General features: G+C 71.5%; 57 protein-coding genes and 1 pseudogene (1 of these 58 only partly in view). 30 read left to right on the top strand and 28 right to left on the bottom strand.

What is annotated here, in order from left to right; genetic code table 11:
* On the bottom strand, positions 1-151 hold the start of the coding sequence (locus ACIG36_RS16530; protein WP_399927548.1) for a Gfo/Idh/MocA family protein. 1,346 nt of this gene lie to the left of the window's left edge; 151 of the gene's 1,497 nt are visible here — the first part of the coding sequence; its start codon is at positions 149-151; its stop codon lies off the left edge, out of view.
* Between the two features lie 109 nt (positions 152-260).
* On the bottom strand, positions 261-1,004 hold the full coding sequence (locus tag ACIG36_RS16525) for a hypothetical protein (RefSeq protein WP_399927545.1): 744 nt from the start codon (positions 1,002-1,004) through the stop codon (positions 261-263).
* 201 nt (positions 1,005-1,205) lie between these two features.
* Between ACIG36_RS16525 and ACIG36_RS16520 the strand changes: the two genes are divergently transcribed.
* On the top strand, positions 1,206-1,442 hold the full coding sequence (locus ACIG36_RS16520; protein WP_399927543.1) for a hypothetical protein: 237 nt from the start codon (positions 1,206-1,208) through the stop codon (positions 1,440-1,442).
* A gap of 11 nt (positions 1,443-1,453) precedes the next feature.
* Here ACIG36_RS16520 and ACIG36_RS16515 read toward each other — a convergent pair whose 3' ends face one another.
* Positions 1,454-1,705 carry an SCO4226 family nickel-binding protein gene (locus ACIG36_RS16515; RefSeq protein WP_399927540.1) on the bottom strand — a complete coding sequence of 84 codons (252 nt, stop codon included), beginning with the start codon at positions 1,703-1,705 and terminating at the stop codon, positions 1,454-1,456.
* A gap of 157 nt (positions 1,706-1,862) precedes the next feature.
* Between ACIG36_RS16515 and ACIG36_RS16510 the strand changes: the two genes are divergently transcribed.
* Positions 1,863-2,501: a helix-turn-helix domain-containing protein gene (locus tag ACIG36_RS16510; RefSeq protein WP_399927538.1), complete on the top strand. Its 639-nt coding sequence runs from the start codon at positions 1,863-1,865 to the stop codon at positions 2,499-2,501.
* The gene (locus ACIG36_RS16505; protein ID WP_399927535.1) at positions 2,498-3,820 is read left to right on the top strand and encodes an MFS transporter; all 1,323 of its coding nucleotides are present in this window, start codon (positions 2,498-2,500) and stop codon (positions 3,818-3,820) included. The genes ACIG36_RS16510 and ACIG36_RS16505 overlap by 4 nt, the downstream gene beginning before the upstream one ends.
* A 37-nt stretch (positions 3,821-3,857) precedes the next feature.
* Here the strand turns inward: ACIG36_RS16505 and ACIG36_RS16500 are convergent, their stop codons facing one another.
* Complete coding sequence (locus ACIG36_RS16500; protein WP_399927534.1) at positions 3,858-4,745, bottom strand: alpha/beta hydrolase; 888 nt, start codon at positions 4,743-4,745, stop codon at positions 3,858-3,860.
* A gap of 179 nt (positions 4,746-4,924) precedes the next feature.
* On the opposite strand from ACIG36_RS16500, the gene ACIG36_RS16495 reads away from it, so the two are divergent.
* A complete protein-coding gene (locus ACIG36_RS16495; protein WP_399927532.1) occupies positions 4,925-6,169 on the top strand; it encodes an MFS transporter in 1,245 nt (414 codons plus the stop codon).
* Positions 6,170-6,194: 25 nt separating this feature from the next.
* Here the strand turns inward: ACIG36_RS16495 and ACIG36_RS16490 are convergent, their stop codons facing one another.
* On the bottom strand, positions 6,195-7,151 hold the full coding sequence (locus ACIG36_RS16490; protein ID WP_399927531.1) for a GlxA family transcriptional regulator: 957 nt from the start codon (positions 7,149-7,151) through the stop codon (positions 6,195-6,197).
* A gap of 110 nt (positions 7,152-7,261) precedes the next feature.
* Between ACIG36_RS16490 and ACIG36_RS16485 the strand changes: the two genes are divergently transcribed.
* Both ACIG36_RS16485 and ACIG36_RS16480 read left to right on the top strand, forming a co-directional pair.
* Entirely contained in the window at positions 7,262-8,194 is a 933-nt protein-coding gene (locus ACIG36_RS16485; RefSeq protein WP_399927528.1) for an NADP-dependent oxidoreductase, read from the top strand.
* Between the two features lie 51 nt (positions 8,195-8,245).
* Positions 8,246-8,923: an alpha/beta fold hydrolase gene (locus ACIG36_RS16480; RefSeq protein WP_399927525.1), complete on the top strand. Its 678-nt coding sequence runs from the start codon at positions 8,246-8,248 to the stop codon at positions 8,921-8,923.
* 115 nt (positions 8,924-9,038) lie between these two features.
* Here the strand turns inward: ACIG36_RS16480 and ACIG36_RS16475 are convergent, their stop codons facing one another.
* Complete coding sequence (locus tag ACIG36_RS16475; RefSeq protein ID WP_399927521.1) at positions 9,039-10,448, bottom strand: amino acid permease; 1,410 nt, start codon at positions 10,446-10,448, stop codon at positions 9,039-9,041.
* A 200-nt stretch (positions 10,449-10,648) separates the two neighbouring features.
* Between ACIG36_RS16475 and ACIG36_RS16470 the strand changes: the two genes are divergently transcribed.
* Complete coding sequence (locus tag ACIG36_RS16470; RefSeq protein ID WP_399927518.1) at positions 10,649-11,032, top strand: MmcQ/YjbR family DNA-binding protein; 384 nt, start codon at positions 10,649-10,651, stop codon at positions 11,030-11,032.
* 87 nt (positions 11,033-11,119) lie between these two features.
* On the opposite strand, the gene ACIG36_RS16465 is transcribed toward ACIG36_RS16470, so the two are convergent.
* Positions 11,120-11,368, bottom strand: a complete 249-nt coding sequence (locus ACIG36_RS16465) for a hypothetical protein (protein ID WP_399927515.1) — start codon at positions 11,366-11,368, stop codon at positions 11,120-11,122.
* Positions 11,369-11,627: 259 nt separating this feature from the next.
* Between ACIG36_RS16465 and ACIG36_RS16460 the strand changes: the two genes are divergently transcribed.
* The 3 genes from ACIG36_RS16460 (at position 11,628) to ACIG36_RS16450 (ending at position 16,161) form a co-directional block, all read left to right on the top strand.
* Positions 11,628-12,488 (top strand): class I SAM-dependent methyltransferase, encoded by an 861-nt coding sequence (locus ACIG36_RS16460; RefSeq protein ID WP_399927512.1) that lies wholly within the window; start codon positions 11,628-11,630, stop codon positions 12,486-12,488.
* 185 nt (positions 12,489-12,673) lie between these two features.
* Entirely contained in the window at positions 12,674-13,588 is a 915-nt protein-coding gene (locus ACIG36_RS16455; RefSeq protein WP_399927509.1) for a phytoene/squalene synthase family protein, read from the top strand.
* A 128-nt stretch (positions 13,589-13,716) separates the two neighbouring features.
* Positions 13,717-16,161 carry a SpoIIE family protein phosphatase gene (locus ACIG36_RS16450; protein WP_399927506.1) on the top strand — a complete coding sequence of 815 codons (2,445 nt, stop codon included), beginning with the start codon at positions 13,717-13,719 and terminating at the stop codon, positions 16,159-16,161.
* Here the strand turns inward: ACIG36_RS16450 and ACIG36_RS16445 are convergent.
* The 6 genes from ACIG36_RS16445 to ACIG36_RS16420 all read right to left on the bottom strand — a co-directional run bounded on the left by ACIG36_RS16445 (position 16,158) and on the right by ACIG36_RS16420 (position 20,463).
* The gene (locus tag ACIG36_RS16445; protein ID WP_399927503.1) at positions 16,158-16,649 is read right to left on the bottom strand and encodes a DUF4396 domain-containing protein; all 492 of its coding nucleotides are present in this window, start codon (positions 16,647-16,649) and stop codon (positions 16,158-16,160) included. The genes ACIG36_RS16450 and ACIG36_RS16445 overlap by 4 nt on opposite strands.
* Before the next feature lie 41 nt (positions 16,650-16,690).
* Entirely contained in the window at positions 16,691-17,143 is a 453-nt protein-coding gene (locus ACIG36_RS16440) for a VOC family protein (RefSeq protein ID WP_399927500.1), read from the bottom strand.
* A 127-nt stretch (positions 17,144-17,270) separates the two neighbouring features.
* Positions 17,271-17,504, bottom strand: a complete 234-nt coding sequence (locus ACIG36_RS16435) for a hypothetical protein (protein WP_399927642.1) — start codon at positions 17,502-17,504, stop codon at positions 17,271-17,273.
* A gap of 241 nt (positions 17,505-17,745) precedes the next feature.
* On the bottom strand, positions 17,746-18,771 hold the full coding sequence (locus ACIG36_RS16430; protein WP_399927497.1) for an NAD(P)/FAD-dependent oxidoreductase: 1,026 nt from the start codon (positions 18,769-18,771) through the stop codon (positions 17,746-17,748).
* The gene (locus ACIG36_RS16425; RefSeq protein WP_399927494.1) at positions 18,768-19,349 is read right to left on the bottom strand and encodes an isoprenylcysteine carboxyl methyltransferase family protein; all 582 of its coding nucleotides are present in this window, start codon (positions 19,347-19,349) and stop codon (positions 18,768-18,770) included. The genes ACIG36_RS16430 and ACIG36_RS16425 overlap by 4 nt, the downstream gene beginning before the upstream one ends.
* A 25-nt stretch (positions 19,350-19,374) precedes the next feature.
* Positions 19,375-20,463 carry a type III polyketide synthase gene (locus ACIG36_RS16420; protein ID WP_399927492.1) on the bottom strand — a complete coding sequence of 363 codons (1,089 nt, stop codon included), beginning with the start codon at positions 20,461-20,463 and terminating at the stop codon, positions 19,375-19,377.
* A gap of 202 nt (positions 20,464-20,665) precedes the next feature.
* Here ACIG36_RS16420 and ACIG36_RS16415 point away from each other — a divergent pair, with 202 nt between their 5' ends.
* Positions 20,666-21,541 carry a UbiA family prenyltransferase gene (locus ACIG36_RS16415; RefSeq protein WP_399927490.1) on the top strand — a complete coding sequence of 292 codons (876 nt, stop codon included), beginning with the start codon at positions 20,666-20,668 and terminating at the stop codon, positions 21,539-21,541.
* A gap of 35 nt (positions 21,542-21,576) precedes the next feature.
* On the opposite strand, the gene ACIG36_RS16410 is transcribed toward ACIG36_RS16415, so the two are convergent.
* The 4 genes from ACIG36_RS16410 to ACIG36_RS16395 form a co-directional block, all read right to left on the bottom strand.
* Positions 21,577-21,939 carry a cupin domain-containing protein gene (locus tag ACIG36_RS16410; protein ID WP_399927488.1) on the bottom strand — a complete coding sequence of 121 codons (363 nt, stop codon included), beginning with the start codon at positions 21,937-21,939 and terminating at the stop codon, positions 21,577-21,579.
* 101 nt (positions 21,940-22,040) lie between these two features.
* Positions 22,041-22,958 (bottom strand): class A beta-lactamase, encoded by a 918-nt coding sequence (gene bla, locus ACIG36_RS16405; RefSeq protein WP_399927485.1) that lies wholly within the window; start codon positions 22,956-22,958, stop codon positions 22,041-22,043.
* A 148-nt stretch (positions 22,959-23,106) separates the two neighbouring features.
* Positions 23,107-24,363 carry a cytochrome P450 gene (locus ACIG36_RS16400; protein WP_399927483.1) on the bottom strand — a complete coding sequence of 419 codons (1,257 nt, stop codon included), beginning with the start codon at positions 24,361-24,363 and terminating at the stop codon, positions 23,107-23,109.
* 78 nt (positions 24,364-24,441) lie between these two features.
* Complete coding sequence (locus tag ACIG36_RS16395) at positions 24,442-24,963, bottom strand: hypothetical protein (RefSeq protein ID WP_399927480.1); 522 nt, start codon at positions 24,961-24,963, stop codon at positions 24,442-24,444.
* 224 nt (positions 24,964-25,187) lie between these two features.
* Here ACIG36_RS16395 and ACIG36_RS16390 point away from each other — a divergent pair, with 224 nt between their 5' ends.
* On the top strand, positions 25,188-26,312 hold the full coding sequence (locus ACIG36_RS16390; RefSeq protein ID WP_399927478.1) for an alpha/beta fold hydrolase: 1,125 nt from the start codon (positions 25,188-25,190) through the stop codon (positions 26,310-26,312).
* Between the two features lie 26 nt (positions 26,313-26,338).
* Here ACIG36_RS16390 and ACIG36_RS16385 read toward each other — a convergent pair whose 3' ends face one another.
* Positions 26,339-26,710, bottom strand: a complete 372-nt coding sequence (locus ACIG36_RS16385; RefSeq protein WP_399927475.1) for an arsenate reductase family protein — start codon at positions 26,708-26,710, stop codon at positions 26,339-26,341.
* A 202-nt stretch (positions 26,711-26,912) separates the two neighbouring features.
* On the opposite strand from ACIG36_RS16385, the gene ACIG36_RS16380 reads away from it, so the two are divergent.
* The 4 genes from ACIG36_RS16380 (at position 26,913) to ACIG36_RS16365 (ending at position 30,314) form a co-directional block, all read left to right on the top strand.
* A complete protein-coding gene (locus tag ACIG36_RS16380; RefSeq protein ID WP_399927472.1) occupies positions 26,913-27,368 on the top strand; it encodes a nuclear transport factor 2 family protein in 456 nt (151 codons plus the stop codon).
* Between the two features lie 126 nt (positions 27,369-27,494).
* Positions 27,495-28,361, top strand: a complete 867-nt coding sequence (locus ACIG36_RS16375) for a lysostaphin resistance A-like protein (protein ID WP_399927470.1) — start codon at positions 27,495-27,497, stop codon at positions 28,359-28,361.
* A gap of 52 nt (positions 28,362-28,413) precedes the next feature.
* The gene (locus tag ACIG36_RS16370; protein ID WP_399927467.1) at positions 28,414-29,706 is read left to right on the top strand and encodes a sensor histidine kinase; all 1,293 of its coding nucleotides are present in this window, start codon (positions 28,414-28,416) and stop codon (positions 29,704-29,706) included.
* Positions 29,670-30,314, top strand: coding sequence for a LuxR C-terminal-related transcriptional regulator (locus ACIG36_RS16365; protein WP_399927465.1), 645 nt, complete (start codon positions 29,670-29,672; stop codon positions 30,312-30,314). Before ACIG36_RS16370 ends, ACIG36_RS16365 begins: the two co-directional genes overlap by 37 nt.
* Here ACIG36_RS16365 and ACIG36_RS16360 read toward each other — a convergent pair.
* Positions 30,304-31,215 carry a LysR family transcriptional regulator gene (locus tag ACIG36_RS16360; protein WP_399927463.1) on the bottom strand — a complete coding sequence of 304 codons (912 nt, stop codon included), beginning with the start codon at positions 31,213-31,215 and terminating at the stop codon, positions 30,304-30,306. The two genes, ACIG36_RS16365 and ACIG36_RS16360, sit on opposite strands and share 11 nt — an antisense overlap.
* 167 nt (positions 31,216-31,382) lie before the next feature.
* On the opposite strand from ACIG36_RS16360, the gene ACIG36_RS16355 reads away from it, so the two are divergent.
* A complete protein-coding gene (locus ACIG36_RS16355; RefSeq protein WP_399927460.1) occupies positions 31,383-32,975 on the top strand; it encodes an AMP-binding protein in 1,593 nt (530 codons plus the stop codon).
* Between the two features lie 83 nt (positions 32,976-33,058).
* Complete coding sequence (locus ACIG36_RS16350) at positions 33,059-34,207, top strand: cation diffusion facilitator family transporter (protein WP_399927457.1); 1,149 nt, start codon at positions 33,059-33,061, stop codon at positions 34,205-34,207.
* A gap of 19 nt (positions 34,208-34,226) precedes the next feature.
* Here the strand turns inward: ACIG36_RS16350 and ACIG36_RS16345 are convergent, their stop codons facing one another.
* Positions 34,227-35,078, bottom strand: coding sequence for a YwqG family protein (locus ACIG36_RS16345; protein WP_399927454.1), 852 nt, complete (start codon positions 35,076-35,078; stop codon positions 34,227-34,229).
* A 229-nt stretch (positions 35,079-35,307) separates the two neighbouring features.
* Here ACIG36_RS16345 and ACIG36_RS16340 point away from each other — a divergent pair, with 229 nt between their 5' ends.
* The 6 genes from ACIG36_RS16340 (at position 35,308) to ACIG36_RS16315 (ending at position 39,113) form a co-directional block, all read left to right on the top strand.
* A complete protein-coding gene (locus ACIG36_RS16340) occupies positions 35,308-35,979 on the top strand; it encodes an NADPH-dependent FMN reductase (protein WP_399927452.1) in 672 nt (223 codons plus the stop codon).
* An 84-nt stretch (positions 35,980-36,063) separates the two neighbouring features.
* Positions 36,064-36,342 carry an NUDIX hydrolase gene (locus tag ACIG36_RS16335; protein ID WP_399927449.1) on the top strand — a complete coding sequence of 93 codons (279 nt, stop codon included), beginning with the start codon at positions 36,064-36,066 and terminating at the stop codon, positions 36,340-36,342.
* Positions 36,343-36,366: 24 nt separating this feature from the next.
* On the top strand, positions 36,367-36,570 hold the full coding sequence (locus tag ACIG36_RS16330) for a hypothetical protein (protein WP_399927446.1): 204 nt from the start codon (positions 36,367-36,369) through the stop codon (positions 36,568-36,570).
* Between the two features lie 248 nt (positions 36,571-36,818).
* Positions 36,819-37,961, top strand: a complete 1,143-nt coding sequence (locus tag ACIG36_RS16325; protein ID WP_399927443.1) for an acyl-CoA dehydrogenase family protein — start codon at positions 36,819-36,821, stop codon at positions 37,959-37,961.
* Positions 37,958-38,224, top strand: a complete 267-nt coding sequence (locus ACIG36_RS16320; protein WP_399927440.1) for a MoaD/ThiS family protein — start codon at positions 37,958-37,960, stop codon at positions 38,222-38,224. The genes ACIG36_RS16325 and ACIG36_RS16320 overlap by 4 nt, the downstream gene beginning before the upstream one ends.
* A 4-nt stretch (positions 38,225-38,228) precedes the next feature.
* Positions 38,229-39,113, top strand: coding sequence for a hypothetical protein (locus tag ACIG36_RS16315; RefSeq protein ID WP_399927437.1), 885 nt, complete (start codon positions 38,229-38,231; stop codon positions 39,111-39,113).
* 26 nt (positions 39,114-39,139) lie between these two features.
* Here ACIG36_RS16315 and ACIG36_RS16310 read toward each other — a convergent pair whose 3' ends face one another.
* Positions 39,140-39,799, bottom strand: coding sequence for a DUF5701 family protein (locus tag ACIG36_RS16310; protein WP_399927434.1), 660 nt, complete (start codon positions 39,797-39,799; stop codon positions 39,140-39,142).
* A 122-nt stretch (positions 39,800-39,921) separates the two neighbouring features.
* On the opposite strand from ACIG36_RS16310, the gene ACIG36_RS16305 reads away from it, so the two are divergent.
* Entirely contained in the window at positions 39,922-40,581 is a 660-nt protein-coding gene (locus ACIG36_RS16305; protein WP_399927432.1) for a TetR/AcrR family transcriptional regulator, read from the top strand.
* 10 nt (positions 40,582-40,591) lie between these two features.
* Here ACIG36_RS16305 and ACIG36_RS16300 read toward each other — a convergent pair whose 3' ends face one another.
* Together ACIG36_RS16300 and ACIG36_RS16295 are read right to left on the bottom strand one after the other, a co-directional pair.
* Complete coding sequence (locus tag ACIG36_RS16300; RefSeq protein ID WP_399927428.1) at positions 40,592-41,755, bottom strand: aminotransferase class I/II-fold pyridoxal phosphate-dependent enzyme; 1,164 nt, start codon at positions 41,753-41,755, stop codon at positions 40,592-40,594.
* A 114-nt stretch (positions 41,756-41,869) separates the two neighbouring features.
* A complete protein-coding gene (locus ACIG36_RS16295) occupies positions 41,870-42,502 on the bottom strand; it encodes a GNAT family N-acetyltransferase (protein ID WP_399927425.1) in 633 nt (210 codons plus the stop codon).
* Positions 42,503-42,746: 244 nt separating this feature from the next.
* Here ACIG36_RS16295 and ACIG36_RS16290 point away from each other — a divergent pair, with 244 nt between their 5' ends.
* The 3 genes and pseudogenes from ACIG36_RS16290 to ACIG36_RS16280 form a co-directional block, all read left to right on the top strand.
* Entirely contained in the window at positions 42,747-44,666 is a 1,920-nt protein-coding gene (locus ACIG36_RS16290; protein WP_399927639.1) for an ABC transporter ATP-binding protein, read from the top strand.
* 93 nt (positions 44,667-44,759) lie between these two features.
* Entirely contained in the window at positions 44,760-45,308 is a 549-nt protein-coding gene (locus ACIG36_RS16285; RefSeq protein WP_399927424.1) for a hypothetical protein, read from the top strand.
* A gap of 196 nt (positions 45,309-45,504) precedes the next feature.
* Positions 45,505-46,074, top strand: a pseudogene (locus ACIG36_RS16280) (SAM-dependent methyltransferase); the annotation flags it as partial.
* 195 nt (positions 46,075-46,269) lie between these two features.
* On the opposite strand, the gene ACIG36_RS16275 reads toward ACIG36_RS16280, so the two are convergent.
* Both ACIG36_RS16275 and ACIG36_RS16270 read right to left on the bottom strand, forming a co-directional pair.
* Entirely contained in the window at positions 46,270-47,121 is an 852-nt protein-coding gene (locus ACIG36_RS16275; RefSeq protein WP_399927421.1) for an SAM-dependent methyltransferase, read from the bottom strand.
* A gap of 111 nt (positions 47,122-47,232) precedes the next feature.
* Positions 47,233-48,102, bottom strand: coding sequence for a DMT family transporter (locus ACIG36_RS16270; protein WP_399927417.1), 870 nt, complete (start codon positions 48,100-48,102; stop codon positions 47,233-47,235).
* A gap of 163 nt (positions 48,103-48,265) precedes the next feature.
* Here ACIG36_RS16270 and ACIG36_RS16265 point away from each other — a divergent pair, with 163 nt between their 5' ends.
* Positions 48,266-49,381 carry a LamG-like jellyroll fold domain-containing protein gene (locus ACIG36_RS16265; protein ID WP_399927415.1) on the top strand — a complete coding sequence of 372 codons (1,116 nt, stop codon included), beginning with the start codon at positions 48,266-48,268 and terminating at the stop codon, positions 49,379-49,381.
* 27 nt (positions 49,382-49,408) lie between these two features.
* Complete coding sequence (locus tag ACIG36_RS16260) at positions 49,409-51,550, top strand: hypothetical protein (RefSeq protein WP_399927412.1); 2,142 nt, start codon at positions 49,409-49,411, stop codon at positions 51,548-51,550.
* 75 nt (positions 51,551-51,625) lie between these two features.
* Here ACIG36_RS16260 and ACIG36_RS16255 read toward each other — a convergent pair whose 3' ends face one another.
* The 3 genes from ACIG36_RS16255 to ACIG36_RS16245 are packed head-to-tail and all read right to left on the bottom strand — an operon-like array spanning position 51,626 to position 54,001.
* Positions 51,626-52,039, bottom strand: coding sequence for a lasso peptide biosynthesis B2 protein (locus ACIG36_RS16255; protein ID WP_399927410.1), 414 nt, complete (start codon positions 52,037-52,039; stop codon positions 51,626-51,628).
* Complete coding sequence (locus ACIG36_RS16250; RefSeq protein WP_399927407.1) at positions 52,036-52,293, bottom strand: lasso peptide biosynthesis PqqD family chaperone; 258 nt, start codon at positions 52,291-52,293, stop codon at positions 52,036-52,038. Before ACIG36_RS16250 ends, ACIG36_RS16255 begins: the two co-directional genes overlap by 4 nt.
* On the bottom strand, positions 52,274-54,001 hold the full coding sequence (locus tag ACIG36_RS16245) for an asparagine synthase-related protein (protein WP_399927404.1): 1,728 nt from the start codon (positions 53,999-54,001) through the stop codon (positions 52,274-52,276). The genes ACIG36_RS16250 and ACIG36_RS16245 overlap by 20 nt, the downstream gene beginning before the upstream one ends.
* Positions 54,002-54,163 lie beyond the last annotated feature (162 nt).

Here is a 54,163-nt window from a genome sequence, read left to right as displayed (position 1 = left end):
GGGCCGTGCCCAGCCCGGCACCGGCCGCACCGGCGGTTCTCAGCACGGACCGGCGGCTGGGCTCACCGGAACCCTCACCGCTGTGGTGCTCGTTCCCATGCTGCTCGTTCCCGTGGTGCTCGTTCTGGTTCCGCGGTGCTGACTCGTGCATCGGTCCTCCAGGGGCGATGGTGAGTTGCGGGTGCATGAACCAACCACGGCAAGGACCCTGACGCGTGGGACCGATGAAGCGCAAGGGGCGGGAGGCGACCACTCCGCGGTCAGCCGGCGGACGCGGCCCCGGGTGCCGGAGTGCGGGCTGTGGCCGCCGCGGTGACGTCGGCGACCGGCTCCACCATGTCCGGCCCGTAGACGTCCGAGTTGACGACCCTCAGCAGCAGGCAGAACGTGCCGTCGAGCCCGTACCGCCGGGCCAGCCGGCCGTGGTGCCGGGCCAGATGCCGTATGGCCGCCTGGTTGGTGACCGCGCGCTGGCCGCAGGAGAGGAAGACGGGGCGGCCGCCCTGCGGCCCGGTGATCCGGGCGAGCAGCACGTACTCGGTCCTGCCCTTCTCCAGCCGGTACGTCTCCCCGCCGATGGTGAACGCGCCGCCGTCCGGAGCGTTCTCGTAGTCGGTGTTCACCTCGACGCCCGGCAGCAGCGACCGCAAGTGTGCCTCGGTACGGCGGTTCGACGCCGGGCCGCCCACGCAGAACTCGGTCCGGGTGCCGAAGCCCTGGCGGGCGGTGTCGTGCACCACGATGTCCGCGTGGGCCCCGCACTCCTTGATCAGGGCGGAGAGTTCGAGCAGGGCGAACGTGTCGTAGCGCGAGACGCTGTGCCCGCTCGCGCTCGGGTCCTGGTTGACCACGAGCAGACACTCCGAGCCGGTCGGCAGGCCGAGGAAGGTCTGCTGGCGACGGAGGCGGCGCCGCCACAGATAGGTTCTGACGAACCATCCGGCGGCGGCGCTGATGGCGCTGGCGGCCAGCCCCAGGACGATGTTGCGCACGTCGTCGTTCATAGGCGGGCAGCTTAGAGCCTTGGCCCTAGGGCCAAGGCTCGAGGGCGGGCGTCTGCGCGTGAGCGGGCGCACGGCGCAGCGCACAGCGCACCGTGCGTGGCTCGGCGGGTGCTCCCGTACGCCACCGCGGCTTGCGCTGGGTGGGGCCCGGACGGGAACGCTGACCCTTGTACGGGCGCGTATCCCGGGGCGGAGGCGGAGATGGGGCTGTTCTCGAGGAAGTCCAAGCAGTCGAAGAAGTCCAGGTCCGAATCGGACCGTGAGCAGGGCAAGAAGAAGAGCAAGGGCAAGAGCAAGCGCGGCGCGGGGGCACACGGCGCGCACAGCGTGCACGGCGAGGCCCACGGCTCGGAATCGGGCGGCGGCTCGGACGGCGGCTCCGGCGGCGGCTCCTGCGGATCCGGTGGATCAGGCGGATGTGGCGGCAGCTACGGCTGAGCCCTGCCCCGTCAGGAAATCGTGTACGGCACCGGGTGGATCTCGTCGGTCGGATGGCCCGCCCGCTCGTGGATGCGCTTGACCGCGTCCGCGGAGGGCCCCTCGGAGAGGCAGTAGACGGTCCCGGACTTCGGATCCGCCCATGCCCGCTCGAAGTGCACGCCTTCCTCGCGCTCGATTGCCTGGTCGGCGCGGTGCGCGGCCTTGAGCTGATCCTCGGTGATGCCCTTCATGTCGTGGTGGACGTCCATGAACTTCGTCATGTCCCGCACCTTCCTCATGGTGAACACCCCCCTCTTCCTTCCCTCTCTTCCATGATGCGCCCGTCGAGGCCCTGACGTCGGCAGTCCAGAGGGACTTGCAGAGACTCATTTGCAGAGATCTCTATGCAGAGAACCCTTTGCATCATAGGCTCCACCCGTGACCGATGAACCCGAGCACACTGAACCCGAACACGCTGAACCCGAACACACTCCGGCCGCCGCCAGACCCACCCGCCGTATCGACGCCCGCAGCCTGCGGGGACTGGCCCATCCCCTGCGGATGAGCATCCTGGAAGTCCTCGCGCTGGACGGGCCCGCCACGGCCACCCACCTGTCGCGGCGGCTCGGCGAGAACACCGGTACCGTCAGCTGGCACCTGCGCCACCTCGCCGAGCACGGCTACATCGAGGAGGAGCCGGGGCGCGGGACGAAGCGCGAGCGCTGGTGGCGGGCCGTCAGGGACGCGAAGCTGCTCGACGCCGCCGAGTTCCACGACGACCCCGGCACGCGCGACGCGCTCGCCGTCTACCTGCGTCAGCTGGCGCAGCAGTTCTTCGCCCGCACGGTGACCTACCTGGACGAGAACTGGGACGGTGAATGGCAGCACGCCGCCACCTTCTCCGACTGGCGCGACCTGCGGATGACCCCCGCTCAGCTCGCCCGGCTCAACAAGGACTTGATGGACGTCGTCGCCCGTCACACCCCGGCACCGGGCACGGAACCGGATCCCGGCGCGCTGCCCGTCATCGTGCAGATCCAGTCCTTCCCGCGCAGAGAGCGGGGCGGTCCCGCGTGAACCGGTACGTACGTGGCGGCCTGCTGCGCCGCCACCGCGACTTCCGGCTGCTGTGGTGCGGTGAGACGGCGGGCAAGTTCGGCGCGTCCGTCACCGGGGTGGCCGTGCCGCTGGTCGCCGTCTCCACCCTGCACGCGGGAACCCTCGAAGTCGGGCTGCTGAGCGCCTGCGCCTGGCTGCCCTGGCTGGTCGTCGGCCTGCCGGTGGGTGTCTGGGTGGACCGTTCCCGCCGCCGGCCGATCATGCTGGCCGCGGCGGCGGTGTCCGTCCTGCTGTTCGCGAGCGTCCCGCTGCTCGACCGGCTCGGCCGGCTGAGCATGGGCTCCCTCTTCGCGGTCACGCTGCTCACGGGCGTGGCGGCGGTGTTCTTCCAGACGGCCTACAGTGCCTATCTGCCCGGCCTGCTCGACCCCGAGGACCAGCCCGAGGGCAACTCCAAGCTGCAGGGAAGCGCTTCGGCGGCGCAGATCGCCGGTCGCTCGGCGGCCGGGCTGACAGCCCAGCTGGCCGGTGCGGTGAGCGCGATGTTCGCCAACGCCGGGATGTTCCTCGTCTCGCTGCTCTGTCTGGCGGCCATCCGGCACCGCGAGCCGCGCCCCGGCGGGCCGGCGGAGCACCGGCGCGGGACGATGGCGAGCGAGATCCTGGCCGGCCTGCGGCTGGTCGCCGACGACCGGTGGCTGCGCACGCTCACGCTGTTCGGTGCCGTCTCGAACCTGGGGCTCATGGGCTACCAGTCGATCCTGGTGGTGTTCCTGGTCCGGGAAGTGGGCCTGCCGCCCGGCACCGTCGGCATACTGATCGCCGTCGCGGGCGCGGGAGGCGTCGCCGGGGCCTTCATCGCCCGCCGCGCCGCCGGGCGCTTCGGCACCGCGGGCGCGACGCTGCTGTGCGAACTGGGCCTGGCCGTACCGGCCCTGCTCATCCCGCTCACGACCAGTGGCGCCGGCACCCTGCTCTACGTGACCGGTGGCTTCTGCGTATCGGCGGGCGTGGTCGCCGGCAACGTCATCAAGGCGGGCTTCCACCAGAGCTACTGCCCACCCCACCTGCTCGGCCGCCTCACCGCCAGCACGGCGTTCCTCAACTACGGCACCGTTCCACTGGGAGCGCTGCTCGGCGGAATACTCGGGTCCGTCCTGGGGCTCCGCCCCGCGATGTGGATCACGACGGCGGCGGTGCCGCTCGCCGGGCTGATCCTCTTCTTCTCCCCACTGCGCAGGACCCGCGACCTGCCGAAGACACCTCTCGGGTGGAGCGGGGCGCTGGTCGCCCGACAGGAGGGCAGCGAGACGCGGAGCGACCGCTCACCGGCATGACAGCCCGCGCCTGCACGGTCGAACAGGCCATCGTGCGTCACCGTGCCGGACGCCTCTGTCCCAGGCCCATCAGACGCAGCACCTGCGTCCCGAGCTCCGTCCCTTCCTTGCCGAGGTCCAGTGGGAGATCGAAGTGGTGGCGTCCGGAGACCACCAGGTCGGTCACCTCGGTGCCACCGGAGCGCGCCCACGCGACGAATTCCCGGTGCTGGCGGGCGTACTCCTCGGTCTCGTTCTCGCCGCGTGCCACCACGAGCGGCGGCATACGGACCGGCAGGGCGTGCAGCGGACTGCACGCGCGTGCCGTCCGCCGGTCCAGGCCGAGCGGCTCGTTGACGTAGGTGTCGACCAACGGCTCCAGGTCGTAGACGCCACTGAGCAAGGTCGCGCTGCCGACGGACGTCACCGGGTCGAGTCCCTCGCGCTGCCAGGATCCGGTGTCGGCCAAGGTGTGGACCACCAGTTGGGCGCCTGCGCAGAAGCCGCTCAGGTGGATCGGCGAGGGAGCGTTGGCCAGTTGCGGGGCATGCCGGCACAGCCATCGCACTCCGTCACCGACCATGGCCGTGATGGCCGGCAGCGAGTGCTCGGGTGCCAGCCCGTATCCCATGGCGATGAAGGCGGCCCCGGCCGCGACCATGTCGGGCGCGGCGAACGAGGACTCGGCCCGGCTCAGCTCCTGCCAGTAGCCGCCGTGCAGGAACACATGCAGGGGCGCGCCCGGACGCTCAGCCGGAAAGTAGTCGAACCGCTGCACCGGATGAGGCCCGTAGGGCACCGCCGTGTGCACGTCGAGCAGCCGGCGCGCCTCCTCGCTGCGCGTCGCGTACTGACGCAGGAAGGCCTTCATGTCGGGGACACGGGAACTGGGCGAGTACTGCCGTGCCAGTTCCTCGTGCCCGTAGCTTCCCCAGGGGACGGTCATACGGCCGCCACCACCATCACCACGAACCACGGATCTCCGCTGCCTCGGCCTGACATCATGCGGCCCATCCTGACCGCCGATCCGTCTGTACGTAAGGCTCACTTCGGCTGGAAGTGGCCCAGAATCATGAGCCCGCATTGGCCTCTGCAGCCAGGCCAATGTCCGCGTACTGTCAAGGCATGTCCCATCTGCTGCCGCCCGTCGGCCCCCAACGCACGCTCGCCCTGGCCCAGTTGACCAACTCCGTGGGCGACGGCGCGTACTACGTCACCTCGGCCGTCTACTTCACCCACGTCGTCGGCCTGGCACCCGCCAGGATCGGCCTCGGCCTCACCGTGGCCTGGGCCGTCGGCTCGGTCGTCGGGGTGCCGCTCGGACGGGTCGCGGACCGGCGGGGGCCGCGTGGCACGGCGGTGCTGCTCGCCCTCACGACCGGTTCCGCGGTCGCGTCCTTCCTCTTCGTACGGGGCTTCCTGCCGTTCCTCCTGGCCGCCTGCCTCTACGCCACCGCCCAGTCGGGCCTCGCCGCCGCCCGGCAGGCGCTGCTCGCGGGCCTGGTAGCCAAGGAGGAGCGCACGGGTGCGCTCGCCCACCTGCAGTCGACGCTCAACGCGGGCCTCGCCGTCGGCGCCGCACTCGGCGGGCTCGCGCTCTCCCACGGAAGCAGACCGGCCTATCTCGGCGTCTTCACGATCGACGCCCTGAGCTTTCTGCTCTGCGCGCTCCTCCTGTCGCGACTGCCGGCCGTCGCGCCCGTGCCCGCGGTCCGGGGCGTCAAGCTCGAGGTGCTGCGGGACCGCCCGTACGCCGTCGTCACGCTCCTCAACGCCGTGCTGCTCCTTCGCATGCCGCTGCTCGGCCTCGGCCTGCCACTGTGGATCACCGAACGCACTGATGCCCCCGCCTGGCTGGTCTCCGCGCTCTTCGTCCTCAACACCGGTGCCGTCATGCTCTTCCAGGTCCGTACCGCCCGCTCGGTCTCCGGGCTGCCCACGGCCGCCCGTGCCATCCGCAGATCCGGCGTGCTCATGCTCCTGACCTGCGGGATCTTCCCCCTCTCGGCCGGACGCTCCCCCTGGGTCGCGGTGGCCGTCCTGGTCGGCGGCTCGGTGGTCCTGGTCGCCGCCGAGATGCTGCAGTCGGCCGGTTCCTGGCAGATCGGCTTCGACCTGGCGCCGGCGGGGCGCATCGGTGAGTACCAGGGCTTCTTCGGCACCGGCACCACGGTCGCCCGCACCCTCGGGCCGCTGACCCTCACCGGTCTGCTGGTGGGGATGGGCGCGCTGGGCTGGGTGCTGCTCGGTGGACTGTTCCTGGCGGCGTCGTACGCGCTGTCACCGGTGACGCGCTGGGCGGCCGGAACGCGCCGCGAGCAGGACGCCGCCCCCGCCCCCGCGCCCGTCGCGGCACAGGCCGCCACCTGAGGCCACGCCAGCGCCGCCCGCCCTGTCATCCCGTGCGGAACGCCTGCCGATAGGCCGTCGGCGAAACGCCGATCATCGAGGCGAGATGCTGACGGAGTGAGGCGGCCGTGCCGAACCCCGCGTGGGCGGCGACCTGGTCGACCGGCAGGTCGGTGGTCTCCAGCAGCCGCCGCGCGTGCTCGACCCGCTGCCGGGTCAGCCACTGGCCGGGCGGCATGCCCACCTCGTCGCGGAACCGCCGGCAGAACGTCCGTACGCTCATACCGGCGTGCTCCGCCAGCTCGGCCAGGGTGAGCGGCTCGTGCAACTGCCGCAGGGCCCAGGCCCGGGTGGCGGCCGTGGTGGCGGCCGACGGCTCGGGCACCGGCCGGTCGATGTACTGCGCCTGGCCGCCCTCCCGCCACGGGGGCACCACACACAGCCGAGCCACCCGGTTGGCGACCTCGCTGCCGTGGTCGCGCCGCACCAGGTGCAGGCAGAGATCCACGCCGGCGGCGACCCCGGCCGCCGTGAGCACCTGCCCGCCGTCGACGAACAGGACGTTCGCGTCCACCTCGACCTGCGGGAACGACCGCTGGAAGTGCTCGGCCTCGTTCCAGTGCGTCGTGGCCCGCCGGCCGTCGAGCAGGCCCGCCGCGGCCAGGACGTAGGACGCCGTGCAGATCGAGACGACGCGGGCACGGGCCGGCAGCAGGGCCAGGGCCTGGGTCAACGCCTCGGGCAGCCAGTCGCGTTCCTCGTCCGGGCCGCAGGTGAACGGCGGGATGACGAGGGTGTCCGCCGTCCGCAACGCCTCGCTCCCCCGGTCCACGGTGATGGCGAAGTCGGCGCTGGTGGCGACCTGTCCGCCGTCCAGGCCGCAGGTGACGACCTCGTACAGCGGCTCCCCTCCGCTCCCGGCGGCCGTACCGAAGATTCTTACCGGAATGCTGAGTTCGAAGGGATAGACGCCCTCGAGGGCCAGGACCACGACACGGTGCATGGCAAGATCCTTCCAGATGATGGCAATCTCGCCACTCGTTCACCGCGTCGCCGTCCGCCGAGAATGATCACAACGGGCCGGAGCGGCCCGCCGGACGGGGAGGATGAACGATGCGTGCGATCGGCCAGGACGGCTTCGGCGGACCCGAGGTGCTGAAGGTGATCGAGGTGGAGCGCCCGGAGCCCGGACCGGCCGAGGTGCTGGTGCGGGTGCACGCCGCCGGGGTCAACCCGACCGACTCCTGGCACCGTGCCTCGGGCGGGCTGGCCGGCACCGTCGTCCGGCTCGGCTGGGACGTCTCCGGCGTGGTCGAGGCGGTCGGCCCCGGCGTGACCACGCTCGCCGTCGGCGACGAGGTGTTCGGCCTGCCGCGTCACCCGCTCCCGGCGGGTACGTACGCCGAGTACGTGACGTCCCCGGCCCGGCACCTGGTCCGCAAGCCCGACGGGCTGACGCACGTTCAGGCCGCCGCGCTGCCGCTGGCCGCGCTCACCGCCTGGCAGGCCCTGGTCGACGTCGCCGACGTGCGCCCCGGTCAGCGGGTGCTGATCCACGCGGCGGCGGGCGGCGTGGGCCACCTCGCCGTCCAGATCGCCAAGTCCCGCGGCGCCCACGTGATCGGAACGGCCCGGTCCGCCAAGCACGCCTTCCTTCGCGACCTCGGCGCGGACGAACTCGTCGACTACACCGCAACCGACTTCGAGACGGCCGTCGCACCGGTCGACGTCGTCATCGACACGATCGGCGGCACGTACGGGCCGCGCTCGCTGCGCACCCTGCGCCGGGGCGGCGTCCTGGTGTCGCTCGCCTCACCGGCCGAGGCCCACCTGGCGGACGAGGCCCGCGCCCTCGGGCTCCGTGCCGCATTCATGATCGTGGAAGCCGACCAGGCGGGCATGCGCGAGATCGCCGCCCTCGCCGGGCAGGGCCTGCTCCGGCCCGCGATCGACACGGTGTTCCCGCTCGAGCGGGCCGCCGACGCCCACGAACTCGGCGACGGCCGCCGTACCACCGGCAAGATCGTCCTCTCCCTTGTGAGCTGACACCACATCGCCGACCGTCATCACCATCACCGACCTAGGAATTCTCGCGACATGACCACCTTCGTCCTTATCCCCGGTGCCTGGCACGGAGCCTGGACCTACGAACCGCTGGCCCGGCAGCTGCGCGAACACGGGCACCAGGTCCACCCCCTGACCCTCACCGGAGTGGGGGACCGCCGGCACCTGCTCACCGGCACGGTCAACCTCGACACCCACATCGCCGACGTCGTCAACCTCCTCACGGACGAACAGATCACCGACGCCGTACTGGTCGGGCACAGCTACGGCGGCATGGTGATCACAGGCGCCGCCGACCGCGTCCCGGAGCGCGTGGCCGGACTGGTCTACGTCGACGCCATGGTCCCCGAGAACGGTGACTCGTGCTGGTCCCTCGTCACCGAGCAGGAGCGCGCCTGGTACCTGGAGGGCGTGGGCGAGACCGGCTACACCAGCGCGCCCCTGCCGTTCTTCGACCCGCGCGCCACACCGCACCCGCTGGCCTCCCTGCTCCAGTCCGTCCGCCTCGAGGGCGGGCTCGACCGCTACCGCAGCAGGGACTACGTCTACGCCACCGGCTGGGACGGGCAGTCCCCCTTCACCGCCCTCTACGAACGCCTGCTCGGCGACCCCACCTGGCGCACCCACGCCCTGACCTCCGGCCACAACGTGATGCGGGACGCGCCCGACGAACTGCTGAAGGTCCTGCTGGCGGCCGCGCGGGAGGAGTGAGTCCCTTCCTCGGCGCCGGGACGAGCGAGTCCCGTCCGTCCCCGGCGCACACGAAACGGCCGGATCCCCCGCTCGCAGGGGATCCGGCCGTTTCGTGTGCGCCGGGGCGGGCCGTTCAGCCGGCGGCCGCCGCGGCGGCCCGCTGGCGCACCCAGCCGGTCACGGCGAGGGCCAGGGCCAGGCCGCCGGTGAAGTACAGCTGCAGCCGGGTGTCGGTGTCGAGGGTCATCAGGACGAGCACCCCGGCCACGCCGGCCAGCGTCACCCACGTCAGATACGGGAAGCCCCACATCCGCACCACGAGCTTCTCGGGCGTCTCGCGCTCCAGCCGGCGGCGCAGCAGCAGCTGGGAGGCGGCGATGAAGCCCCACACCACCAGGACCACCGCGCCGACCATGTTCAGCAGCCAGGCAAAGACGGTGGTGGGCCACCAGTACGACAGCAGCACGGCGAAGAAGCCGAACGCGGAGGACGCGAGCACCGCGCGGCGCGGCACGCCGCCGGAGACCTTGGCCAGGGCCTTGGGACCCTGTCCGCGCGAGATCAGGGAGTAGGCCATGCGCGAGGAGCCGTAGATGTTGGCGTTCATCGCGGACAGCAGGGCGATCAGCACGACCACGTTCATGATCTGGCCGCCGGCGGGAACGCCGAGGCGGTCCAGGACGGCCGCGTAGGGGCCCTGCTCCGTGACGGCCTTGTCGTCCCACGGGATCAGCGTGACGATCACCAGCATCGAGCCGACGTAGACGACGCCGATCCGCCACATGGTCGTCCGCACGGCCTTGGCCACGCCGCGGACCGGGTCCTTGGACTCGGCGGCCGCGATGGTGACCGTCTCCAGACCGCCGTAGGCGACGACCGAGGCCAGTAGGCCGGCCAGCAGCCCGTCGGCGCCGTTGGGCAGGAAGCCGCCGTCGTGGAGGAGGTGCGCGGTGCCGGGGGAGTCGCTGCCGGGCAGGAAGCCCAGGATCGCGAGGCCGGCAAGGACGAGGAAGATCACGATGGCGCCGATCTTCAGGGCGGCGAACCAGAACTCGAACTCACCGAAGTTCGAGACCGCTCCGAGGTTGGTGCCGCAGAACAGCGCCATGAAGACGAGCACCCACAGCCAGGACGGGGTGCCGGGGAACCAGCCCTGCATGATGTGGGCGGCCCCGATCGCCTCGACGGCCACGCCCACGACCAGCAGGGTCCAGAACATCCAGCCGGCGGTGAATCCGGCCCACGGGCCGATCGCGCGGTCGGCGTGCACGGAGAAGGACCCGGAGGCCGGGTTGGCGGCGGACATCTCGCCGAGCATCCGCATCACGAACATCACGAGCAGGCCGGACACGGCGTACGCGATCACGATCGAGGGGCCCGCGGCGGCGATGCCGGCGCCGGAGCCCACGAAGAGGCCCGCGCCGATGACGCCGCCGAGGGCGATCATCGAAAGGTGCCGCTGCTTGAGCCCGTTCGACAGCGAGGAGCCCTGAGGTGGCGAGCTCTCGGTCACCGGGGGAGGAGACGGGAGTGTCCGGGTCATGGTCGAAACCTGTCCATAATGCGAGATCGGAAGACTCGAGTATGGGCGGCGAGCCGAGAGGCCGTCTCGCTCGTCCGATATTCGGACAGTCGCCTCACGGAAAGTGATCGCTACGCGCCAGTCGCACTCGGACGGTGCGTCACGGGCGCGACCGACGCGCGCTGCGACGGCTGTCCGGACGGCTGTCTAATGTAGTGACCATGATCAATGCTGATGACGTCCGCCGGATCGCGCTGTCCCTGCCGGAAACGGTCGAGAAGGAGGCGTGGAGCATGCCCACCTTCCGGGTCGCGGGGAAGATGTACATCACGATCCCGGACGACGAGACGTCGTTCGCCGTCCGCTGCCCGAAGCACGAACGGGCCGAATTGATCGCGGCGGAGCCGGAGAAGTTCTGGGTGCCGCCGCACGAGGAGAGCTCCGCGTGGGTGCGCGTCCGGCTCGCGGCCCTGGAGGATCTGCAGGAGCTGCACGACATCCTCGTGGACTCCTGGAGGCAGGCGGCGCCGGAGCGCCTCGCGGACGCCCTGCCCGCCGTGGGGCACGACAGGGCGGCGGGCGCCGACTCCGCCGGGAACGGCTGAGGCGCGGCGCGCGCCCACCCGGGCGGAGAGCGTTCCGGCTCCGGCTCCGGAGCCGACGGGCGGGTGCGCCGCAGCCGTCAGGCCGGATCAGGCTTTCGGGGGCTTGACCCAGCCCTTCTTCACCAGTTGGTCGCAGTGCCACTTGGCGTAGCTCGGGCTTTCGTGTCGTTGCTCGACGGCGAGTTTGACGCAGTCCGCATAACGGAAGGGCGGCTGGTCCCCGGGTCCGGGTACGCGTACCTGTGCACGGTGCTCGGGGACGGCACTCTGGGCGGCCGCCGTGGACGTGACCGTCGCACAGACCGCGGCGGCGGCAGCGGCCAGGGCGATACTCATCCAACGCACAGCGATTCTCCTTCTTCCTCATTCCGGGCGATTGACTCGCCACTGCACAACGAGCCTGTCCGGTTGAGGCAACGACCTCCCGAGAAGTCCCTTATGGGGCTCACAGGCGCATCGGCTCGCGAGCTCACTCGGCGCGGCGCCCAACTTGCGGAAACAGCAACAACGTTTGGCGATCGGGCCCGCTCGGGCGCATTGTCGGCGCCAGGAGGTGTTTTCCACCATGGAAGAACAGAGCGCTGGAGCGGGTGGGATGGACAAGGCAATGGGCAAGGCTGACAACGACTTCGACTGGGCCGCCATGGCCGACATGCTCGAGCTCGAGGGCGAGACGCACAGCCCCTACGTGCGTCAGGCCTTCGAGGAGCTGAGCCACCTGACACCGCGTCGGATCCTGGACATCGGCAGCGGCCCTGGTGTCGCGGCCTGCCGGCTGGCGGGCATGTTCCCGCAGGCCGAGGTCACCGCGGTGGACGGCGAACCGGAGCTGCTGGCCCGTGCCGGGGAACGGGCCGGGCGGCTCGGCGTCCGGCTGCGGACGCGGGTGGCCGAGTTCCCGGAGGGACTCGCCGGGCTGGGGACCGCCGACCTGGTGTGGTCGGGCCAGGTCGTGCACCACGTCGGCGACCAGCAGGGGGCCCTGCACCGGCTGGCCGGGCTGCTCGAGCCCGGCGGCGTGCTGGCCATCGTCGAGGGCGGCCTGCCGGCCCGCTGGCTGCCGCGTGACCTGGGCTTCGGCCGCCCGGGGCTGCAGGCCCGGCTGGACGCGGCGATGGCGGACCGGTTCGACCGGATGCGTGCCGAGCTGCCCGGAACGGTGTCGGTGGTCGAGGACTGGCCCGGCATGCTGCGGGCCGCCGGACTCACCGAGGTGCGCAGCAAGACCTTCCTCGTCGACCACCCCGCGCCCCTGGAGGAGGGACCACGGCGATCGGTCCGTCGGCAGCTGGAGCGCAATCGCAAGGTGGTCGGCGAGCTCCTGGACGCCGAGGACGTCGCCACCCTGGACCGCCTCCTCGACCCGGCCGACCCCGCGTGCGTCGACGAGCGCCCCGACCTCTTCCTGCTGACCGCGAAGACCGTGCACTTCGCCCGCCGCCCCGAGCACGCATGAACGCGGCGCGGACCAGGCGGTAGGCGCGGGCCGGTCCGTGGACGCCGGTGGGGCAGGCCTCCCGCGCGCCTGAAAGAGGCGGCGCGAGGGCCTGCCCCACCGGCGTCCGCGGACGCTGTGCGCGATGCCGCGCCGGATAGGCTCTGACCTGCTCACAGCCGTCCACCCGGGGGGAACTCGCCGGCATGTACACATGGGATCGAACGCTGACGATCGCCCGAATAGACAAGCCCCGGCTGCGCCGGGACTACACGCGGCAACGCGCACACGTCGCGGCCTACCGGCGGCCCGCCTACCTCGCTGTCCGGCTCCTGCTGCCCCCGGCGCTGGTTCCCCACGTCATCGCCGCCACGGCGTTCATGCACCACACGGACAACCTGCTCGAGGAGGGAGAGGCCGCTTCGGGGACGAGCGCCGAAGAGGCCCGAGTGCTGTGGGAGAAGGAGGTCCGCGAGGCTCTGGCGACGGGCGGGAGCGAGCACCCCGTGCTCCGGCCGCTGCTCCACACCGTCACCCTCCACCCCCGTCTCCGCGGCCACGTCGAGGAATTCCTCGACGGCGCCTCCCTGGAGCGGGACTTCGCCGGGTTCTCGGACGAGGCCGACTACCAGCGCTACGTCGACGCGTACTCGCTGCCCGCGTTCATGCTCATCGCCTGCCTGCTCCTCCACCCGGACGCGGACCCCGCCGCCGCCCGCGAGCTCTGCCGCGCGTACATCGACGGCAGCCAGCGCCTCGACTTCGTCAACGACCTCGCCGAAGACCTCCGTGACGGCCGTCTGAACCTCCCGGCCGAGGTGCTGGCCCGGTACGGGGTCACGCGTGCCGATCTCGAGCACGGGCGGGACATACCCGGCGCGCGCCGGCTGCTGCGGGCACTGCTCGAGCAGGCCCGCCACGACCTGCTCGGCAGCCGGGGCCTGCCCCGGCTCGCACCGCCCGGTCACCGGGCCTTCGTCCGGGCCGCCATCACCCTCGAGGTGCTCACGGCCGACGCCGCCCTCGACCGGGGAGCCCGCCTGCTGCACGGCTCGGCGCGTCCGTCCGTCCCCGCGCTGCTGAGGCTGCTCCTCCGCGAGTACGGCCGCCGCGGCCGCTGACGGCAGCCAGGCCCGAGGGGCCCCGGACGCCCCCGCCAACCCACACCGACAAGCGCCGAGGTCGCCCACCCCTCACTGTGGGAGGAGAGGGTTCCGTCCCGGCGGGTCAGGCGGAAGGAGGCCGGCGGATGGGCGACGACCCGATGGCGCGGTTCATGGCGCACTTCCACGAGAGCCCCGAGGACCCGTTCTCGGTCGGCAGCGCGGCCTCGGCCGTGCTGGACCACCGGGGCAGGATCGTGGGCTGGTGCCGGCGCGCCGAGGCGATTCTGGGGCACCGGGGCGCCGATGTGATCGGGCGGCCCGCGCTCGAGGTCCTGGTCGACCCCGGCGACCGTGACCAGGTCGTGGAGGCGGTGGCGGCGTGCCTGCAGGCCTCCGGGTGGTTCGGCGTCGTCCCCGTCGTCCACCGCGACGGCCGGCGGGTGCCCCTGGGGGTCCGGGCGCGCCGCGTCACGCGGGAGGGCCCCGACTGCGAGTGGTTCCTGGTCGGCGCCCCCGCGCCGGACGTGATCCAGTGGGAGACCGACCGCTCGGTCCTGGACGGGCTGTTCCGGCGGTCGCCCATCGGGCTCGCCGTCCACGCGCCCGACCTGAGCATCCTGCGCGTCAACCGGGCCATCGCCCGCATCGGCGGCATCACGGCCGAACAGACGCGGGGCCGGCGCACAGGCGACTTCCTGGTCACCGCGGACGCCGACACCGTCGAGGGCAGGCTGCGGCAGGTCCTGGAAACCGGACGACCGATGATCTTCACGGAGCAGCCGTGCCGGCTGCGCTCCGACCCCGCGCACGTACGGTTCGTCTCCGTCTCGGCGTTCCGGATGGAGGACTCGGCCGGCAAGACCCTCGGCGTCACCCAATTGGTCGAAGACGTCACCGAGCGCCACCGCGCCAGACTCCGGCTGGCGCTGCTCAGCGAGGCGGGGGCCCGCATCGGAACCACCCTGGACGTGGAGACCACCGCCCGCGAGCTGACCGAGGTCGTCGTCCCCGAGCTCGCCGACTGCGCCACCGTCGACCTGCTCGAGCCCGTCAGCCGCGGCGAGGAGCCCTACGAGGACTGCCTGGGGCCGGTGCGCCGGACGGCGGTCAGGTCCGCCGTCCCCGGTGTGGAGGACGCGTTCAACCCGCTGGGCGCGCTCATCCACTTCCACCCGGAGATGCCCCAGGCCACGTGCCTGGCCGACCAGAGCCCCATCCTGGTCCCCGAGATCCGCACCCCCGCCGACCTGGAGGCGGTCGCCCGGGAACGCGCCCCGCACGCGCGGCGCGTGGGCGTCCACTCCGTCATGATGCTGCCCCTGGCCGCCCGCGGCCTCGTCCTCGGACTGCTCACCCTGTGGCGCTCCCGCTGCCCCGAGCCGTTCGAGGCCGACGACCTCACCCTCGCCGCCGAATTCGCCGCCCGCGCCGCCGTCTGCATCGACAACGCACGCCGCTACACCCGCCAGCACCAGGCGGCGCTCTCCCTGCAGTGCCGTCTGCTGCCGGCGGAACTGCCCGACGTACAGGCCGCCGAGGTCGCGCACCAGTACATTCCCGCCGGGGCGGTGGAGGGCGTCGGCGGCGACTGGTTCGACGTCATTCCCCTCTCCGGGGCACGCGTCGCCCTCGTGGTCGGCGACGTGATCGGCCACGGCCTCGACGCGGCGGCCACCATGGGCCGGCTGCGCACCGCCGTCCACACCCTGGCCGAACTCGACCTCGACCCCGAGGAGGTGCTCTCCCACCTCGACGACCTCGTGCACCGCCTCGCCGCCGAACAGGAGGCCGGCACCCCCGACTTCCCCCTGGACCAGGTCACCGGCGCCAGCTGTCTGTACGCCGTCTACGACCCGGTCTCCCGCTGCTGCTGCCTGGCCCGCGCGGGGCACCCGCCCTGCGCGGTGGTGGCGCCGGACGGGCGGGTGAACTTCCCCGACCTGCCCGCCGGCCCGCCGCTCGGGCTCGGCGGCCTGCCCTTCGAGACCGCCGAGTTCGAACTGGCCGAGGGAAGCGTGCTGGCCCTGTACACCAACGGCCTCATCCAGAGCCCCGACCACGACGTCGACGACATGCTCGCGCGCCTTTCCCACCAGCTCGCGGGTCCGCCCCGCCCCCTGCAGGAGACGGCCAAGGCTGTGGTGGAGGCCCTGCTCCCGGCCCAGCCCGCCGACGACGTCGCCCTCCTCCTCGCCCGTACCCGGGTGCTCGAGGACGAGCGCGTGGCCACGTGGACCCTGCCGCCCGACGCCCGCGCGGCGTCCCGGGCGCGCAGCCTGATGGCCGAGCGGCTCAGCGCCTGGGAGCTGGACGAACTGGTCTTCACGACCGAACTGATCGTCAGCGAGCTGGTCACCAACGCCTATCGCTACGCGGGCGGCGGACCGGTGACCCTGCGCCTCATCCTCGGCCCCCGGCTGATCTGCGAGGTCTCCGACACCAGCAACACCTCCCCGCACCTGCGCCGGGCCCGCACCACGGACGAGGGCGGCCGCGGCCTGTACCTGGTCGCCCAGCTCACCGAGCGCTGGGGCACCCGCTACGGCCGCGAGGGCAAGACGGTCTGGACCGAACAGCGCCTGCCCTAGTGGTAGGCGTGGACGGCGGCGTGGCCCTTGCCGCGGGCGATCATCCACTTGTTGACCGGCGTGGTGAGGAAGAACGCGACCACGAAGCCGCCCAGCAGCGAGGACCAGAACAGGCCGTCCGACAGATGAGCGTCCAGGGCGCCCGGCACGAGGGCGATGATGCCGTTGTCCACCGCCTCCATCACGGCGATGGACACGGTGTCCGCGGCCAGGGCCACACGCACGGCCGCCTTCCAGCCCACCCCCGCCCGGCGCACGGCGTAGAGGGTGAAGGAGTAGCCGAAGAGGAACGCCAGGACGATCGCCAGGGCCATTGTGGGCACATTCCCCCACAGGAGGGCGGTGCCGATCGCCATTCCGGCGATCTCCCCGATGGCGCACCCGGTCAGACAGTGCGCGGTCGCCTTGGCGGCCGTTCCCCATGAGGCGGGGCCGTGCCGGGCGTGAGCAGCGCGGCCGGGCCGGCCGCGGTCATCGGGATGGTTCATGGCGTGCCCCCTGTCCCGTTCACTCCAGCCTATGTCGCGTCCTATGCCGCGCAGAACTCGTTGCCTTCGGGATCCCGCATGACCCACCAGTGCCCGGCCGGCCCCTGGTCCACCTCGCGGACGCGGGTGGCGCCCAGTTTCTCCAGCCGGGCCACCAGCGCGTCGAGCTCGCCGGGCTCGCTGTGGACGTCGATGTGCAGGCGGTTCTTGACGGTCTTGTCCTCGGGGACGTCCTGGAAGAGCAGCCTGCGGCCGCGGCCGATGCCGCTGACCTCGTCGAACGGATCCTCCGGATGACGGATCGCGGCGTAGCCGCGGAAGATCCGGCGTCCGCCGTGCTGGACGACCGCCTCCTCGGGCAGGTGCCCGGCGGCCAGCAGCTGCCCGATGAGGGCGCCGGGGTCCTCCACCTCGTACCCCAGTGCCGCCGCCCAGAAGTCCGCGAGGGCGGGCGCGTCGTGGGCGTCGATGACCAGTTTCCAGTTCAGTGCCATGCGACCGGTTATAGACGACGGTCGTGCCCGCCGGACCCACCGGGGCGGTGGGCCGGGACGAGCGCCCGGCGGGACGGCACCCCGACGGCGCAGTGCACGCACGCGTGGACGAGGCGGAAGCCCGTCCTCAGGCGTGGTCGGCCAGCTGGGTGATGCCCTTCTCCCGCGCGCAGTGGGCGCAGCAGAAGAACATGTTGTCGGCCTCCAGGCCGTGGCCCAGAATGCGGCAACCGCAGCTGTCGCAGATCGGTGCGAGCTTGTGGGCCGCGCACTCGAGGCTGTCGAAGACGTGCACCGCTCCGGCCGCACGCACCTCGAAGGCCAGTTCGTAGTCGTTCCCGCAGACCTCGCACACCGTCATGTCGCTCATCCCTTTGCCCGCTCCTTCGCCTAGGCACCGCCCCGGCCCGAGGCCTTGCTCTCCGGTGCTCGGTCGCCAGGATGCAACACCGAGCGCGCCAGGAACCGTCGGCGCCACGACGACGCGGTAGGCCGGCCCCGGGCGTCGCCCGTCCGGCCCCCTCGCGTCCAGGGCGGCGGCCTTTCTCGTGCCCTTCGCGCGTGGCTCGCGACCGTATCCCGTGCCGGGTACGTTGCGCTCGTCACTGCAACGCGTGCACCGCCGCCCGGAACAACGCGGGCAACCGGCAGGCCGCCGGAACGATCAGGCCCGCGGTACGCGGATGCTCCCGGGCCCGCAGCAGACCCTCCGTCAGCAGCCGGTGCCGCCTGGTCAGCCGGGACCAGGCGGCCTCGTACGCGTCCGGGCGGCCGGACGCCACACAGCGCACCGCCGCCCCGGCCGTCGCCAGCGCGAGGGCGATGCCCTCACCCGTGAGAGCATCCACGTACCCCGCCGCGTCGCCGATGAACAGGACGCGGCCGGCCACCTTGCGCCGGGTGCCACGACGCAGCGGCCCGGCGCCGCGCACCGGGCTGACGGCGGGCCCGTCCAGCAGCGGCGCCAGGGCGGGGAAGTCCGCCATCCGGTCCTCGTGCCGGCCGGGTGCGCCGCCCCGGGGGCCCAGCACGGCGACGCCCACCATGTCGTCACCCACGGGCGTCACATAGGCCTCGCTGTGCCGGGACCAGTGGACCTCGACGAAGTCCGTCCACGGGCGGACCCGGTAATGCCGGCGCAGACCGTAGCGCGCGGGCCGCGCCCCCGCCGCCACCTCCAGGCCCATGGACCGGCGGACGGGGGAGTGCAGGCCGTCGGCGGCGAGCAGCCAGCGGGCCGTCCGGCCGCCGGCCGTGACGGAACCGGCGTCCTGCCGCACGGCGCCGGCCCTCTCCCGCACGACCGTCACCCCCAGCTCCCTCGCCCGCCGGTGCAGCGCGGCATGCAGTTCCGTACGACGCACGCCCAGCCCCGGCCCGTGGCGGAAGGCCGCCTCCGCGCTGCGCCCGCCCTCCACATAGCGGATGCCGCGCAGCGGCCGCCCGGACACCTCGACACCCAGCGCCCGCAGGGCCGCCACCCCGCCCGGCATCACGCCCTCGCCGCAGGCCTTGTCGACAGGCGCGTCGCGGGGTTCGAGGACCACCACCTCCAGGCCCCTGAGCGCGGCATGGATGCCGGCCGCCAGCCCGGCGGGCCCGCCTCCCGCCACCAGGAGATCGATCACGGCGACGCGTCCACGGAGGCGGAGGCGGGGGCGGGGGCGGTGGCGCGGCCGTCGGTCCGGTGCGGGGCACCGGCGGTCGAGGCCAGCGCCGCGTTCTCGCAGCGGATCCGTACGGACAGCAGGAGCGCGTTGAGGGCGGTGAAGGCCAGCGCGGTCACCCACGCGCAGTGCACCAGCGGCAACGCCACGCCCTCCGCCACCACAGCCACGTAATTGGGGTGCCGACACCAACGGTAGGGACCGCCCGCCACGAGGGGCAGACCGGGAACGACGATCACGCGCGTGTTCCACTGCGGCCCCAGTGTCCGGACGCACCACCACCGCAAGGCCTGTGCGCCCAGGACCACGCCCAGCATCGTCCACCCCAGCAAGGGAACGAACGGCCTGCCCGCGAGCGCCACTTCCAGCAGGCAGCCGGCCAGCAGTCCGGTGTGCAGCACCACCATCGGCGGGTAATGGCCGCGGCCGGACTCCACTCCGCCGCGCGCCGTGCTCCAGCGGGCGTTGCGCAGCGCGAGGAACAGCTCGGCGACGCGCTCCGCCGCCACCGCGAGGACCAGCGTCACGTACCAGAGCATGTGCGGATCCTTCCCCTTTCCCCGTCTACCAGCGCAGCAGGACGAGCTCGGAGCAGAAACCCGGGCCCATCGCCAGGAGCAGCCCGGTGGACCCGGGCGGTGGTGGCCGCCGGTCCAGCGTGTCCCGCAGGACGTGCAGGACCGAGGCGGAGGAGAGGTTGCCGATCTCCGCCAGCGAGCGCCAGGTGATCTCCAGCGCCTCCTCGGGCAGGTCCAGGACCTCAGCCACCGTGCCCAGGATCCGCGGGCCGCCGGGATGACAGACCCAGGCGGCCACGTCCTGGGGCTTGAGACCGTGCTCGCCGAGGAAGCCCCGGACGTCCTCGGCCAGATGACGGCGGACCACATCGGGAACGGCCTGGTCGAGGACGACCTGGAAGCCGGAGTCCTGGATGCGCCAGCCCATGGCGCCCTCGGTGCCGGGATAGAGGCGGCCGCGGGTCGCCACGACCAACGGTACGGCCGGCGGTACGCCCGGCCGCGGACGCGGCCGTCGCGGCCGCCACCGGGCGCCGCACGCCACCACGGCCGCGGCCCCGTCGCCGAAGAGCCCGGTGGCGATCAGATTGGCCACGGAGGCGTCGTCGCGCTGGAACGTGAGCGAACACAGCTCCACCGACAGCAGGACCGCCACATGCTCGGGCCAGCCGCGCAGGTAGTCGTGCAACCGGGCGATACCGGCGGCGCCCGCGACACAGCCGAGCCCGAAGACCGGCAGCCGTTTGACGTCCGGCCGCAGGCCGAGGCGTCCGACGAGCCGGGCGTCGATGGAGGGGGTGGCGATGCCGGTGACGGAGGTGAACATCAGCACGTCGACGTCCTCGGGCAGCAGCCCGGCGCGGCGCAGCGCGCCGCGAACCGCCTGTGCGCCCAGTTCGGTGGCGGCGTCGATGAAGAGGTCGTTGGCCGCGCCGAACCCCTCGAGCCGGGGGTACCGGTCGAGAGGCAGCACCAGGTGCCGCGTGCGGACCCCGACGCTGTGGTGCAGCCGGTCGAGCACGCTCCGGTCGCCCCCGGGCGGCAGGCACAGACCGGCGACCATGTCCGTGATCTCGTCCTGGGCGTGGCGGTGCGGCGCCAGGACGCCATGGACGGCTGCGATCCGGGTCGTCATGCGTCCACCGCCTCGGAGATCCCTCTTCGTGCTGTCCGCCCCGGTGCTTGCCCAACGGCTGCTGCGTCCACCACAGCTGCCGCATCCGCTACATCGGTTACATCTGCCCCGGGAGGGCACCGCGATATCGCCAATCGCCCGTCCGGCGGCCGCGCCGAGCGCGTGGACCGCCGCCTCGCGCCCCGCTGCTTACGATCGTCCGGTGGAGACCTACCAGCGCCCGCCGGACGCCGGAGGCCGGACCGACCGGCGTGCCGGCCTCCCGGCCGTCGCGCTGGCCGGCGCCTGCCACCCGGGCCCCGTGGCCGCCGTCACCGCGCTCGCGACGGCGCTCGCCGCGACAGCCGGGCAGTCGGCCCTCCGCTGTGTGCTGGCCGGCGCCGCCGTGCTCACGGGCCAGCTGTCGGTGGGCTGGTCCAACGACGCCGTCGACGCCCGCCGTGACGCCCGTACCGGACGACGGGACAAGCCGGTCGCCTCCGGAAGGGTGAGCGAGGAGGCGGTGTGGCGCGCCGCGTTCACCGCGGGCGCGCTGTGCGTGCCGCTGTCCCTGGCCTGCGGCCCCATGGCGGGCGTCGTGCATCTGACGGGAGTGGCGTCGGCCTGGGCGTACAACCTGCGGCTGAAGTCCACCGCCTGGTCCTGGCTCCCGTACGCCGTGGGCTTCGCGAGTCTGCCCGCCTTCGTCGCCCTCGGGCTGCCCGGCCGGCCGTGGCCCGCCTGGTGGGCCGTCACGGCGGGGGCGCTGCTGGGCATCGGCGCGCACCTGGCGGACGTCCTCCCCGACATCGGCCACGACCTGCGCACCGGTGTACGGGGTCTGCCCCAGCGGCTGGGAACGCGGGGCACGCGCCGCTGCCTGCCCGTACCCCTGGTCGCGGCCACCGCCGTCCTGGCCCTGGGCCCCGGGGGCGCGGCCGACGCGGCAGGGCAGGTCGCCGTGGCCGTCGCGGCGTCGGCGGCGCTGTCGGGAGCCGCACTCGACCGCCGCTGGGGCAGGGCGCCCTTCGCCGCGGCGGTCGTGGTGGCAGCGCTGGACGTGGGCCTGCTGCTGGTGCGGGGGAGCGGCCTGGTGTGAGGGCGGCATGACCGCCCTCTCCTTATCCGTATCGCCTAGCGTTTGGCGTAGTCGGCGAAGCCCTGCCAGTCGACGAAGACGCACGGCTCGTCGCCGACGACCCACGCGTCGTGGCCCGGAGGACAGAGCATGTAGTCGCCCGGCCCGAAGTCCTCCTCCTGGCCGCCGTCCATCACGACGTGCATCCGGCCCGAGACGAAGTAGCCCCGGTGGGACGCCTGGCAACTCCTGGTCTCCGCGATCGGCTTGACGTGCTTCGACCACTGCCAGCCGGGCTCGAACGTGGCCCTGCCCACCGCGCCGGCTTCGACATTCACCAGTTCCAGCTTCCCCTTGCCCTCCTCGAAGGGACGGACTTCCTCGGGCGAATCGAAGCTCTTGCGTACGAGGCCGGTCATCGGTGCTCTCCTCGGGTAGCTGATCGACTTCCCCGAACGTAGCCGGGCGGGTGCCGGGCGGCGAACGGTACGGACCGGGCGGGTGATCCCGCGGGGGTGTGTCAGCCGAGCGTCTTCGCCAGCAGCCCGGCCGTGTCGGCGATCAGGGCGTCGTTCGCCTTGGCCTTCTGGGTGCGCTTCGTGGTGAGCACCGCCAGCACGACGGGGGAGCCGTCCGGAGTCCAGGCGATGCCCACGTCGTTGTTGGTGCCGTAGTCGCCGGCGCCGGTCTTGTCGCCGAGTGTCCAGTCGGCGGGAAGGCCCTTGCGGAAGCGGTTGGTGCTCGTGGTGTTGGCGCGCAGCCACCCGGTGAGCCGCTCGCGGTCCCGGGGGGACAGCGCGTTGCCGAGCACGAGGCGGGCGTACGTGCGCCCGATCGCCTCGGGGCTGGTGGTGTCCTCGACGCGCCACGGCTCGGCCGAGTTGAGCTTGGGCTCCCAGCGGTCGAGCCGGGTCCTCGGGTCTCCGATCGAGCGGCAGAAGCGGGTGACGGCGGTCGGGCCGCCCAGCTCGCGGAGCAGGAGGTTGGCCGCCGCGTTGTCGCTCTGGGTGATCGTGGCGTCGCACAGTTCCGCGACGGTCATCCCGTCGGCGACGTGCTTGCCCGTCTCCGGCGCCCAGACGGCGTCGTCGACGTCCTTCTGGGTGTACCGGACGCGCTTGGCGAGGAACTCGCCGTCGCGGTCGAGGTCGCGCAGGACGGCCGCGGCGGCCAGCGTCTTGAACACCGAGCACATGGGGAATGTCTGATCGGCCTGGTAGCGGACCGTCCGGCCCGTCCTCACGTTGTGCGCGAAGACGCCGAGGCGGGCGTCGTACTCCCGCTCGAGCTCCGCCAGTCGCCGGCAGACCGCGTCCTCGCCCGGCGCCGACGCGTGGGCCGTGCCGGCGGTCGCCGTGACGGCGGCCAGCGCCGTCCCGGTACCGAGGGCGAGTATGGCACGGCGGGACAGGCGTGCACCGGTGGTTTCCTGGATCATGTTCTTCTCTCTCGCTACGGCAGGAAGGACATTGCTCAGGACGCGGATATGAGATCCACTAGTTCCACTCATTTCACTACAGCGCTCACTGGCCCCGAAAGTCCCCGCCGTCACAGCTTGCCCCGCCGTTACAGCTCGTCCCAGCCGTTTACGCCTGGTCCCAGGCGACCGGCAGGCTGTGGACGCCGTAGATGTTCATGTCATGCCGCAGGGGCACCTCCTCCGGCGGCACGTCCAGCCGCAGCGTCGGGAACCGCCTGAACAGCGCCGGGCAGGCCACCCGCATCTCGACGCGTGCCAGTTGCTGGCCCAGGCACTGGTGGATGCCGTGCCCGAAGCCCAGGTGCCCGGTGGCCTTGCGGCTCAGGTCGAGGGTGTCGGGGTCGGGGAAGCGCGCCGGGTCACGGTTGGCGGCCTGGAGCGAGAGGGTCACCGACTCGCCCGCCTTGATGAGGTGTCCGTCCAGTTCGACGTCCTCCAGCGCCGTCCGTATCCCCGTGTGCGCGATGGTCAGGTAGCGCATCAGCTCCTCGACGGCCTGGTCGGCGAGGCCGGGGTCGGCGCGCAGCGCGGCCAGCTGGCCGGGGTTGCTGAGCAGGGCGAAGGTGCCGTGCGCGAGCATGTTGGCGGTGGTGTCGAGGCCGGCCCCCAGCAGGAAGCCGCCGATGCCGCTGAGCTCGTCATCGGTGAGGTCGCTGCCGTGCGTCAGGTCGCTGAGCAGGTCGTCGGTGGCCGCGGCGCGCTTGGCGAGCACCAGCTCGCGCATGTATTCGTGCAACCCCGTCATGGCGGCGCCCATGTCCTCCAGGCTCGAGTCCATGCTGGTCAGCGTGGCCGAGTGACGCTGGAACATCTCGCGGTCGGCGTAGGGCACGCCGAGCAGCTCGCAGATCACCAGCGCGGGGATGGGCTGGGCGAACGCCGTCACGAGGTCCACGCGCGGACCCTGGCGCTCCATGGCGTCCAGGTGATCGGCCGTGATCTGCTCGACGCGCGCGGTGAGCTCGCGCATCCGGCGGACGGTGAACTTCCCCGCGAGGAGCCGCCGGTAGCGGGTGTGCTCGGGTGCGTCGATCCCGGTGAGGTCGCCGATCGGGGCCGGCGGCAGCTGTTCCGCGGGCCCGTCCGGGAACGGATAGTGCATCAGCTCGTACCGCGAGCTGAAGCGCTGGTCGGCCAGGATCGCCCGGACCACGGAATGGCCGGTGGCCAGCCAGCCGATGTGCCCGTCGGGGTAGCGCATCCGGCTGAGCGGCCGCCGCTCGCGCAGCTGTGCCAGCTCGGCGGGCGGGTCGAACGGGCAGCCGGCGGGCCGGGTCACCGGTAACTGGACCGGCTCGGAGAGCGGACCCGCCGCGGTGGCGGTGGCCTGCCGGGAGGGGTGCGTCGACGGTTCGGTGTGCATGGGGTCCTCCGATGTGAAGTGTGTTCCCGCTGGTGGAGCGGGTGAGGCAGAAGAAGTGGTGTGGAGGGCCGGTCCGCGTCAGCGGACCCAGCCCGTGTGGCTCTGCCGGCCCCGGTGTCGGCCGGGTCCGGCCGGACGGGCGGGATTGCCGGGCTCCAGGGCGGTGGCGACGGCCCGTAGCAGCCAGGCGTTGACCGACAGGCCCTCCCGTCCGGCGGCGTCCTCGATCCGGGCCTTGAGGTAGGCGGGGAGGCGGAAGTTGACGCGTGCCGCGCCGCCTTCGTCGCCGTCCGCGACGGCCGGAGGTGCGGGCGCCGGGATGCTCGCGGGCTCGTCGTCCCGCCCGTACGCCTCCGGGGCCGGCGGCGTCACCACGAACTCGGGGTCGGTCCCGCGCAGCCGTACGTCGACCGAGCCCGGCGCGAGATCGCGCGTGACCTCGTCCATGGCGGCGGACAGCGCGTCCAGCAGAGTCATCCGGGCGGCCGACTCCAGAGGCGCGGTGAGCCGCTCGGCCAGGGCGCGGGCTTCGTCGCCGCCCGCATCGGCGGCGACCGCGAGCTCGTGGCGGAGATTGTCGACGTACGGAGTGAGGTCCACGACGCCATCATGGCGCCATAGTGGCGCCATGACAAGTCGTCATGATGTAAATGTGGCGCCAGATGTGGCGTTGCCTCGGCTCACCCGGGCGGCCGGGCCGGCGCAGTGACGGACAACAGGCGCGGTTCACCGCGAGGCGAGCGGCAGCCCCCGCCGCCCGCCAGCCTTTCGGTCCAGGCCGTAAGCTTCGCCCCGGCGCGGTGCCCGCCCGCAGGATGCCGTCCATGACTTCTTCCTTCACGCCCGGCCGCCGTTCCCTCGTCAAGGGCGCTCTCGCCGGGATCGCCGTGCCGCTGCTCGGCGCCGTACCGGCCTCCGCCACCGCCCACGCCGCAGCACCGATCCTGCGTCTGCCGGCCCCCAGCGGGCCCTACCCGGTCGGCGCCAGGACGCTCCACCTCATCGACAGCTCCCGCAACGATCCGTGGAAGCCCCGGATCGGCGTACGCGAGCTCATGCTCACCGTCCTGCGGCCGGCCGTCCCCGGCCGCGGCTTTCCGCGTGCCCCGCAGATGACCCCGGACGCCGCCGCACACTTCACCACCGTCGCCCAGCCGATCCACCCGCCGCTCCCGGCGGCCGGAGTCGACTGGGCGGCCACCCTCACCCATGCCCGTGCCGGCGCCCCGCCCCTGCCCGGCCGCCGTCCCGTACTCCTCTACAGCCCCGGAGGAGGCGACGCCCGCACGATGGGCAGCTCCCTCGCGGTGGACCTCGCCTCGCACGGCTGGACGGTCCTCACCGTCGACCACCCCGGGGACGCCGCCGAGGTGGAGTTCCCCAACGAACGGCCGGGCCGCGAACGGGTCCGTCCTACCGTCCTGGAGGGCCCGCCCGACGCGGCCACCTTCCGCACCATGATCGACACCCGGGTCGCCGACCTCCGCTTCGTCCTCGACGCCCTCGGCCTCGACCGGGTCGGTGTCTACGGGCACTCCGCGGGCGGCACCGCGGCCGCACAGGCGCTCCACGAGGACCGGCGGATCGCCGCCGCCGTCAACCTGGAGGGATACCTCGACCAGATGGACGGCGAACTCCTGCCGGTGGCCCGGCAGAGGACGGACCGCCCGCTGCTCCTGGCCGGCACCGACGGCTTCCGCGACGCCCGGCTGGACCGGTCCTGGGCAGCGCTCCTCGCACACGCCGGCCCGGTCGCCCGCCGGCAGCTCGACGACACCGGGCACTGGGTCTTCACCGACTACGCGGCACTCGTCCCCCAGCTCCACGAGGCCGGCCTGATGACCGCTGACGGGCGCGCCGCCATGGTCGGCCCTGCCGACCCGCGCGTCACCGTGCCCGCCGTGCGCGACCTCGTACGGTCGTTCTTCGCCCGTCACGTGCCGAGGTGAGCGCATCCGTCCGCTGACGACAGGCCCTAGCGGCCGCCCGACCGTGCCAGGGCCTCCCGTACCGCCTCCTCCGTGCGTGCCACCAGCGCCGAGCCGTCGTCCGCCGTGATGATCGGCCGCTGGATCAGCTTCGGATGCCGGGCCAGTGCCTCCACCCACCGGTCCCTCGAACCCGGCTCCCGGGGCCAGTCCTTGACCCCGAGCTCCTTGGCCTCCGCTTCCTGCGTCCGTGTGATGTCCCACGGCTCCAGCCCGAGCCGGCCGAGCACCGCACGGATCTCCTCGGCGCTCGGAACGTCGTCGAGGTAGCGCCGGACGGTGTAGCCGGCGCCCTCCGCGTCGAGCAGTGAAACGGCGCTGCGGCACTTCGAACAGGCGGGATTGATCCAGATCTCCATGGGCCCACCGTAGCCAAACCCACCAACCCGGCCGACGGACCGCCCGGCATGGCCGGTTCGGCGCTCGGGGCGCCGCGGGCACCGGACCTAGCATGTCGCTGACGCCCGCATCGCTGACGCCCGCACCCGGCTCGCACCCGGCGCCTCGAGTACGCCGATCAAGTCCCCGTCGCCGCACCACGAGGGAACCCGGAGGCCCCAGATGACTCCAGGAACGGCCGTCACGCGCGAGGACATCCTCCGCAGGAACGCGGAGGTCGTCGCGGCACACATGGAACGGGAGGCCGGCGATCTCGACGCGGCCATGGCCCTCTACACCGACGACGTGGTGTGGGAGGTGCCCTCCCGCGGCGTCGTCCTGCGCGGCACGGACCGGATCAAGGCCCACTACCGCGCCCTCTTCCGGTCGCTGACCATCCACTCGGCGGTCCGGCTGCGCCAAGTGGTCACCGAGGAATGGGTCTTCGACGACCAACTGCTCCGCGTCACACTCGTCGACACCCGCATCCCCGGCCTCTCCTTCCCGACCGGAACGCGCCTGTCCGTCCGCAAGCTGGCCGCCTTCCAGTTGCGCGACGGCCTGATCTGCAGGGAGATCTCCCACGAGAGCTGGCGCCCCGTCGGCAGCCCGAACGACCGCGACGACATCCCCGACTGACGGCCGGGGGGTGGACCTGGGTACACCCCCACTCGGTTGCCAGGTGCAGTGGCCGTGGCCTCCTCGACCGGCATCGTCGTCGACAGCGGATCAGCGCATCCGACCGACTGACGAGGGCTGAACGGCATGGCGAAGAACCACCACGACCCGATCACGGTGATACCGGACCGCGAGCGACGGAAACGGGAAGCTTCTCCTGACCGGCACCGGGTACTGCCGAAGACGAGCGTGTTCGTCGCAGGCGCAGTCCTGTTCGTCGCGGTGACGTTCGTGGGCGCCGGGGCGCTGGGCGCGGTGCAACCGGCGACCGGAATACCCGGGGAGGTCGTCCAGCTGACCCAGTTCGGGCCGGCTCTCGGGGTGGCGGCCGTCGCGTTGTTCCGGCCGGCGAGTGTCCGCTCGCTGCTCGCCGGGGCCTTCCGGAGCAGCCACGGTGGCGGGGGCCGTGGCAGCGGACTTCCCCTGCTCGCCACCGCACTGCTGATCATCACCTGCTGCGTCACCGCCAGTGGCATCGCCACCGGGGACGTCCGGTTCACGCCCCCGAGCGAGCTGCACCATCCGTTCGCGCTGATCGTCGTGGCGCAGCTGATCGGTGCGTGCGGCGAGGAGATCGGTTGGCGTTGCTTTCTGCAGCCGCTGCTGCGAACCCGGTTCGGCCCGCTCACGTCCTCGATCGTCGTCGGGGTCCTCTGGGGGGTGTGGCACGTGCAGGTCTTCGCCCAGAACCCGGCTTACGCGGGTGGATTCCTGCTGGGGGCCGTGTCGATGTCGGTGGTGATGGGGACGGCCCTGGAGCGGCTGCGTTCGTCCCGGCTGCTGTGGGCCGGCGGATTCCACACCTTGATCAACCTCGGCATGCTGCTGTTCATGGACGAGGAGTCCGGTGCGGTCCTGCCCATGGTGCTGTTCGGAGTGTCATGCCTGCCGGCGGCGCTGTTCTGGGGCAGGAGGGCACCGTCTAGGATCGATGTGATCTTGGACAGTAAGTGATGAGGCAGCGGTTGGCAGCGACATCGGCAGCGATACCGGCAGGGATATCGCAGTGATATCGGCGGTCTCCCGCGCCTGCCGTGCCGCCGGCCGCTGCCAGCTGGCGAGTCTGCTGGCCGTGGCGGTGTCCGCGGTCGGCGCGCTCGTGGTCCTCGCCGTGCTCCTGCTGCCGGTCGGCGCCGGATTCCGGCTGCTCCCGCTCGCCGCCACCGCTCTGCGCGCCTTGTCCGACCGTTCCCGCTCACGGGCGGCCCGCTGGGCGGGCGTCCACATCAGCCCGCCCGAACCCTTGGCCGTCGGCCGTACCCGGAAGGGTCGCGCGGCGGCCGGGGCGGTCCTCGCCGACGAGGGGTTCTGGCGCGATCTGCTGTGGGCCTGGGCGGAGCCGGTGGTCGGAGGGCTCCTGGTCGCCGTGCCCCTCGCCCTCATCGAGTACGGGGCGTTCGGGGTGCTGGTGCAGCCGTTCGTCTGGCGGCTCATCGACGACGGCAACTGGTACGCGTTCATCCCCGTCCACAGCACGGCGACGATGCTCGCCTCCGCGCTGCTGGGCCTCGCCTTCATGGTCTGCGGCGCGTGCCTCGCACCCGCCGTCCTCCGGTCGCACGCACGGTGGAGCCGACTGCTGCTGTCGGCGCCGCGCGGTACCGAACTCGCCCGCCGTATCGAGCAGCTCACCGACACACGCGCCGAGGCACTGGACGTCCAGGCCGCCGAGCTGCGCCGCATCGAACGGGACCTGCACGACGGCGCGCAGGCGCGCCTCGTGGCGCTGGGCATGACGCTGGACAGCGCCACACGTCTGCTGGACACCGACCCGGCCCGTGCCCGCAAGCTGCTGCTGGAGGTCCGTGAGACCTCCGCACGGGCCCTGGAGGACCTTCGCGAACTGGTCCGGGGCATCCATCCCCCCGTCCTGGCCGACCGGGGACTGGGGGACGCCGTCCGGTCCCTGGCCCTCGACAGCTTCCTCGACGTCCACGTCGACGCCCGACTGCCCGTCCGGCTCCCCTCCCCGCTCGAATCCGCCGCCTACTTCGCGGTCAGCGAGCTGCTCACCAACGCGGCGAAGCACTCGGGCGCCCGCGACGTCCACGTCCACATCGCTCTGGAACGCTCGGAGGAACCGCTTCCGGAAGGCGAGGGGGCATGGCTGCGGATCACGGTCACCGACGACGGCCGCGGCGGCGCCGACGCGTCCCGGGGGACCGGGCTGCTCGGCGTCCGGCGGCGGTTGGCTACCTTCGACGGGACCCTCGCCCTGCACAGCCCCCAGGGCGGGCCGACCACCGTGACGATGGAGATTCCGTGCGCGTTGTCCTTGCCGAAGACCTCTTCCTGTTGAGGGACGGACTGGTCCGCACCCTCCAGGAGCACGGCTGCGACGTGGTGGCGGCGGTGGACAACGGCCCGTCCTTGCTGAAAGCCCTGGTCGAGGAGGAGCCGGACGTCGCGGTGGTCGACGTCCGGCTGCCGCCGACCTTCACCGACGAGGGTCTGCAAGCCGCCCTCGAAGCCCGTCGCAAGCGACCGGGCCTGCCCGTCCTCGTCCTCTCCCAGTACGTCGACCAGCTGTACGCCAACGAGCTGCTGGCCGGAGGCGACGGCGGCGTCGGCTACCTGCTCAAGGACCGGGTCACCCACACCGACCAGTTCATCGACGCGGTCCGCCGGGTCGCCGGCGGCGGCACGGTGATGGACCCGCAGGTCATCGCCAAGCTGCTGGCGCGCAGCGACGCCCGGGGCACGACAGGCAGCCTGACCCCGCGCGAGCGCGACGTGCTCGAGCTCATGGCCGAGGGAAGGTCGAACGCGGCCATCGCGAGCGCCCTGCACTTCAGCGAGAGTGCCGTGGCCAAGCACACCGCGAGCATCTTCGCCAAGCTCCGCATCGACTCGTCCCCCGAGACCAATCGCCGCGTCCTCGCCGTGCTGGCCTACCTCAAGCGCTGAGATTCCGGTGTGCGGCCTGCGCGGCAAGGCGGCGGAAGTACGGGAGGGCGAAGTCGCCGAAGCCGCGGGCCGCGGAGGAGAGATAGGCGTCCTTGTGCCGTACGAGCGACAGCACCCGGTGGCAGCCGGGCGCCTCCAGCCGCGCCCAGCCGACCGACGGGCGGCCACCGAAGACCCGCGCCATCGACGGGAGCAGGGTGACGCCCAGCCCCGCGGCGACGAGATCGAGTACGGCGCCCGGTTCGTTCCCCTCGCAGACGACCGTGGGCCGGATCCCCGCCTGGGCGAAGAGACGGTCGGCCAGCACGCGTTGCCAGTGCCCCTGGGACGGCGCGATGAAGGGTTCCCCCTCGAGCTCGGCCACCTCGACCCGTTCCCGCCCGGCGAGCCGGTGCCCGGCCGGCACGGCGAGGAGTACGTCCTCCCGTAGCAGCTCCACCGACGTCAGCGTCGGCCCCGCGAGCGGCTGCGAGGCGATGCAGAAGTCGACTTCGCGGGTGCGGAGCAGATAGGCCATCGAGTCGGTGGCCGACTGGCGCAGCCGGACGGCGACGCCGGGACGGGCCTCACGGAACCCGGCGAGCAGTCCGGTCAGGGTCAGCAGCGTCTCGGCGGCCACTGTCACGCTGTCACTTTCCGTGCCGGCCGCTTCGGCCAGTTCCCGGCGGCCGTCCTCCAGTTCGCCCAGGGCGCGCTCGACGCGGTGCAGAAACGCGGAACCGTGCTGGTTGAGCCGGATGCGCCGGCCGCGGCGGTCGAAGAGCGGCACGCCCAGTTCGGCTTCCAGCCGTGCGATGGTCCGGCTGACCGAGGGCTGGGCGACGCGCAGTTCCTCGGCCGCCCTGCTGATGTGCTCATGGCGCGCGACGACCTGAAAGCAGCGCAACGACAGCAGATCCATCCGCCGTGACCTCCACCCCTCATAACCAGAAGAGCATCTTCACATGCCGGAACTGGTCTTGGACCGCATGAACGAACCCCTCATAGCCTCCCCGTACGCCCGCATTCGCGCCCGCACAGCCCACACGGCTCACAAGCCCACACGGCCCACACAGAGGAGAAAGCCCCATGGCCGAGAACGCGCACGAACGGTACGAGAGTTACGCGGAAACGATCCTGCGTGTGCTCGCGAGCTCGCCCGAGCGGCCCGCGCTGATCACGGCGGAGGGCCGTACGGTACGGGCCGGGGAGCTGTGCGACGGCGTCCGGCGTGCGGCGGCGGAGCTGGCGGCACGGGGCATCGGCCGCGGAAGCACCGTCTCGCTCCTCACCGGCAACCAACCCGAGGCGCTCCTCGCGCGCTACGCGACGAACCTCCTCGGCGCCCGTGTCGTCTTCCTCGGCGAGGGCATGGCTCCGGAGGTGCAGGCGCGGATCGTCACCAGTGTCGGGACGGCGATGCTGCTCGTAGCCCCCGCCGCCCGCTCAGCCGCCGAGGCGCTGATCGCCCGCCTCCCGATCGTCCCCGACGTCCTCACCCTCGGCCCCGCCTCCTTCGGCGAGGACCTGATCGCACACGCGGCGGCCCGCTCGCCCGAGACGTTCGCGGGCGCCGTGCGTCCGGAGGACGACTGGTGCGTCAAGTTCACCGGAGGCACCACCGGAATCCCCAAGGGCGTTCAGATGGCACACGGCCCCTACCGGCACATGCTGACCCAGCGGGCGGACAGGATCCGGGCAGACCAGACCGGGGCAGACAGGAGCCGGGCCGATGCGCGGCCGCCTCGTCTCCTCGTCTGCACCCCTCTCGCCCACATGGCGGGAATCGTGGCCGACATCGTGCTCCTGGCCGGCGGCACGGTCGTCCTCCAGCACCCGTTCGACGCCGGCGACGTGCTCGCCGCGCTCGGGCGGGAGCACATCACCGACCTGTGGCTGCTGCCTCCGCTGCTGTACGAACTGCTCGACCACCCGGACCTCCCCTCGACGGACGTATCCGCCCTGCGCCGCGTCTTCTACGGCGGGACATCGGTGTCGGCGCGCAGGCTGCGCGAGGCGAACGAGGCCTTCGGCCCCGTCCTGCACGGCTGGTACGGGCAGACCGAGGCGGGCAACATCGCCGAAACGCTGCCTGACGAGCACGCCGTGACGGGACCGGGCGGCCGCCCCACGGCGGGCCGCGCCGCCCCCGGTGCCGACATCGAGATCCGCGCCGCCGACGGAACGGTTCTGCCGCCCGGGGAAGCAGGCGAGATCCATGTCCGCACCCCGATGATGATGAGCGGCTACTGGCAGCAGCCCGAGCTGACCGCGCACGTCCTGCGCGACGGCTGGATCCGCACCGGGGACGTCGGCTGCCTCGACGCCGACGGATACCTCTACCTCCTCGACCGGCTCAAGGACATCGTCGTCGTGGTGGGCGGCCACGTCTATCCGGCAGAACTGGAACAACTGCTGCTCACCCACCCCGCCGTCGCGCGCTGCGCGGTGTTCGGTGTCAGCCGCGAGGACGGCAACGAGGAAGTCCACGCCGCGATCGTGTCGGCGGAGGGCCACGAGGTGGGGAGCGAGCTGGTCCGGGAGTTCGTCAGGGAGCACAAGGGGGCGATGTACGTGCCGCGTGCGGTCCATGTGGTGGACGCCATTCCGCTCACCGACATCGGCAAGCCGGACAAGAAGCGCCTCCGCGCGACCGTGGGACGGACCACGGGCAGGGCGTAGCCGGAATGCGAGGGCATCGCACCTGCTCAGCGGACGTATGACGGTTGTAGCCGCAATCGAATCCATGTGCCACGGTGAGGTGTATGGAGGGGAAACCGCACCAGCGGCACGATCCGAATGCCTCCCGGCCGGCCCGCCTGCGGCAGCGGCTCGCCCACCTCGTCGCGCCTCACGGACCTCACGGACACGGACCTCACGGACACGGACCTCACGGACACGGACCTCACGGATACGGGTCTCACGGACATGACGCCGCCGACAAGGTCGATGCGGCGATGGAGACCTCACGGGAGGGCATGCGCACGCTCTGGGTCTCCCTGGCCGCCCTGGGCGTCACGGCCGCTGTGCAGGGCGTGATCGTCGCTGTCTCGGGATCGGTGGCGCTGCTGGGCGACACGATCCACAACGCTGCCGACGCCCTGACCGCCGTCCCGCTGGGGATCGCGTTCGTGCTCGGCCGACGGGCGGCGAACCGGCGGTACACGTACGGCTACGGCCGGGCCGAGGACCTGGCGGGCGTCGTCATCGTCGTGACCATCGCCGCGTCCGCTGCCCTGGCCGCGTACACGGCCGTCGACCGGCTGCTCAGCCCTCGCGACATCGCCCATCCGTGGGCGGTCTGCGGTGCGGCGCTCGTCGGCTTCGCCGGCAACGAGTGGGTGGCCCGCTACCGCGTCCGGACCGGCCGCCGCATCGGCTCCGCGGCGCTGGTCGCCGACGGCCTGCACGCCCGCGCGGACGGCTTCACGTCGCTGGCCGTCCTGCTGGGCGCGGGCGGCACCGCCCTCGGCCGGCGGGCCGCCGACCCTGTCGTCGGACTGCTCATCACGTTCGCCATCCTGACGGTCGTGGGGGCCGCCGCCCGTGAGGTCTACCGTCGCCTGATGGACTGTGTCGACCCCGGCCTCGTCTCCACCGCCCACACGGCCCTGCGTGGCGTGGAGGGCGTACTCGGCACCGGTCAGGTGCGGATGCGGTGGATCGGCCACGCCCTGCGCGCCGAGGCCGACATCGTCGTCGCCCCGCACCTGACCGTCGTCGCGGCCCACCGCATCGCCGTGGCCGCCGAGCACGCCCTGATCCACGCCGTACCGCACCTGACCGCCGCGACCGTGCACACCGACCACATCCCCGTCGGAGACGACCCGCACGCCGCTCTCGCCCACCACACCGCCCGTCAGACCGGGCGACCGGACGCTCCTGCGTGCGGGCCGTCGGTGCGGATACGGTGACGACGCGGGCACCCGCTGATCAGCTGCACTGCCAGGTGAACATGGCGCGGTCGAAGCGGCGTGCGGCGAGGTCTTCGGGGCGTATGAGCCAGTACAGGGAACCGCAGTCGCCCCACATCATGCCGGCGTCGTCGTCCGAGCCGAACTGGGCGAGCAGCACCCAGCGCAGCGCCTCCTCGTTGATGCGGGGGTCGTTGCGCGGCGGGTTGCCCAGCGCGCCACAGGCGACTTCCGTTTCCACGTCGTCCTGCGCCGGGTCGGCATGACCCCCTACGCTGTGCCCGGCACCCGGGAGGTCCCACAGGGCCTCCCGGAAGTCCTCGTCCCACACAGGGTGGTCATCGGCCATCGGAGCGAACTCCCGGTAGACCACCGGATGCCAGGGATAAGGGGCCGTCGTCTCCACGCGTGCCGCCAGCCGTACCTCGGCGTAGGGCCGGATCCCCGCCGGCGCCGCCCGTTCGACCAGAGGGACCCCCGCCGGTACGTACACCACGCGCGCCGCCGCCCAGCTGTCGGGCTCGTAGGGCGAGACCTCGGCCCGGCCGTCGTCCAGCTGCCCGTCGAAGTAGAAGAAGGCCAGTGTGCCGTCCGTCGGCAGGGCGATGTCGAGAGCGGCGGAGGGGAGTGCGGCGCAGTCGAGGGACGCGATGAAGGACAGCGGACCGTGCCCCTCCCACACGGGCCACTCCTCGCCCACAGGCAGCTCCGGCAACCCGCCGAGCCGGCCGACGACCGTGTCCGCGCTCGAATCGCTGGCCTTCTCCAGCCCCAGACCCGGCCGCAGCAGTCCGATCCACCGCTCGGCAATCCCGGCGGGCAGGTGTTCGCGGGCGAGCGCGTGCAGCGCGTCGGTGGTGCTCTCAGTCATGGGTCGATGATGCACGGGACCACTGACAACGGACCGCCCAGGCAACGGACCGCCCAGGCGTGGGCAACGGACTGCCCACCGGCGCCGGCACGCCGGACGCGCGCAGGGCGGGTGGGTGCCCGACGCCTGTCCGGAGCTTCCTGACTCGCCGTCCGGAGGCTGCCCGGCCATCATGGCCAACGGAGCACCGTCACGGCGTGTGCGCCGGGGAGCACGAGGAGGCCCTGCCATGACACCCACTGCCGATGCCGGTGCCGCACCACCGCCCATGCGCCTGCTCGTCCTCGGCGCCTCGCTGCGCGCCGGCTCGCTGAACACGCGTCTGGCCACGCTGGTCACCCGGCTGATCGAGGAGGCGGGCGCGGTCGTCGACCGTGCCCGCCTCAAGGACTTTCCCATGCCGGTCTACGACGGCGACGACGAGGACACCGGCGGCATCCCCGAGGGCGCGCTCGCCCTCCGGGACCGCCTCCAGGCCTGTGACGCCTTCGTCATCGCCTCCCCCGAGTACAACGCCTCCCTGCCCGGCGGCCTGAAGAACGCGATCGACTGGGTCTCCCGCATCCGCCCCCAGCCCTTCAAGGACAAACAGGCCCTCCTCGTCTCCGCCTCCCCGTCCATGGTCGGCGGCAACCGCGGCCTGTGGTCGCTGCGCATCCCCCTCGAACACCTGGGCACCCGCCTCTACCCCGACATGTTCAGCCTCGCCGCCGCCCACCAGGCCTTCACGGACGACGGCGACCTGACGAACACCTCCCTGCACCAGCGCCTGACCGAGACGGTCGCCGACTTCCTCCACCTGGTCGAAGCCGACACACGCTATGTGTGCCTGCGCCGCCGCTGGTACGAGTTCCTCGGCGACCACACGGACGCTCAGGTCACCCAACGCGCCGAGGACTGACGGGAGACGATCGCGCCCGGAATCCAGCCCGTTCTTCTGGGCATGGCTGTGGTGGCAGGCCACGAGCGAAGGAGAGGGCACGAGATGGGGAAGCGGAAGCTACCGATGGCGCCGGCCGAGTACGTCCGGACACGGCCGAAGGTCACCGTGTCGGCGTCGGTGCTGATGACGGTGGGGCCGGACCGGCCCGTGATGCTGCAATCGGTGTTCGAGGGCACGGGCTGGCAGTTCCCGGGCGGGAACTCGGACGACGGAGAGGACCCGCGCACCACGGCGCTCCGTGAGGCCGAAGAGGAGACCGGGCTGCGGGTGCGAGGGCCGATGAACCTGCTCCTGCTCGAGTACCGGCACCCCCAGGCCTAGAAGGGCTGGCCGCTCGGCAAGATCGTGTGCGTCTTCGACGGCGGCACGATCAGCGATGCGGAGTTCCGGTCGATCCGGCTGGACCCGGAGGAGCACGACCGGTGTCTGGCTCTCGAATGGGAGGGGTGGGTGACCGAGGCCGACGCTCGGCGCGCTCAGCTCCTGGGTTCGTTGCAGCGCGCTCGCCTGATGGGACGCACCGAATACCTGGTGAACGGCTCGCGATAGAGCCTCTCCTCGGCCGGTCGCCGCCGACCGCCGGCCGGGTCGCTCCCGCCCCCTCCCTCACCAGAAGCGCAGGCATCACCATGCGCCCCCCGAACGCGCTCTCGGCGCGCGAGAGGAACTGGCTCCGCGCCGGCACCTCTGGCGCCCGGTCGTTCGCCCTGTGCACATGGGTGACGTGACTACACACTGAGAGCCGTAGGCCAGTGGCTCGCGACAACGGCGAGCGTGCACGGGGAGAGAGTTCCGCCATGCGTGTGAACGAGGACGACGTCGCCGGATTGGTCCGGTCGCGGTGGGGCGACCTGCTGGCGGAGATCGGGGAGGGGGCGGTCGACCGGTACGCCGAGGGCATCCCCGTCCCCAGGCGTGCCTTCGCCGACGCCGGTGCCCTGGGACTGCAGGCCTTCCCGCTTCCCACCGGCGTGGCCGGCGAGGACGCCGACGCCGTGACCTGGGGGCGGGCACTGGAGGAGATCGGGTACCTGTGTGCGGACCCGGCGTTCCCCGTTGTCGTCAGCATCCACACAGGTGTCGCGAGCCTGCTGTGTGCGACGGGCAGCACCCACCTCGTCCACACCTACGCGCTACCGATCAGCCGCGGGGAGTGCTTGCCCGCGCTGGCCTTCTCCGAGGGCACGGATCTGCTCTCGATGCGCACGCGGCTCACCCCGTCCGGGCCGGACTTCCTGCTGTCCGGCAGGAAGGACTTCATCACCGGCGGTCTGCTCGCGGACGTCTTCCTCACCTACGCGTCCGACGAGTACGGCGACTTGGTGGCCTGCCTGGTGGCGTCGGACGAGGACGGCGTCGAGGTCCGCCCGGCGCAGGCCGCCGGCTTCCGGACGGCCGGCGCGGCGTCCGTGACCTTCGAGAACGTGCGGATCCCGGCCGACCGCGTCATCGCGTCGGCCGACGGGTTGAGCCACGCGCAGCAGTACCTGAACGCCCGCCGCGTCGCCATCGCGGCGTTCACGGCCGGTCAGATGCGCCGCCTGCTGGAGGGCACGGTGGCACGGCTCCGCGACAGCGTTCGCTACGGACAGACGCTGATGGACCTGCCCAATGTGCAGGCGGCCGTCGGCCGGATGTACGTCGCCGTCGAAGCCTCCCGCGCGATCGTCCACCGAGCACTGTCCCGGCTCGACGCGGGAGACGGCGACCCCGTCTTCGACCCGGTGGTCTCCGCCGCCAAGCACCACGTCACCGAACAGGCGCTGGCCGTCCTGAACGAAGCGTTCCGAGTCCTAGGCGGGCACGCCTACTACGGCGACCCCCGCTACGGCATGTTCCTGCGCGAGGCCTTCGGGCTTCTCGCGGGCGCGGGCACCCAGGACCTCCTCGAGATCAACATCGGCATGTGTGCAGCACAGAAAGGCAAGAGTCCCACGTGATCCTCCGATTCAGCGGCATCATGCTGCGTCTGGTGAACTACGAGCGCACCGTCCAGGTCGAGGCCACCACCCTTGGTACCGCCCTGGAACAACTCGAAGGCCGCCACCCGCAGATCCGGCAGGTCCTTCGCGACGCGAACGGGCAGATCCGCCGGAGCCACCAGCTCTTCCTCAACGGCGAACGGGTCGCCAGACCGGATCTCGGCATGCCACTGGAGGAAGCCGACCAGGTGGAATTCCTGACCGCCATCGCGGGTGGCTGACGCGATGAATGACGCCCGTGAGTCCGCCGTCCGCGAGTCCGCCGCCCGTGAGTCCGTCTTCCGCGAGCCCCTGTACACCACTCAGTTCAGTCCACTGCAACTACGGCCGCGGGCCCTCCTCGATCTGGCCGCCAACGGGTTCGCCCGCTGGCTGGCCGAGCACCTGACGCCGTTCCCGCACCTCCTGCACAAGCATCGGACCGCGGTCGTCGTCCGCATCGCCCGCATCGACCACGAGGCGCCCGACCTGCGCTTCGCGGACGCTTCCTGGCTCGACGTCCGGGTGCGGGTGGCCACCGGTGGTTCGGGGGAGTGGCTCGTACTGAGCCTGGCCTACGAGGCCGAGGGCCGCGTCGCCGCCCGAGCCCGCCTCGTCATGCGGGTGCTCAGCGTCGCCGAGCCCGAGAGCCTCGCCGCTCAGCCCGGCGCGCTCCCACCGGAGCTCCTCGCGGAGTTCACCGAGGGCGAGCGCCTGCCGTCGGACGAGTTCCGCGAACAGGCCCGCATCCGGCAACCGTTCGACCTGGGGGCGGACCTCTTCGCGCCGCAGGAGTGGGAGACGACCCTCTCCCGGAGTCAGTGCGAAGTGGCCGACCAGTGGTCGTTCATCGAGATGATCGAGCTCGCGACGAGTGCCCGTGAGCGCCTCTTCGCCGTCACCGACCCCGCCCTGCCCGCCGACACCGTGCGGCCCGCCGTGCGAGCACCGGTCCGCAGTCTCGTCGCGTTCTTCCAGCGCCCCATGTTCGTCTTCGACGCCTGCCGCACCGTCACCCGCGCCTATCACGCGCGGCAGGACGGCCGGACCGTCTTCCGGCACGACATCGGCCATGCCGGCGCGGCCCGGACGCCCGGTCTGCGGGTGTGGGAACTGCTCGACGAGGCCTGAGGCGGAGGCCCCGGTGAGGCGGGGACCTAGCCGCCCACGGCCCGGGAGCCGGCCGAGGCCATGCCGAGCCAGGTGTGCGGGTTGCCCTCCCAGCACCAGCCGAGCTTCGGGGCCTTCTGGCTGATCCAGATCGCCGGAACCCTGCGGTCGCCGCACCGCGAACCGCCCAGGGAGAAGCACTTGTTCTTGACGAGCGCCTGCGGGAAGTGGGTGACCAGCGCGATTCCCTCCTCGATGGTGAGCAGGGTGCGGCTCCTCCCGGCAATGACGTTCATGGCGTCGTGGGGTACGACGCCGCAGAACTCCTCCCCGCGTTCGACGTCGAACAGCAGATAGGCGTCCTGCTCCGGAAGGCCCGTCTCCTTGGTCGCGACGAACCGTTCCAGGGAGCCGGGCTCGAAGGAGCGGTCGACGAAACCGGGCAGGCGCCCGCCGTGCAGGGTGGTGCGCGGCATCGTCTCCTCGATCGGTGCCACGTTCCGCGTGACGACCAGCAGGAAAGGCACGCGGCCGGCCTCCGGGTCGTACGGGCCGGAGGGGGCCGTGGCGGCGCGGGAGCGCAGTGGCGCGACCAGGGCGCTGAACCGTTCCGCGTCGAGGCCGGATATCGCCGGGTACCCAAGGTCGATCAGGTTGCGGACCTGGCGGTCGAACTCGGCTCCACCGTCGTAATCGGTCTCGGTCAAGGTTGTCCCTTCGTCCTGTGCGGGTGCCGGTGCACCCCAGCAAAATTTACGTCAGAGGTAAATTTACGCACGACGCAAGCGAGGTTGTCAATATAAAAGTACGACCGGGGTAAGATTTCTTCATGGGTATCGAGTCGAGCACCACTGCAGGCCCCACGGCCATGGGCCTGCGTGAGGTCAAGAAGCGCGAGACGCGGCAGCTGATCTCCGACCGGGCGACCGAGCTCTTCATCGAGCACGGCTTCGAGCGCACCACCATCGCCGAGATCGCCGCCGCGGCCCGCGTCGCCAAGAAGACGGTGACCAACTACTTCCCGCGCAAGGAGGATCTGGCCTTCGACCACCAGGACGAGTTCGTCGCCGGTCTGGCCCGTACCGTCGCCGCCCGCGAACCGGGCGAATCCGCCCTCTCGGCGCTGCGACGCGCCTTCCTGTCCGCCGTCGCCGAACAGAACCCCGTCGCCGGTTTCGCCGGCCCGGAGTTCACCCGCATGATCGCGGAGAGTCCCACCCTCTCGACCTGCCTGCGCGGCCTGCACGACCAGCGCGAGGACGCCCTGGCCGTCGCCCTCGCCGAGGCCACCGATGCCTCTCCGGGCGACATCACCCCTCGTACGGCCGCGTCCCTGGTCGGCGGCGTCCACCGCGTCCTGTTCCGCCGCATCCAGGACCTCACCCTCGCGGGCCGCACGAACTCCGAGATCGCCTCGGTCCTCGCAGAGGAGGCCACCCGGGCCTTCGCGCTCCTCGAACCGGCTCTCGCCGACTACGCCCGCGCTTGAGCCGTCCCGTTCACCAGTCGACGGCCGCTATGCGGCGTACCGCCTCGCGGATCAGGTCGGTGCGGGCGCATACGGTCAGGCGGACGTAGCCCTCGCCACCGGGGCCGAAGCCGCTGCCGGGAATGGACAGGACGTGGGCCTCCTCCAGCAGCCGCTTCGCGAAGCCCTCGCTGTCGTGGCCCCTCGGGCAGCGGACCAGACAGTAGAACGTGGCGTGCGGGCGCAGTATCCGCAGGCCGGCGTCCTCGAGCCCGTCGCACAGCAGCCGCATGCGCTGGTGGTAGACGGAACGGAGGTGCTCGGGATAGCCGGTGGTGTCGTTGAGCGCGGTGACGGCGGCATGCTGGATCGCCCCGAACGTGCCGGAATCGGTGTGCGACTTCACGGTCCGCAGCGCGTCGACGACCGCCGCGTTGCCGGCGGCGAAGCCCACGCGCCAGCCCGGCATGTTGTACGTCTTCGACAGCGAGTGGAACTCTATCCCGCACTCCAGCGCACCCGGCGCCGCAAGGAACGAGGGCGGAGGCGCGCAGTCGTAGTAGATCTCGCTGTACGCGGAGTCCGAGGCCACGACGATGTCGTAGCGGAGCGCGAACTCCGCCAGTTCCCCGAAGAATTCGGCGGTGGCGAGCGCCGCGGTCGGGTTGTTCGGGTAGCAGACCCAGAACAGTTTGGCCCGGCGGGCGGCGTCGGCGGGTACGGCCGCCAGGTCGGGCAGGAAGCCGTTCTCCTCGCGCAGCGGGACGCGGACCACCTCCGCCCCGCACCACCGGGCCCAGGTGGCGTACACCGGGTAGGCCGGGTCGGGCACCAGCACCACGTCGCCCGGCTCCGCGTACGCCATCGTCAGATGGGCCATCGCTTCCTTGCTGCCCAGCGTGACCACCACATCGGCCCCGGCGTCGACCCGGACGCCGAAACGGCGGCCCAGGTACCCGGCGGCCGCCTCGCGCAGCGCCGGAGTGCCCGGGTAGGGCGGGTAGCGGTGTGCGCCCGGGTCGCGCACGGCCTGGCGCATCGCCTGCACGATGTGCAGTGGCGTCGGCAGGTCGCAGTCTCCCACCCCGAGCGGCACCGGCGCCACGCCGTCCTGCTCGGCGAGCGCGCGGGCCCGGTCGGCGAAGGAGAACAGGTAGTCCTCTGTCTGCACGAGGCGTTCCGCACGGCCGGGCACGCGAGCCTCCTCTTCGCCGGGGCGGGCGGAAGCCACTGCCGCTGCCGCTTCCGCCTCGGCCACCCCGGCATCGTGCCCCGTAGCCGGGGCCCGGCGCGAGAGGGCCTCGGGCCCCTATGGCCTGTAGACGCATGCCGCCAGCGCGGCGTGCGCCTTCCAGCCCAGCGACTCGTACAGCGCCCGTCCTTCGTCGGTCGCGCCCAGGACGCCGAGGGTCGCGCCCTCGGCCGACGCGCGGTCGGCGAGGGTGCGCATCACGAAGCCGCCCAGGCCGCGGCGGCGGTGGGCCTCGGCGGTCTCGACGCGGTCGACGACCGTGGCCTCCCCGAGGACGGCCATCTGCCCCTTGGCGGCGCGTTCGCCGGCCGCGTCGTACACCTGGACGTAGGTGACGCCGTCGCGGGTCTCCACGGTCGTGGTGAACCCCGCGGGCAGCACGGGGTCGGTCGCCTGCAGGTCCGTGGCCATCAGGTGACCGGTCTCGACCCGGTCCACCACCCAGCCGGCGGGGAGCCAGGGCTCCACCTCCTCCGGGTCCATCGGCGCTTTTAGCCAGGTGTTCGGAACGGTCACCGAGGCGGCGGCCCGGCGTATCGCGGACCCGCTGGTGTCCGTCAGGACGTGGCGCCCCCGGTGTTCCGGCAGGCCCACCTCGATGTAGTGCCCCCAGGGCCGTTCGCTCGGCGCCGGCGTGCCTCGTGACACGGCCCAGCCCGCCACCCACGTGTCGACCAGTTCCGGAATCATCGAACCCTCCCCAAGAGGTAGCCATTCACTGAGTAATAGTCACATGCTGCATGCACACCTTACGTTGGATGCGGGGGCGCGGCATCCCGTTATTCGCGCGCCGGGCCGCTCCGGCGCTCCCGCACCGCGCCACCGCGCTCCCGAAGCCGCCGTGTCCTTCGCCCGCCGGGGTCCGTTGGGCACTGGGTGTCTTCAACCCGGCACCCGATCCGACGACGGACGGGAGGGGTCGCTCGTGGTGGACATGGCGAAGAGCGAGGAGCAGAGCGGGCGAAGCAGACGGAGAAGCAAACAGGCGCCCGGAGCCCCGGGAGCGCTGCCGTTCCCGGAACCGGCGGAGATCGCGCACCGGTTCGTATCGACGCGATCGGCGTTCGACGGCACGTCGTTCGTCCGGCTGGCCGCCAGGATTCCGGCGCTGCTCCGGCAGATCTGGCGGATGGCGTGGCGCATCCAGCGGCGCGACGTCCTGGTGCTGTTCGGCTGCCAGGCGGCCTCCGGAATCGCGGCGGCCGTGGTGCTGGCCGCCACCGCGAAGGCCATGGTGCCCCTCCTCGGCGGCGGTCCGGTGTCGGACCGCGTGGCCGAGGCCATGCCCGCCCTGATCGTGGTGGCCGTCGCGGCCGGACTGGGCCGCGTCGCCTACGGGATGGCGTCATGGGCCGTGGCCCGCCTCAAGCCCCGCCTTCTGACGGCCGCAGATCTGGAGCTGGTCGAGTCGCTGATGGCCGTGGAGCTGTCGGCCTTCAACCGTCCGGGCTTCGCCGACGAACACGACGCCGCCGAGACCGGCGTCGTGCGCTGCGACCGGATGCTGTACGACGCGCAGGCGTTCATGGCCGCGCTCATCCGCCTCGTCGCGGCGTTCGGCGTGCTCACCGTACTGCACCCGCTGATGCTGCCGGTGCTCGTGCTGGCCGTGGTGCCCTCGGGGACGGGCGCGGTGATGGAGGCGAGGGTCGAGCACCGTACCCATTTCGCGAACTCCGGGGGCCGCGCCGTCAAGAGCATGATGCGCTGGCACGTGACGACGTCCAAGCTGGCCCCGGAGGTGCGCGGCAACCGCATGCGCTGGTACCTCGCCTTCTGGTACCGCACGATCTCCAGCCGGCTCGACGCCCGCAGCGTCACGGCCGCGGGCAGGCAACTGCGGATCAACCTGTGGTCGGCCGTCGGCGGCGGGGTGTGCCTGACCGGGGCCTGGAGCATGCTGCTGTGGCTGACCGTCAGCGGGCGGGTGTCCCTGGCGGTGTCGGCGACGGCCGTGCTCGCGGTGCGCACCGCCCTGGCGAACCTGACGAACGTGGTGCACTACTGCACGTCGCTGTTCCACTCGACGCTGTTCCTCGGGGACTGGAAGCGGTTCGTGGACTGGACCAAGGAGCTCGAGGCCCGGCGGGGCGCGCTGGAGGCCCCCGCACCGGACACGATCCGCCTCGACTGCGTGTCCTACTCCTACCCGGGCAAGACCCGCCCCGCCGTGGAGGACCTGAGCCTCACGCTGCACCGGGGCGAGGTCGTGGCCGTCGTGGGGGAGAACGGTTCGGGGAAGTCCACGCTCGTCCAGCTGCTCACCGGGCTGTTCACCGCCGACAAGGGCACCGTGACCTGGGACGGAGTGGACCTCGCGGCCGCCGATCCCGACACGGTGTGGGCACGCACCGGCCTGGTGCCGCAGTTCTTCGCGAACTGGCCGCTGTCGGTGCGCGAGAACGTCACCCTCGGCCAGCCCCTCACCGTCGACGACGGCCCGGTGTGGCGCGCGCTGGAGCGCGTCGGCATGCGTGAAGCGGTCGAGGAGCTGCCCGACGGGCTGGACACCCTGCTGGCCAAGGAGCTGTGGGGCGGAGTGGACCTCTCCGGTGGCCAGTGGCAGCGCATCGCCTGCGCCCGCGCGCTCTACCGCCGCCCGGCCGTCCTCGTGCTGGACGAGCCGACCTCGGAGATGGACGCGCGGGGCGAGCACCAGGTCTTCACCGAGGTCAAGACCATCGCATCGGACCGGATCACGGTCGTGGTCACGCACCGCCTCGAGAACACCAAGGTCGCGGACCGGATCATCGTGATGGAGAAGGGCGGCGTCATCGAGCAGGGCACGTTCGAGACGCTGGTCAAGGCCGGCGGGCTGTTCCAGGAGCTGTACGAGCTGAGCCAGGACCGCTGAGCCGTCGTCGTGCGGAAGGTGCTCCTCATGCTCCTCCGAGGGCGTGCGTACCCTGTACGGGATTCACCCCCGACCCCCAGAGGAGCACCATCCGTGAGCCGGCCCGCGGTCCCCGATCCGACCTGGTGGCTGGCGGACCCTGGCAGCTGGGAACTGCTTGCGTTCGACGGCGGATACGACAGTGAGGGAATTCCCTACGACACCGCCTGGCAGGACCGCCAAGCCGTTCTCGCCATGCTGATGGGGCGGCCGGGAGCCGGCCTTGGCTACGGGAACTTCGCGCGATACCTCCTGGAACAGGAAATCCGCTTTCACCGCAATGCCTGGGGCTACAGCAACCGCATCGGCATGGCGGCCCTGCTCGTGGCCGAACAACGGCGGCTCGAGGACGTCTGGCTGCTGTGGGAGGCGAAGGCCGCGAGCTTCGACACCTACTGCGGACTGCCCGAGGTCCTCCTCATCGGCAACGGCCTCGCGCGGACGACGTCGTACGTGCGGGACAGCGACCGTCCCCAGCGGGACAGGCTTCTCGAATACCTCGGCACATTGCCCCCGACGGTCACGGACGACGTCGTCGCGGAGAAAGTGACCCGGCTTCGGCAGCGCTACCGCGAGATGGGCGACACCGCTCCGGGCGACTGAGCGCGGCACGGCCGCCGCGTGAATGTCCGCTTTCCGCGCCCCGTTCCACGCCCGGGTGTGCGCCGTCGCGGGGGAATTCACGGGTGCGAGCCACGGGAGGTCCGTCCGCCGACGTGCCTTTCGAGTTGTGCGTGGGTAGTCAGAAGTCCTGATTGCCCTACGCGGAACGCCGATTCGGCCGCCGCGCCGCCTCCTGATGGGACCAGTGCGCGGCGCATGTCGGGGGAGAGGGACAAGGAGGCGTCCCGTGACGCCTTTGAACACGCGCACGCGTGCATTGACGGAAGCCTGCGGAACCGCGCGGCTGTGGTGGAGCTATCGAGCGGCAGGACCCGTGGTTCTCCTCCTTCTCCTCGCCCGCTTCGTGGTGCTGCCGAGACGCGCGTTGCTGCGAGCCGCGTCCGCCCTGCGAGGCGACGTCCTCTCACTCGGCTGCGGTCACGGAATGCTCGAGCGGCAGATCGCGGCGTCCAACGCCGGGGTCTTCGTCTTCGGATACGACCTCAGCCGGCGGAGGGTGACCGCGGCCAGGAGGGCGCTCGGGCCCGGCGAGCGGGTGCGGTTCGACGTCGCGGACGTGCGCGAACTGCCGCGCAGGCTCCGCTTCGACGCCGTCCTGTGCCGCGACCTGCTGCGCCACCTGGAGCCCGGCGTCCGGACCGAGCTGCTGAAACGGCTCTCCGACCGCATCCGCCCCGGCGGGCGACTGATCGTCGAGGACGCCACGGAACCCTGGTGGCAGCGCCGGGGGAACGACTGGAAGCACTGGCGGGACTGCCTGGTCGTGGCACGGGCCGGCACCGCGCCCACCGCTTCCGAAGCCGTGGTCGAGACCCTGACCGCCCTGGGCTTCAGCGTCGAGAGCTCCCTGCGGGTCTCGCGGTGGCGGCCGCTCTGCTCGCGCTACCTGCTCACGGCGACGATGCGGACGGATCCGACGGGTCCGACGGATCCGGACGTCCTACGGGCGACGGGTGCCGCTGAGGATGCCCCAGCGCAGCCGCCGGTCGCGGGTCGCGTCCACCCACAGGGGCAGGTTCTCGAGCAGGCGGTCGACGTAGGCGGGGCTGATGATGCCACGGAGTTCCGTCGCCCGTGAGGTGGTCTCCTCGGTCAGCCGGGCGTAGTGGGTCGTCAACTGATCGGTCAGGTCGTCGAATTCGACGTCGGCCAGACCGAGCTCGGTGAGCCGGCCGCGGTAGAAGGCGGGAGTGGCCAGCGCGTCCACGCCGAGGCGGGAGACGGCCGGACGGATCGTGTCGGGCGGGGTGTCCTCGGCGGCCATGATGTCGGTGAAGGCCAGCGCGCCGCCGGGTTTGAGGACGCGTGCCGCCTCGCTCAGCACCCTGTTCCGGTCGTCGCTGTGGCAGAAGGCCTCCAGTGAGCACACCGCGTCGAACTGGCCGTCGGCGTGCGGGATGTCGTGGAAGGAGCCGGTGACGACCTCGATGAGACCGTCCAGCCCGCGGTCGACGTTGGCCCGGTGATGACGTTCGTTCTGCGCCGCGCTGAGATTGAGCGCGACGACGCGACAGCCGAACGTACCGGCGAGGTACCGGGCGGTCCCGCCGTATCCGGACCCCAGGTCCAGGACGGACCGTCCGGGTGAGAGGTGGTCCTCGAGCCGGGCAGCCAGACGTTCGACGGTGCGCCGGGAGGCGTCCGCGATCGGCTCCCGCGCGTGAGCGTAGATGCCGGTGTGGATGTCCTCTCCGCCCCATACGGCGTCGTAGAACGCGTCGACGTCGCCGGAGTCGTAGTAACGGCGCGTCGCGTCCTCGCCCGTGCCAGCGGTGGTGGCGTCATTGCTCATGCGCGCTCCTCTCATGTGTCACCTGTCACCTGGAACTCACAGGGCCCTGCAATTGCGCGACCAGCCTTGCCGTGGACGCGGGGGCGGGCCCAGCGGCAATCAGGCCAAGATTCATGTGGCAGCTGTCTCCGGGCTCTCCGTGTCGACCCTGGGCAGGATCAGCACCCCCCAGGTCACCAGCACCGCCCCGACACCCTCCGGGATCAGCCACCATCCGGCGCGTACGCGCTCGCCGTAGACCAGGATGCCGAGAGCCAGGCTCACCAGGGCCTCGCCCAGGGTGAGGGCCGGCTGGGAGGCCACCAGGGGACCGGACTCCATGGCGTTGGCCAGGAGGAACAACGAGCACGCGCCCGCCGCCACAAAGCCGTACGTCTGCCAGGAGGCGAGGAAGGCGCCACCGCCGTGCTCGTCGAACGTGGTGGTCGCCGACTTCATCAAGGTGGCGGTCAGGGCGTAGCCGATCGCCGAGGCGCAGCTGAACAGCGCCGCCCGCGCCTTTCCCCTGGGCCGTGGCAGCGCCGCCGCCACGCAGAGTGCCATGGCGCCCCCCGTGGCGATCAGGGTCAGGGCCCATATTCCGGGGGAGACCTCGGTGTGTCCTCCGTACGGGGCGGCCGTGGCCAGGGCCAGCCCGAGCCCGGCGGCGACCATGACGGCGGCCGCCCAGCCCTCGGCGGGCAGCCGCCGCCGGGACACCGCGCAGGCGATCAGGAGGGTGAAGGGCAGTTCGGTGACCAGGATGGGCTGCACGAGCGAGAGCGAGCCCAGGGTCAGGGCCAGCGCCTGACAGGCGGCCGCACCGACGATCACGGCGATGCCGCCCAGCCACGCCGGACTGTGCACGAGGTGCCGGACCAGCCGGACGCTGAAGGCGTCGCCGGGAGGCACGGTCTTCGCGGCCACACGCTGCAGCACCGTGCCCGTGGCGTTGCCCACGGCCGCCAGCAGGGCGAACAGCGCGGAGAGCAGGCCTGCCACGGGCGGATCCTCCGTTCGGAGTGCCGGGTGATTGCCACCGCGGCGCGGTGGTGGGGAAGCGCAGGCATGGCAATCGCACTAAACTGAGTGAAGATCCGTTCTTCGCACGCGCCTCCTCCCGGCATCAACAGTTGCACAGGTCCGACAGGGGACGGCGATCGCGATGGCCGATCTGTGGGAACTCATTCTTCATCACACATACGCCGGCACGCCGGGTTCGGCTTTCGACCTTTCACCCGGTCGCGGGGGCCATGGCACGTCAGTCGGTCATGTCGACTACTTCGACGACGGTGCCACAGCGGGATCCGGCGCGATATCCGTTCAGGATGAAAACAGTGCGATCGAGGTGCAGTGCGGAAAGAACTGGGACACGCTCGACGCGGTTCGTGGCGAGGTCAGATTTCGCCAGGACCCGTCCCCTGATCCCAGTTACTTCCAGACGCTGGTTGCCTGCCAATGGTTCGAGGTGATGACGTACGGGCTCACGTACGACGAGGTATCGGCACGGAATCTTTGGGTCCGATTTCTCGGTCACACTCCCCAAAAGGTCGTCCTGCTGCAGGGACTTGTGATTCCTTACGGAAAGTGGATCACCGTGGGATTCATGTACGACGGCCGGTCGAGGATCGAGATGTCGGTCGACGGTCACATCGTCAGAAGTGCCACCGGAGCGTACGCGCCGGTGCCGGGCGGCCCGTCGACAGTGATCACCATCGGAAACAGCCTGGACAACGTGGGGGTGACCGGCTTCCTCCTGAGCGGGCAGATCGACGAGGTCAAGCTCTGGCGGCGGAACCCGCACCGGATGGGGGACGAGTTCCTGGGCCGCCCCATGGATGCGGACACCGCGGACTGCTGGGCCCGGTGGGGACGCGCTGTCGGCGAGTGGCTGCGCCGGAACCCGGATTGCGCTGAGCAACTGAAGGCGCTGCTCGATCTGCTCGACGAGACACTGAGGACCGTCGGATCGATATCCGACCCGCAGGTCCGAGCCCGCATCGAGAATGCCGTGGTGCAGTATCGCGGCTTGTGGAGTGCCGGGCAGGTGAACAATCCGGCGATGACCGGGGTACTCCTCGAGATCGTCGATGCGCTTCGCACGGCAGGGGTGGACGTCGAACCGGCGCTCGGGCGGATCACCGGATCGGACTGCTGGAAGCGCCTGCTCAAGGAAGTTCCGGAGCCCGGGTGCGACAGGGATCTCGTCGCCGTCCTCGGCGCGACGGCACAGCAGGTGGCTGCCGCCCGGAAGAACCTGCGTCGTCCGACGACGGGATGAGAGTGACGACGGGATGAGAGTGCCGCCATGACGCGCAACAATCTGACCTCGAACAGTAACAACACTCCGTCCACCACGTACACCACCGCGTCGTTCGTGCCGACGCAGGGCAGGCTCGTGCTCGCATTCGTCATGAGCGGTGGTCCCGCCGGTGGCTACGTCCCGCCAGCGACTCCCACGGCGGCCGACACGAGCGGACTGACCTGGAATCCCATCGGGTCCGGTAGGTCCGGTGGTGGGAGCAGAGTCCAGCTCACAGGATTCCGGGCGATGAGCTCAAGCGCCGTCGGGCCGAGGACTCTCACGTTTACTTTTCCCACACACCAGGGGTTCTGTGCCTGGTCGGTCTTCGAGTACGACGGGGTCGACACGAGCGGCACCAACGGTTCAGGTGCCGTCGCCGGCCCTTCCTCGCACTCCTACCCAACGGGTACGACGGTCGATTCCGGGCGCACCCCGACGGACAGGATTACGGTCGGCGCGATCGCACTGGATGAGGCCGTCACCTCCATTGCCACAGGAACCGGCGCCGACCAGATACACAAGGAATCGTCAACAGGCTTCGCAAGCGGCAAGGGGCTGCTCCAGACGCAGGAACGCCCCGCTTCCGCTTCGCAGAGCCTTCGTTGGACCTGGAGTCCGCCGGCAAACGCGGCCACGCTGATACTGGAGCTGAGGGCAGCCACGGCCGGACCGCCCGATTCGGACAGGGAACTGCTGCGCCAGTTCGAACCAATCCTGTTCATGTACCCCCAGGAGAGCTTCTTCCCCTCCGATGCCAAGCGATACATCGAACACTGCGCACTATGGAAGGCGCGGGCCCCGTTCGATGTGAAGGACGCCTGGGGAGAAGCCGGCTCGTTCCCGCGCTCCCCGATGATTCCGCGCGACAAGATCTCCGCGTCGCCGGGCGAACCGGGAACCCCTCTCGACTCGCCGGACAATCTCGTCGACACGGCTGCCGAGGAACGCTTTCTCGAACTCGGCGGCTGGAAGGACAAGTTGGAAGCGGCCCAGCAGGGCGTCACATCCACGAGCGTGCATCCCTATGCGGATCGGGGCCAGATATTCGCGCGTTACAACTCAGTTACCGAGTTGAAGGACAGTCAAAATTGGTATCACGGAGAGGTGTTCGATGCCGTACGACTGAGAACGCTGCTGCAAACAGTCCCCGAAAAAGACATCCTCCTTCCCATCCTTTCCGGGATGAAAAACCCCAAGCTGGTGTGCTATTACCTGTTCTATCCCGCGCACGAGCAAACGAGTCGCCTCACGGGAACCCCATGCGACAACGTAGAGGAACGCGAAGTCGGCGCTTGCGGCGGCGCGTGGGCATGCATCGCGCTGATGCTTGAACGGGAGGACGACAATGCGTCGTACGCACCCTCGTACATCGGCTTCACGGGAGAGCGGATAATCCCGGCCATCGACTCCACAGTGAGAAGGCCCCACGCGTTCGACGACGCGGAACGCATCAGCCTCACCGTCGAGCGTTGGCAGCCGGCCGGGGTGTCCCCGGTCCTTCCGGAAGTCGTGTCGAACCATCCACGCATTCATGTGGCCCGCGGTTCGCACAGCATGAGTATGACCCCCGGCGTTCAGTTGGGCTTGCCGTATCAGGACGGGATCGAGCCACAGGTCTGCGGGAAATACGACACGGCTTCGCTGATTCCGCCGAACCCTGAGAAACCCACCTTCCTGGAGGACCTCGCCGTGGTGATCGCGAAGATGGCCGCCGGCGGACTGCTGCATCCCATAGGTGCTGTGGTCGGATTCTTCGCCGGCGTGGCAGAGCGCTTCGAGGGCGGCCTGACTTTGGTCGGCGAGCACGACCGGGCGATCGACGACCCCGAATACCCGGCTGCCGGAAGTGGACGCACCATCAAGCCCGCGGACGTCAACCTCCCGGAATTCGGCAACGACGTCAAGGACTGGACGAGCCGCGAGTTCGACGACGCCCAAGGCCGCCACTACGACTTCGTGGTCGACAGGTCCAAGCAGAAGTGGTGGCCCGGAGATCCTGGGACTCCGCCGAGTGGCTTCCACGGCCGCTGGGGCCCGAGAGTCGAGAACGACCCGCTCGGCCGCCGAGCAGGAATGCGGTTCCCCGACTTCTGGAAGATGTTCTTCCTCGCCATTGCGGACGGCAAGGCGAAATCACAGCTTTGACAACCGGTTGGTCGGCGCCAGGGCAGGCACCATGAGGTGGGTTTGGTGCCGGCGGCCGTTTCCCGCATGCTTGTGTCACCGGCGGGGCGGCACGCTGATCAGGGTCCGGTACGTGGCCGTGTCGGCAGGCTCGCCGACCCGTTGGCCCTCGGCTTCCACCCAGGCATGTGCGCTGAACGGGGGTGTGCGGGCCCCGGAGCACCACGTCGGCCAGCTCCCGTTCATCCGGCACAGCAACGCGGTGGCGAGTGACCGCTGCAGGCAGAAGGTGCCGGAGCACAGTGTGCTCACGGCCGTCACATCCTGACGAGCCCGCAACGCCTGTGCGTAAGCGGCAGGTTCGGCTCCGCGACTGATGGCACCAAGGACGGCGCGGATCCGGCAGGGGGACAGACGGGCGATCAGTCTCGCCGCTGTGACGGCGATGCGTACCGCGGCACGACGGCTCGGCCCGGGGCGGATCCCTCCGGTGTCCAGAATCTGGCTCATCGGCGCGTCACCAGCCCAGCCCGGACCAGATCGTCGACCAGGCGAGCCACATCGGCCGCCGCGCGCTCCCGGCTCACCGGCAGGGAGCGGGCGAGGTGCTCGACAACCTGCTCCGGGGAGTTTGCCTCCAGCAAAGCGCTGACGATGAGGGCACCGGTGGCGTTGAGTTGCCAGAAACGCCCGGTGCGTTCGTTCAGCAACACCATGCCGTCATCGGTGGGGCATGCGGTGACGTCAGGACGCAGTCGACTCATGGGAAGCTCCTTGGTCGGAGGGCAGGGGTGCGGAGAGGGAGTGCCGGGATCGGGCATCGTCCCGGTCGAGATAGGCCGGGACCGGGTGGGCGGCGAGATCGCGCAGCCACTCTTCCGCCCCCAGGGTGAACTCCAGCTCGCCCACGTCGGCTCCGAGCAGTCCGGGTGACATGAGGGCACGCCGAAGCTGATCCCGATCGGCGAGGCCGACCGCGACGAGGCGCGAGTCCTCGGCCCAGTTCGCGAGATCACGCAGATGCAGTCCGAGCCCGGCGTACCACTCGGGACCGCAATGGTCCTTGGTGGTACGGCGCAGGACGCGGATCGGGACCAGTCCGTCCATCGCCGCAGCCAGCAGCGGTTTGTAGGTCCATGGGGCGGCCGCCTCGTGCGGCCGGGCCGCCATGCAGGCAGTGATGACGTTGTCATCGCAGAACGGGCTGTGGGCGACCAGCCCGGCTGCTGTCGACTCGCGCGTCAGGTGGGCCGCGGTCCTGCCCGCCTCCTGGGCGAGCTCCATCCACGCGTGCCGTGTGCGATCGCCGGCCAGTGGCTCCACGTGGCCGGCAGCGGAGCGCAGCAGGTCACTGATGAGCTCGACGGCCTGTGCGTCGGCCCAGGCCGGCAGGTGTGGCCGGGGCCCCCAGCCGTGTGGCAGGGTCCCAACCGGTGCCGAAGTCTCCCGCAAGTGTGCGGCGGACCCGGCCAGCCATGCGTTGTACGGACGAGAGTCGAGCAAAACCGACGCAGTCGCCCGCAACGGCCAGCGTCGCTTGGCCCGGAGCCCCGCAGCGTGCCGAAGGCCCAGGCGAGGAGAACGGCGCAACAACGTGTGCAGATAGGACTCGGGAGGCTGCACCACATGATCGCCGCCGTGACCCGTCAGGCGGCGTACGGCACCATGGGCCCGCAGCTGCTCGGATACGTACTGCTGCTGGGCCCGGTCGCGCAGCGCCGATGATGGTTCATCGCCCGGATCGCGACGCTGGTGCAGTCCGGCGAAGTGCGCGGGCAGTTCGGTCGCGGGGAAGACGAGGCGCTGGATTACCGGCAGTCGGTCCGCCGCGAGGCCGGAGTAGATGGGGTCCTCATTGTCCGGTGCGCTCCAGTGCAACGTAGCGGTGATCAGCCGCACCCCTGCTTCAGCGGCCAGGAAGCACACAGATGTGGAGTCCATACCTCCGGACAGGTCCACACCGAGCACCTCACCGGGCCGGACGCGCACGCAGACGGCCTCCCGCAGGGCGTCGCGCAGCGCGGATGCGGCTTCGGCCAGCGGAAGTTCTCCTTCGGGCGCGTGCCACCAAGGCGCGGTCACACGTGGACCGGAGGGCCCCAAGCGCATGGCTTCTCCCGGCGCGACAGCGCGGATGCCGCGCCACATCGCCCCACCGGCCAGCGGATAGGGGAGGAAGGGGGTGACCAGGCGCGCGGCGAGCTGCGTGGTGTCCAGCTCTGCGCCCGTAAGCCAGGCCAGGGTGCGGGCGCGGTCCGCGGCCACGGTGATGTCGCCGACTGTCGCGGTATGCAGCCGCCGCGCCCCGGACAGGCTTCCCCGTGCGTACACGATCCCGCCCACGGAAGCGACCACGTGGAAGCTGCCGTGTACGCCGCAGAGCGCGGCCTCGACGTCCGCGGGACCGCGTGCGTGTTTGACGCGTTCGGCCAGCTTCTCCGCGGACAGCGAGCACGTGCCGGCGAGGGCCACCCGCACGGTTCCTGCAGCCGTGAGCACCAACTCGCCGACGGGCCACGAGCCGGCCAGCCATGGGCGGCCCGAAGCATGCGGCACGACGGAGGCGGCGTGCCGCCGCAGTCGGTGCGTCAGGGCGGGTGGGCATGGGCGGTCCGGCAGGATCACGAACCAACT

It is taken from the genome of Streptomyces sp. NPDC053048, from assembly GCF_044547045.1.
Lineage (GTDB): Bacteria > Actinomycetota > Actinomycetes > Streptomycetales > Streptomycetaceae > Streptomyces.
This window is presented reverse-complemented; position numbering and strand designations above follow the sequence as displayed.

Coding starts and splice junctions, on each gene's coding strand:
- ACIG36_RS16525 (WP_399927545.1), bottom strand. CDS start 1,004: ATGAACGACGACGTGCGCAACATCGTCCTGGGGCTGGCCGCCAGCGCC.
- ACIG36_RS16520 (WP_399927543.1), top strand. CDS start 1,206: ATGGGGCTGTTCTCGAGGAAGTCCAAGCAGTCGAAGAAGTCCAGGTCC.
- ACIG36_RS16515 (WP_399927540.1), bottom strand. CDS start 1,705: ATGACGAAGTTCATGGACGTCCACCACGACATGAAGGGCATCACCGAG.
- ACIG36_RS16500 (WP_399927534.1), bottom strand. CDS start 4,745: ATGACCGTCCCCTGGGGAAGCTACGGGCACGAGGAACTGGCACGGCAG.
- ACIG36_RS16495 (WP_399927532.1), top strand. CDS start 4,925: ATGTCCCATCTGCTGCCGCCCGTCGGCCCCCAACGCACGCTCGCCCTG.
- ACIG36_RS16490 (WP_399927531.1), bottom strand. CDS start 7,151: ATGCACCGTGTCGTGGTCCTGGCCCTCGAGGGCGTCTATCCCTTCGAA.
- ACIG36_RS16485 (WP_399927528.1), top strand. CDS start 7,262: ATGCGTGCGATCGGCCAGGACGGCTTCGGCGGACCCGAGGTGCTGAAG.
- ACIG36_RS16480 (WP_399927525.1), top strand. CDS start 8,246: ATGACCACCTTCGTCCTTATCCCCGGTGCCTGGCACGGAGCCTGGACC.
- ACIG36_RS16475 (WP_399927521.1), bottom strand. CDS start 10,448: ATGACCCGGACACTCCCGTCTCCTCCCCCGGTGACCGAGAGCTCGCCA.
- ACIG36_RS16470 (WP_399927518.1), top strand. CDS start 10,649: ATGATCAATGCTGATGACGTCCGCCGGATCGCGCTGTCCCTGCCGGAA.
- ACIG36_RS16465 (WP_399927515.1), bottom strand. CDS start 11,368: ATGAGTATCGCCCTGGCCGCTGCCGCCGCCGCGGTCTGTGCGACGGTC.
- ACIG36_RS16460 (WP_399927512.1), top strand. CDS start 11,628: ATGGACAAGGCAATGGGCAAGGCTGACAACGACTTCGACTGGGCCGCC.
- ACIG36_RS16455 (WP_399927509.1), top strand. CDS start 12,674: ATGTACACATGGGATCGAACGCTGACGATCGCCCGAATAGACAAGCCC.
- ACIG36_RS16450 (WP_399927506.1), top strand. CDS start 13,717: ATGGGCGACGACCCGATGGCGCGGTTCATGGCGCACTTCCACGAGAGC.
- ACIG36_RS16445 (WP_399927503.1), bottom strand. CDS start 16,649: ATGAACCATCCCGATGACCGCGGCCGGCCCGGCCGCGCTGCTCACGCC.
- ACIG36_RS16440 (WP_399927500.1), bottom strand. CDS start 17,143: ATGGCACTGAACTGGAAACTGGTCATCGACGCCCACGACGCGCCCGCC.
- ACIG36_RS16435 (WP_399927642.1), bottom strand. CDS start 17,504: ATGACGGTGTGCGAGGTCTGCGGGAACGACTACGAACTGGCCTTCGAG.
- ACIG36_RS16425 (WP_399927494.1), bottom strand. CDS start 19,349: ATGCTCTGGTACGTGACGCTGGTCCTCGCGGTGGCGGCGGAGCGCGTC.
- ACIG36_RS16420 (WP_399927492.1), bottom strand. CDS start 20,463: ATGACGACCCGGATCGCAGCCGTCCATGGCGTCCTGGCGCCGCACCGC.
- ACIG36_RS16410 (WP_399927488.1), bottom strand. CDS start 21,939: ATGACCGGCCTCGTACGCAAGAGCTTCGATTCGCCCGAGGAAGTCCGT.
- bla (WP_399927485.1), bottom strand. CDS start 22,958: ATGATCCAGGAAACCACCGGTGCACGCCTGTCCCGCCGTGCCATACTC.
- ACIG36_RS16400 (WP_399927483.1), bottom strand. CDS start 24,363: ATGCACACCGAACCGTCGACGCACCCCTCCCGGCAGGCCACCGCCACC.
- ACIG36_RS16390 (WP_399927478.1), top strand. CDS start 25,188: ATGACTTCTTCCTTCACGCCCGGCCGCCGTTCCCTCGTCAAGGGCGCT.
- ACIG36_RS16385 (WP_399927475.1), bottom strand. CDS start 26,710: ATGGAGATCTGGATCAATCCCGCCTGTTCGAAGTGCCGCAGCGCCGTT.
- ACIG36_RS16380 (WP_399927472.1), top strand. CDS start 26,913: ATGACTCCAGGAACGGCCGTCACGCGCGAGGACATCCTCCGCAGGAAC.
- ACIG36_RS16375 (WP_399927470.1), top strand. CDS start 27,495: ATGGCGAAGAACCACCACGACCCGATCACGGTGATACCGGACCGCGAG.
- ACIG36_RS16360 (WP_399927463.1), bottom strand. CDS start 31,215: ATGGATCTGCTGTCGTTGCGCTGCTTTCAGGTCGTCGCGCGCCATGAG.
- ACIG36_RS16355 (WP_399927460.1), top strand. CDS start 31,383: ATGGCCGAGAACGCGCACGAACGGTACGAGAGTTACGCGGAAACGATC.
- ACIG36_RS16350 (WP_399927457.1), top strand. CDS start 33,059: ATGGAGGGGAAACCGCACCAGCGGCACGATCCGAATGCCTCCCGGCCG.
- ACIG36_RS16345 (WP_399927454.1), bottom strand. CDS start 35,078: ATGACTGAGAGCACCACCGACGCGCTGCACGCGCTCGCCCGCGAACAC.
- ACIG36_RS16340 (WP_399927452.1), top strand. CDS start 35,308: ATGACACCCACTGCCGATGCCGGTGCCGCACCACCGCCCATGCGCCTG.
- ACIG36_RS16335 (WP_399927449.1), top strand. CDS start 36,064: ATGGGGAAGCGGAAGCTACCGATGGCGCCGGCCGAGTACGTCCGGACA.
- ACIG36_RS16325 (WP_399927443.1), top strand. CDS start 36,819: ATGCGTGTGAACGAGGACGACGTCGCCGGATTGGTCCGGTCGCGGTGG.
- ACIG36_RS16315 (WP_399927437.1), top strand. CDS start 38,229: ATGAATGACGCCCGTGAGTCCGCCGTCCGCGAGTCCGCCGCCCGTGAG.
- ACIG36_RS16305 (WP_399927432.1), top strand. CDS start 39,922: ATGGGTATCGAGTCGAGCACCACTGCAGGCCCCACGGCCATGGGCCTG.
- ACIG36_RS16295 (WP_399927425.1), bottom strand. CDS start 42,502: ATGATTCCGGAACTGGTCGACACGTGGGTGGCGGGCTGGGCCGTGTCA.
- ACIG36_RS16290 (WP_399927639.1), top strand. CDS start 42,747: ATGGCGAAGAGCGAGGAGCAGAGCGGGCGAAGCAGACGGAGAAGCAAA.
- ACIG36_RS16275 (WP_399927421.1), bottom strand. CDS start 47,121: ATGAGCAATGACGCCACCACCGCTGGCACGGGCGAGGACGCGACGCGC.
- ACIG36_RS16265 (WP_399927415.1), top strand. CDS start 48,266: ATGGCCGATCTGTGGGAACTCATTCTTCATCACACATACGCCGGCACG.
- ACIG36_RS16260 (WP_399927412.1), top strand. CDS start 49,409: ATGACGCGCAACAATCTGACCTCGAACAGTAACAACACTCCGTCCACC.
- ACIG36_RS16255 (WP_399927410.1), bottom strand. CDS start 52,039: ATGAGCCAGATTCTGGACACCGGAGGGATCCGCCCCGGGCCGAGCCGT.
- ACIG36_RS16250 (WP_399927407.1), bottom strand. CDS start 52,293: ATGAGTCGACTGCGTCCTGACGTCACCGCATGCCCCACCGATGACGGC.